A 57671-nucleotide genomic window follows, 5' to 3' on the forward strand; every position below is an offset into this window, starting at 1 on the left:
GCTCCGCTGCGGGCCGGTCACGCCGCCACCTCCGCTGCGCTCCGGCGTCGGCCTGACCCAGAGACTGAGCCCATGATGACCAGCTCCTCGCTCCGCTGCGGGCCGGTCATGCCGCCACCTCCGCTGCGCTCCGGCGTCGGCCTGACCCAGAGACTGAGCCCATGATGACCAGCTCCTCGCTCCGCTGCGGGCCGGTCATGCCGCCACCCGCCGGGCACGCACGGCGGCGATGCGCTCGGCCGTGGCGATCGCGGCCGACGTCATGATGTCCAGGTTGCCGGCGTACGCGGGCAGGTAGTGCGCGGCGCCCTCGACCTCGAGGAACACCGACACCTGATGGGTGACCGCCGCGCCCGCACCGGCAAGGGTGTGCAGCGGCAGGTCCGCCGGCACCGGCTCGATCTGCACCCGCTGCTTGAGCCGGTAACCGGGCACGTATCCGGCGACCACGCCGACCATCTCCTCGACCGACGCGCGGATCGCGTCCCGCGTCCGCTCGTCCGGGGCGTCGACCAGGCACAGCACGGTGTCCCGCATGATGACGGGCGGGGTGGCCGGGTTGAGCACGATCAGCGCCTTGCCCCGCGCCGCCTGGCCCACCCCGACGATGGCCCGCGCGGTGGTCTCGGTGAACTCGTCGATGTTGGCCCTGGTGCCCGGGCCGGCCGACTTCGAGGCGATCGACGCGACGATCTCGGCGTAGGGCACCGCGGCCACCCGGGACACGGCGGCGACGATCGGGATGGTCGCCTGCCCACCGCAGGTGACCATGTTGACGTTGCTCTCGTGCAGGTGCTGGTCGAGGTTGACCGCGGGCACCACGTAGGGCCCGATCGCCGCCGGGGTCAGGTCGATCATCGTCCGGCCGGACCCGGCGAGCCTGGCGTCGTTGGCGACGTGCGCCCGCGCCGACGTGGCGTCGAAGACGATGTCGACGCCCGCGAAGCCGGACAGCTCGATCAGGCCGCCCACCCCCTCCGCCGTGGTGGCGACGCCCAGCCGGGCGGCGCGCGCCAGACCGTCGGACGCCGGGTCGACGCCGGCCATCGCGACGAGTTCGAGGGTCTTCGACAGCCGCAGAATCTTGATCATCAGGTCGGTGCCGATGTTGCCCGAGCCGATGATCGCCACCTTCGTGCCCATCATTCGGTCCCGAACCTGGTCGTGACCGTGCCCAGGCCGGTGAACGCGGCGGTGACCCGCATCCCGGGCAGCACCGGCACCATCGGGCCCAGCGCGCCGGACAGCACCACCTGCCCGGCGAGCAGCGGGTCACCCAGGTCGCGGGCGGCGGCGGCGAGCCAGGCCAGCGCGGCGAGCGGGTCGCCCAGGCAGGCACTGCCCGCGCCCTTGGACACGACCGCACCGTCGACACTGAGCTCCATCTGGATGTCCACCGGCTCCAGCGCGTCGAGGCCGACCCGGTCGTCGCCGAGGACGAACAGGCCGCTGGACGCGTTGTCGGCGATCGTGTCGGCGATGCTGATGTCCCACCCGGCGATCCGGCTGTCGACGATCTCCAGCGCGGGCACCATCACGTCCACGGCCGCCCGCACCGCCGCCGCAGAGAGATCACCGGTCAGGTCCGCGCGGAGCAGGAACGCGACCTCGGCCTCAATCCGCGGCTGCAGGAGCCCGCCGACCGGCACCGGGTCGAGCGCGCTGACGTCCATGTCGTCGAAGAGCACCCCGAAGTCCGGCTGGTCCACCCCGAGCTGCCGTTGCACGGCCGCGGACGTCAGGCCGATCTTGTGGCCGACGGTCCGGGCCCCGAGCGACTGCCGGTTGAGGGTGATTTCCCGCTGTACGGCGTACGCCGCCCCGACGTCCTGCGCGCCGATGAGGTCACGGACCGGTGCGCAGGGTGTCGCGGTTCGCGCCGCGTCGAGCAGCCGTTGCGCCGCAGGCGATGTCATGCGGGCCACGATGCTCGACCGGCCCGTCCGCCCGCCACCGAACTGTTCCGCTAGCCGGAACTCTGGTCGAGGATCGCCTCGCGGCGGGCCAGGGTCGCCGTGACACCGGCGGCGGCGGCCTTGACCGCGGCGGCGTGCCGCCGGGGGTCGAAGCGGGTGGCCGGGCCGGCCACGCTCACCGCCGCCACCGCGACGTCGTGCCCGTCCAGCACCGGCGCGCCCACGCAGACGATCCCGACCGCCGACTCCTCCGCCTCGAACGCCACCCCCGTCCGCACCGCCTCGTCGAGCTGCCGGCGCAGGATCGCCGCGGACGTCACGGTCCGCGGCGCCAGCCGGGCGAGCGGCGCGTCGAGCACCTCCGCCCGCAGCGCCGCCGGGGCGAAGGCCAGCAGCGCCTTGCCGATCGCGGTCGCGTGCAACGGCATCCGCCCACCCAGCCGGGACGGCGCCCGCGCCTGACGGTGGCCGCCGATCTTCGCCACGTACACCACCTCGGCCCCTTCCCGCAGCCCGAGGTGCACGGTCTCGTGGGTGCGCTCGTACAGGTCCTCCAGGAACGGCGTGGCCACCTCGATCAGCCCGCGCTCCACCGAGGCCCGCATGCCGAGCGCGAAGAGGTGCCCACTGAGATGGAACCTGCCGTCGACCCGCTCCAGGAGCCGGGCCGCGACCAGCTCGCCGGTCAGCCGGTGCAGGGTCGCCTTGGCCAGCCCGGTGCGCCGCTGCAGCTCGGCGAAGCCGACCCCCCGGTCCTCGGCGGTGAACGCGTCCAGGATCACGGCCACCTTGGCGATCACCGTCATGCGGCAAGCGTACGAGGGTCCCGGTCGGGAGTTCGCGGCGTTGGCACGAACCTGGGATTCGACTGTGCACCAGGTCGCCTACCGTACGGCCGAGAGAAGCCTCCCGAACCCACCAGTGCCGGTAGGGGGTGACTGCGGTGATTCGCGTGCTCCTCATCTTCGACAATGCGACGGCGCCTGGTGTCCTCGTCCGGCTCCTCAATCATCAGCCCGGGATCGTCGTGGCCGGCACGGTCGACGTCGACGGACCGGTCGCGGAGTGCTGCGTGCGGGTCCGGGCCCAGGTCGTGCTGTTCAACACCACCTACATGGTCGGCCAGATCCTGCCGATCGTCGACGAGCTGCGCCGCGCCGCGCCCGGCTGCGGGGTGCTCGTGCTCTCCGATCCGGGGATGCGCGGCACGCTGCCGCCCCGGCGGCACGCCCCGCAGCTGAGCTTCCTGGTCAAGGGCATCCAGATCCCGGTCCTGGCCGGCTGGATCCGCCGGATCGCCTGCGGGGAGCGGGTCGTCGACCCGCAGCTCGAGGTGGCCCAGCTCCGGATGGACAAGACGGTCAGCACCCGGGAGCTGGAGATCCTCGGCCTCGCCATGCAGGGCGACTCGTGCGCCGACATCGCCCAGCGGCTGAGCCTGTCGCTCGGCACGGTGCGCAACTACATCTCCGCCGCGATCCTCAAGACCGGCGCACGCAACCGGCTCGACGCGATCCGCATCGTGCGCCGCGACGGCTGGCTGCGCTGACAGCGCCGGGTCACCGGCGGACCCACGCGCGGATGTGGTCGACCCGCTTCTCAGCCTGCTGCGTGCCGCCGGCGGGTGGGCGCTGCGCGTACACGGCCAGGTTCGAGATGATGTTTGTCGGCGCGTCCGCGGTCGCCGCGGCGTGGCAGACCTGGATCCCGTCGACGTACCAGACGGTGCCGGACGGCTCGATCGCGACGCCGTAGGTGTGCCAGTCCGCCGACGGGTCGAACGGGACCTTCCACCGGCAGCCGTCCGGCCCGCCCGAGTGCTGCGTCATCTGCAGCTCGCGGCTGCCGGCCGAGTACTGCTCGTACACGTCGGTCTCGACCTGCTTGTCGATCTGCGGCGCCTGCCAGGTCCAGAACGCGGGCCAGAACCCGTTCGCCGCCGGCAGGATCGAGCGTTCCTCGATGTACCCGTGCTGGAACGCGAAGCGGCTGGAGATCAGGCAGGACGTCCAGCCGTAGCGCTCCCCCGCGGCGGACGTGTGTGGCTCGCGCCGGGCGGTCATCACCAGCTCGCCGTCGCCCACCTGGCAGTTCGCCGCCTGGTTCCATTCCAGTTGCTGGTTGCCCTTGTTGCCGCGGCCCTCGTCGGACTCGGCACCGGAGCGGTCGTCCCAGCGGTCCCGGTCGAGGGCGGTGCCGTCGAACTCGTCGCCGAACACGATCTCCCATCCGCCCGGCGGCTGCCCCAGCGGATCCGGTGGGCCGTCCCCGTCCTCCGGGACGACCAGGGTGCTCGGCCAGATTGCCGGTGCGTCGTTGTCGTCCGACGCGCCGGCGACGAGCGACGCGACAGTCGCCGCGGCGACGAACACGGTCACGGCGGCCAGCAGGGTCCTGCGCACGGACATCGGTGCGGCCCCTCTCAGGTGCACGTGAAGCCCAGCCGGGCCACGCGGTGGTCGAAGTTGGACGGGACGAGGTCCGGCGCGCCGACCGAGCGGAGGTCCGGCAGCCGGGTGAACAGCTCGCGGAAGAGCACGGTCAGCTCCTGCCGCGCGAGGGACGCGCCGAGGCAGAAATGTGGACCGCCCCCGCCGAACCCGACGTGCGGGTTGGGCGTCCGGGTGATGTCGAACCGGTCCGGCGCGGCGAAGACCGCCTCGTCCCGGTTGGCCGACACGTAGTACATGACGACCTCGTCGCCGGCGTGCAGCGGGAACCCGTTGAGGGTGTGGTCGCGGGCGACGGTGCGACGGAACTGCATGATCGGCGAGCTGTGCCGGACGACCTCGTCGACGAACCCGGCGGCCCTGGCGTCGAAGTCGGCCAGGAGCAGCTCGCGCTGGTCCGGGTGCGCGGTCAGCAGGCGCAGCGCGTGGGCGATCGTGTTGCGGGTGGTCTCCACGCCGGCCACCAGCAGCAGCGAGAAGAACGAGCCGAGCTCGCGGCCGCTCAGCGGGCGGCCGGCGACGTCCGCGGTGACGAGCGCCGAGATCAGGTCGTCGGTCGGGTGCCGCCGCCGGTCGGCGCCGACCCGGGCCACGACGCGGTGCAGCTGGGCGAGGGCGGCGATGCCGCGGCCCGGGATCCGCAGCCGGCGGCCGGCCCGCTGGACGCCGGCCCGCTCCGTGGTGGAGTCGATCCGGCGCAGCAGCGTGCCGCGGTACCCGTCGGGAATGCCCATCATCGTGCAGATCACCTCGAACGGCAGCCGCCCCGCGACCGCCGTCACGAAGTCGCCCGGCCCGCCACCCGACCCGCTGCCCGCCACGACCAGGTCGTCGACGATGCGGGCGGCGACCCGCTCGGTGTCGGCGGCGATCCGGGCCACGACGCGGGGGGTGAACGCCCGCGCGACGATCGACCGCAGCTGCTGGTGCCGCGGGTCGTCGAGGTTGACCATCGAGTCGCCGAAGACGGTCCGGACCCACCGGGCCGGCCGTGGCGTGGTGACGCCGTGCCGGCTGACGAAGACGTCGGGGGTGCGGCTGGCGGTCACCACGTCGGCGTGCCGCACCAGGGCGAAGAATCCGCCGCCGGGCTCGGGGAAGAACACCGGCGCGTCGAGCCGCCGCAGCCGGGCGAACGCCGCGTGCCGGGCCGGCTCGGGCTGCCGCCAGAACGCCGGGTCGGCGAGGTCGATGCCACCGACCGATCTGTCCGATGTGGACACCATGGTCATCGTGACTCCTTTGTGGACAGCCCGGGTACGGCGACTGTTGACCGGCCGGGTGCGGCGACCGTGGACACGCCGGGTGCGGCGGCCGTGGACAGGCCGGGTGCGGCGGCCGTGGACAGGCCGGGTGCGGCCACCGAGCGGGTCAGCTCGGCGAGCTCGGCGTAGGTGCGCCGCGCGTCGAAACCCGAGGCGTGCCGGGCGGCGGCGGCGCCCTCCGCCCGGGCCGGCCCGGGGTTCAGCAGCCGGTGCAGCAGCGCGTCGGCCAGCGGGGCCGGGCGTTCCGGCGGGACGAGCGCCCCGGTCCCCGGGGTGACGATCCCGGCGATGCCCGGGATGTCGCTGGCGACGACCGGGCGGCCGGTCGCCATGGCCTCCAGGGCGGTCAGCGGCAGCCCTTCCCAGCGGGACGGCAGCGCGACGACGTCGGCCGCGGCGAGCCATTCCCGCACGTCGGTGACGGCGCCGGCGAAGGTGACGCCGGGCCCGGATCGGGCCCGCAGGGCGGGCAGCAGGTCGCCGGCGCCGACCAGCGCGAGGCGCGCGTCCGGGCAGTGCGCGGTGACCTGCTCCCACGCCGACAGCAGCACGTCCTGGCCCTTCTGCCGGGTGAGCCGCCCGACGCAGACGGCGAGCGGGGCCCGCGCCGGCACGCCGAGCCGCGCGCGGGCGGCCCGGCGGGCGGTGTCGCCGGCCGGCCGGAAGTGCTGCAGGTCCACGCCGTTGCGGATGACCGTGTACCGCCCGCGGACCCGCGCCGCCCGGCCGAGGGCCGCTTCCTCGTCGCCGACGCAGACCAGCCGGTCGGCCCACCGGGCGGCGGCGCGTTCCCAGGCGACGCTGCCGGTCCGCAGCGCCCCGCCGGCCGCGAGCCAGGACCAGCCGTGCGGCTGGAACAGCGTCGGGATCCGCCCGCGCAGGTGCAGCCGGCCGGCCAGCCCGGCCTTGGCGGCGTGCAGGTGCACGACGTCGGGCCGGAACGACCGCACCAGCCGGGCCAGGGCGCGCAGCTCGCCCGGGGTGGCCCGGCCGGGCTCGCGGGTCGCCGGCCAGGAGCGGTGCGGCACGCCGGTCCGGGCCAGGTCGGCGGCGAGCCGGCCGTCCGGCGGGCAGGCGACGGCGACGTCCCAGCCGCGGGCCAGCTGATCGACGCCGGCGGCGGTGACGTAGCCGGCCACCCCGCCGTCGCGCGGCTGGGCGACGTGCAGGACGCGCATGTCAGCCACCGCCCGGGCGCCGCCGCAGCCGGTCCCGCAGCGCGCGCAGGCCGGGCAGGTGGCGCTTGGCGAGCAGCACCGCCGCCCGGCGGGTGCGGACCCCGGCGGCGTAGAGCCGGGCCCGGGGGCTGCCGCCCCGGACCAGCAGGACCCGCTGGTTCACCGACTCCACCGGCCGCCACCGCAGCTTGTACGGCTCGGCGCCGCGCAGCATGCTCATCGTGGCGCAGCTGCGCCGGACCGCGAGCGGCAGCGTGTCGCTCAGCAGCAGCGTGGTGATGTCGGCGCGGTCCCGCAGGTCGGGTTCGGCGCCGTACAGGTAGCCGCCGACGAGGTCCCGCCCGACGACCGCGAGCGACGAGGCGACCAGTTGCCCGTCGAGGCGGTACTCGAACAGCTCGGCCTGCCCGTCCGCGATCATCTCGCGGGTGGCCGCGCCGAGATGCCGGGCGAACTCGGCCCGGACGTGCTCGGGGTTGACCTGGCGGCCCTGCCACTGCCGGGCGTGCAGGGCGAGCAGGTCACCGACGGCGCGGCCGGCCTCGTCCGCGGTCACGGCCCGCACGTCGAGGCCGAGCCGGCGCAGCTGGTTGACCCGGCGGCGCACCGTCTTGCGGGTGTGGCCGGGCAGGTCGGCGACGAGGTCGTCGAGGTCGCGGGCGGGCAATTCCAGGCACAGCGAGGCGGGGACCAGGTGGTGCCGGCCGCGCCACGCCTCGGCCAGCAGGGTGCCCGCGACGGACCCGGGTCGCGTCTCGGGCAGGTCGACGACCTGCCAGCCGGAGACCTGGGCGAGGGCGTCGGCGAGTGCCCGGGCCGCCGGTTCGGCGAGTGCCTCGTCGACGAGGACGTCGGCGAAGTCCGACAGGTCCCCGCCGACCGGGGTCAGCACCGAGCAGAGCCACCGCCGTTGCCGCAGCAGCGCGGCGGCGGCCACCAGCCGGCCGTCGAGGCGCACCAGGATCAGCCGGAGCCGGCCGGGTCGCCCGTATGTGTGCCACCAGGACGCGATCCAGGCGTGTGCCTGGAAGGGCGTCGCCGTGGCGCACCGGCGGAAGAGGTCGTTCCACTCGGTCCGGATCTCGGCCAGGGCGGTGTCGTCCCGGCGGACCTCGACCGACCAGGCGCTGACCGGCCGCGGTACGCCAGTCGGTGCGGGGTCCACTGCGCTCAACGGGTTCATAGCGACTCCCGGCGGATGACGACGGCCCGGCCGATGACCTTTGGTGGCTCGGCCGGCTGCTGCGGTGCCGCGACGACGTCCGGTGCGTCCGGCGGTGCGGCGGGGGTCTGCGGTGGTGCCGCATTCCAGGCGGGGGTCTGCGGTGGTGCCGCCTTCCAGGCGGAGGTCTCCGGCGGCGCCGCGTTCCAGGCGATGGCCATCGGCGGCCAGCTCATGCCGGGCGGCAACGGTGGCGGCGGGTCGGCGGCGGCGTCCGGCGGCACCGGCACGAGGGCGGTGGCGACGGTCCCGCTCGCCCAGACGGGCTGGACGGGCGTCCTCACGACGTCCTGCCCGGCCGCGGCGACGGCGGCGGTGGTCCCGCGCCGGGTCCGGCCCGCGCCGGCCAGCGCCGCCAATCCGCCCACGAGCAGGCCGGCGGCCGCGCCGACGACCAGTTCCAGCGGCGGTTTCGGCGACGACGGTGCGGTCGGGGTGCTCGCCGGGGCCAGGACGGATGCGGTGACCCGGGTCTCGGCCTTGCGTGCGGTGGCGTACTCGGCGAGGGCCTTCGCCACGGCGTTCGCGACGTCGGCGGTGCGTTTCGCGTCGGCACCGGTGGCGGTGATCTCGATGACCGGTGCGTCCGGTGACGTCGTCGCGGTCACGGTCGACAGCCCGTCGCGGGAGCCGAGCGCGGTCGCCGCCGCGTCGGTGACCGGCCCGTTGGTGACGATCCGGCCGTACGCCTGGGCGAAGTTGACCGCCGCGAACGACTCGCCGGGCTCCGCGGTGAGCACGACGTAGGCCTGCGCCCGGTACGTCGGGGTCTTGACCTGGCCGTAGATCCCGCCGGTGCCGGCCCCGAGGGCGGTGACGACCACGAGCAGGCCGAACCGGCGCACCAGCCGGGCCAGGATCGTCGATGGCGTGCTGCTCATGTCGTTCGGCTCCAAACTCGATCCGGCCGCACAAGCCGTGCGTACAACTGGTCCAGGGCACCGGCGACGCGGCCGATGTCGTGCTCGGCGAGGGTCTCCGGCGCCGCGCCGCCGGGCCGGGCGAGGGCGGCCCGCACGGCGTCGCGCAGCGCGTCCGGCGTCGCGGGCACGCGCCGCGCCGCCGGATCGGGGCGGGCTTCGAGGGGCGGGCAGCTCACGTACACCACGGGCAGCCCGGCGGCCAGGGCCTCGACGACCGCCATCCCGAACGTCTCCTGCGGTGAGGGCGAGGCGAACACGTCCATCGCGCAGAGCGCGGCGCGGGCGTGCGGCAGGCCGCCGGCGAAGGCGACCCGGTCGGCGATGCCCAGCTCGCCGGCCAGGGCGGCGAGCCTGGCGCGGGCCGGTCCGTCGCCGGCCAGCAGCAGCGTGGTGTCCGGCAGCGCCGCGACCGCGCGCACGAGAACGTCGAACCGCTTGGTGGGCTCCAGCCGCCCGACCCCGCCGACGACCCGGGCCCGGGCGGGGATGCCGAGCCGGGCCCGGGTCTGGAGGCGCAGCGCGGGGTCGTGGCGCAGTTCGGCCGGGTCGATGCCGTTGGGGATCACCGTGATCCGGCGGTCCGGCACGGCCCACGCGACGAGGCGCTGCCGGACCGCCTCGGACACCGCGACGGTGACCCGCCCGAGGCGTTCGGCGGCCAGGTACAGCGCCCGGACGGCGGCCGTGGTCGGGCGGGCCTCGATGATCCCGTCGCCGAGGGAGTGTTCGGTCGCCACGACGGCCCGGACCCCGGCCAGGCGGGCCGCGATCCGCCCGTACACGCAGGCGCGGTACAGGTGGGTGTGGACCACGTCGAAGCGGCCGGCGCGGATGAACGCGGCGAGACGCGGGACCGCGGTCAGGTCGCGGTTGCCCCGCATGCCGAGGTCGTGCACCGGGAACCCGGCCGCGCGGATCGCGGCCGCGACCGGCCCCGGGTTGGTCAGCGTGACGACCGCCGGGTCGGCGGCCAGCCGGGGCAGCACCAGGCGCAGCTGGTGTTCGGCGCCGCCGACACCGAGGCCGGTGATGACGTGCAGGACCCTCATCGCGCACCCCCGGCGGTGATCCGGTGCCGCAGCCACTTGGCGGCCAGCCGCGTGGGACCGTCGCGGTCGCCGACGAAGACCCTGGGCACCGCGTACCGGCTGTCCAACGTGGAGCGCCCGACCGCGCAGGCGTACTCGTACCCGGCCGCCTTGACCGCCGCCACCTCGCGGGCGCCGACCTGGCCGTACGGGTAGCAGAACCCGGGGACGTCCTGGCCGCAGAGCGCGCTGAGGGCCGCCCGGCTCGTGCCGACCTCGGCGGCCAGCGCCGCAGGGTCGGCCGCCGGCAGCGGCCGGTGCAGCAGGCCGTGCGAGCCGATCTCCAGACCGGCGTCGGCGGCCCGGCGCACGTCGGCGGCGGTCATCAGCGCCTTGCGCGGACCGGGCCGGTCCCAGGCGTTGTCGCCGCCGAGCCGGCCGGCCAGGACGAACACCGTCGCGGTGAAGCCGTGCCGGGCCAGCAGCGGCATCACCTCGGTGACGAAGTCGGCGTAGCCGTCGTCGAACGTGAGCCCGACGAGCCGGTCGGCGGTGCCGGCCGCCCGCGCCCGCAGCAGGTCCCGCATCGCGACGCCGCGCCACCCGGCCCGGCGCAGCCAGCGCAGCTGCCCGGCGAACCGGTCCGGCCGCACGGTCACCTGGAACGGGTCGTGGTCGCACTGCTCCACCGAGTGGTACATCAGCACCAGGTCACGGCGCACGGCGGACCCTCCGTTTCAGCTCTGGGACCAGCGCGCCGATCTCGTCGAACCCCACCAGCCGGGCCACCACCGCGAACGTGCCGAGCACGACGACACCGCCGGCGACACTGACCACAGTGGACCCGAGGTCTGCCAGCAGCCGCCCGGCCAGCCAGCCGGCCCCGGCGGCCACGCCGGCGGCGAGGAGGGCCCGGGCCGTCGTCGAGGCGGTCTCCCGCAGCGGGACGGCCAGGTCGCGGCGGCGCAGCCCGATCAGCAGCAGCACCGCGGCGGTGGTGATGCCGATGCCGTTGCCGGCCGCGATCCCGGCCGCCCCGAGGTGCGCGACCGTCAGCGCGGCGACGACGGCGTTGACCGCCACCCCGACACCCACCGCCGCGGCCGGGAGCCAGGCCCGGCCGCCGTCGGCGAAGTACGGGCGGATGGCGACCCCGACCATCGCGTGGCCCAGCAGCCCGACCGCGGAGACCCGCACGATCGCGGCGACCGACGTGGTGTCGGCGGCGCCGAACGCGCCCCGCTCCAGCAGGCACTGCACAACCGCCGGGGCGAAGACGAACAGGTACGCCGAGCCGAGCAGGATCAGCACCGTCACCAGCCGCAGGTCGGCGGCGAACCGCCGGCGCGCGCCGGCGAGGTCACCGGCCGCGACGCAGCGGGCCAGCGTCGGGAACGTCACCGTGCAGACCAGCAGCGCGACCAGCATCGGCAGCTGGGTGAGCTTCTGCGCGTAGTTCAGGTGGGAGATGGCGCCGGCGGGCAGTCCGGAGCCGAGGAACCGCTCCACGTAGACCTGCGACTGCCGGCCGAGGGTGTAGACGACGACGGGGGCGACGGCGCCGAGGGCGAGCGTGCCGGCCGGTCGCGCCGCCCCACGCAGCCAGCGGCGCGGGTGCGGCAGCCCGACTCGGAGCGGGTGCGGCAGCCCGACGTGGCGGACGAAGCTCGGCAGCTGCACCAGGACCATCAGGACGCCGCCCAGCGCAACCCCGGCGGCGGCACTGACGACCCCGATCCGGCCGTGCAGTGTCCACATGAGACCGATGATCCCGGCGTTGTAGGCGAGGTGGATCGCGGCGGGTGCGGCGAAGACGTGGTGGGCCCGCAGCGCCGCGCTCAGGTAGCCGGCGATGCCGAACCCGAGCACCGTGATCGCGGTCAGCCGGGTGCAGGTGACGGCGAGCGCCGGGTCGGCGAGGCCGGGTGCGACGGCGCGGACCAGCAGCGGCGCGCCGAGCAGCACCGCCGCCGACGCGATGAGCAGCGCCACCGTGACGCGGGGCAGCGTCGCCGCGACCAGGTCCCGCACCGAGCCCTGCTGCGCGAGGGTCCGGCTGAACAGCGGCACCATGACCAGCGACATGGCACCCTCGACGACCAGGCAGAACGCCGTCTCCGGCACCGTCCAGGCGACCAGGAACGCGTCGGTGGCGCCGCCCGCGCCGAAGAACCGCGCCAGCAGCACGTCCCGGATCAGGCCGAGCCCCGAGCCGGAGACAGTGATGGCGACGGTGATCAGCGCGGCGGTGACGAGGGTCCCCCGCGCGGCGAGTTGCGGCGTGGCCGCGGTCATCGCGGCACCTCCGGCGGGAATGTCCGCGGCACGATGACCGCGCGGCGGGCGACCAGGCCCAGCAGGACGGCGAGCAGGACGCCGGTCGGCCCGGCGCCGATGTCGCCGTAGCTGAAGTCGATGAGCGTCCAGACCATGACGCCGGGCGCCACCAGGTCCAGGAAGCGCGTGTCGGTGCCCGGCGGCCCCGAAGCAAAGGCCGCCCGGCGCCGGAACGCGCCGGCGGTGAGCGTGCCGAGCAGCGAGCCGAACGCGAGGGCGCCGACGGTGCCCTGCTCCGCCAGGACCATCAGGTACTGGTTGTGCGCGGACAGCAGCGGCTGGCGGCGGAAGCCGGCCTGCGGGTCGTCGACGTCGCTGCCGGCGGACAGCGACATCGGCGCGTACGTGTCGCGGGCCGCGGCGAAGTCCTTGAGGCCGACGCCGAGGACGGGGTGGTCGGCCCAGATGCCGATCGCGGTGCCCCACAGCGCGTACCGGTCCCGCACGGAGCGGTCGGGCGCCGAGCCGGAGGACGCAATGCTGGTGACCCGCTCGTCGAGCGTGAACGAGGCCGGGCCGACGCCGCTGACCAGGAGACCGACCACGAACGCGGCGGTGGCGACGGTGGCGACGCCGAGCCGCCGGCTGAAGACGAAGAGCTGCACCACGACCGCGCAGGCGGTGGCGATCCAGGCGCCCCGGCTGAGCGAGAAGCCCAGCGGCAGCACCAGCAGCGCCGCGGTGCCGACGAGGGCGGCGCGGGTGCGCCCGCGCGTGGCCAGCCCGAGGGCGAGGGTGACGATGACGCCGTAGCCGACCAGGGCGCCGAGCGCCATGACCTGTTCGGCGCCGAACGTGCCGATGGCGCGGACGTACTGGCCCGCGTAGGAGGCGCCGGTGTTCGTCGCCGATTGCCGGACCCCGACGGCGCCCTCCGCGACCGTGACGGCGACGAACGCTCCGGCGACCAGCAGCACGTCGAACCGGTCCCGCAGCGCCATGGCCACGGCGACCGGGATGAGGACGAAGAGTTCGGTGTAGCGCACGAAACCGACCAGGCTCGCGGCCGGGTCGGCGGCGATCACGGTGGCCGCGGCCACCGACAGCACCACTGCCCCGAAGGGCAGCAGGCCGAGCGGCGCGGGTGCGGCGCCGTCGCGCAGGCAACGCCACAGCGCCGCGGCGACCGCGACTGCGGCGGCGACGTCGGCGACGGTGATCCGCCCGCCCCCGCCCGCTGCCTGGAGGTCGCTGGGCAGGCAGACCAGGAGCAGCGCGGCGGCGATCAGGCAGCTCGGCCGGCGGGCCGCCCAGCCGGCGGCGGCCAGCGCCCACGCCAGCGGGGCCAGCGCGACCCGCAGCGGCAGCGTGGCCGCGTGCGCCGCCGCACCTCGGGTCGGCGCCGTCATCGCCATCGCCGGGCCAGGCCGAGCAGCGCGCCGACGGTCCGGACCATGATCTTGAGGTCGAGGGCGACCGACCAGTTCTCGATATAGTAGTTGTCGTAGCGGACCCGGTCGGCGATCGAGGTGTCGCCGCGCAGGCCGTGAATCTGCGCCCAGCCGGTGATACCCGCGGCGGCGCGGTGCCGGTCGGCGTACCCGCCGTACATGTGGGCGAACTGCTCGACGAAGTACGGGCGCTCGGGGCGTGGCCCGACGAGCGACATGTCGCCGCGCAGGACGTTGATGAGCTGGGGCAGCTCGTCCAACGACGTGTTGCGCAGCAGGCGGCCCACCGGACCGACCCGGTCGTCGGTGCTGATGTTCCAGCGGACCTGCGACTCGCGGTCCGTCGCCGGGGTCAGCGACCGGAACTTGAGGATCGTGAACGGCCGGCCGTCGCGGCCGATGCGCTGCTGCCGGAAGAGCACCCCGGCCCGGCCGGACTCCAGCCGCACCGCGACGGCGCAGGCCACCAGGATCGGCCCGGCCACCGCCAGGCCGAGCGCGGCGCCGGTGACGTCGATGGCCCGCTTCGCGGCCGCGTACAGCCCGCGCATCCGGTCGGGGCGCATGCGTTCCAGGGCGATGCCCTGCACCAGTTCCGCGCCGGCGGCCGGCACCGCCAGCTCGAACAGCCGGGGCACCACGTACACCGTGACGCCGGACCGGCGCCACTGCCGGATGACACCGATCAGGTCCGCGTCGGGACCGCCCGGGAAGGCGACGATGACGCAGTCCGGCCGGTGCAGGGCGACGATCCCGGCGAGGTCGTCGACGTGGCCGAGCAGCGGCGCCGGCAGCGTTTCGGCGGTGAGCGCGGGCGGGCCGACGAGCCCGATCGGCCTGATGCCATACGCCCGGTCGGCCCGCAGCACCTCGGCGAGGCGCAGTGCGACGTCGCCGGAGCCGACGATGAGGGTGCGGTCACCGGGCAGCAGCCGGCGGCGCTGATACAGCCAGGCGTAGACGAACGCGCGGGCCGGCACGATCGCGGCGAGCACGACGAGCGGCCACAGCACGATGGCCGCCTCGAACGTCGCCACGGGCAGGGTGAACCAGACAGCGAGGGGGGTCACCGCGCCGATGCCGAGCAGCAGCCTGGGGATGTCGTCGAGCACGCTCAGGTGCAGGCGCGGGCGGTAGAGGCCGACGCCGGCCAGGGCGACGGCGGTGAGCCCGGCACCGGTCAGCGCGTCATGCCACGCGGCGCCGGCGGCCAGCCAGAGCACGACGAACACGGCGAGGTCCGCACCGGCCTGCCGCCACGGCTCACCGGCGCCGGTGCCCCGCGGACGGCGGATCGGCTCGGGTGCGGGGACCCGGCGCGCGGCGGCCGGCACCGGCACCCGGGCGCCGGGGCTTCCCTGTTCCAGCACAGCTGCGGCAACGTGTGGCACGGCACTCTCCTCGGGCGACGACCCGCGACCGTCGGTCGCGCGAAGTACGTGACAGGAAAGCGGAGACGCGTGTTCGTCTCTCGATTCCGGCACCAGCGTGTCAGCCGGTCCGAGGGCCTCACAGTTGCAATTGTCACGACATACGTGATGAACATTCACGTTCTGGAGACCTCAGGTGAGGGCCTCCACCGGGGACATCCGGGCCGCCTTCATCGCCGGGTACAGGCCCGCGACCCCGCCGATGAGCACGGTCGCGGCCAGGGCGCCCGCCGTCGCCCAGGCCGGGACCATCGACGGCCAGGACTGATACGTCGCGTACGCGGCCGTGACGGCGATGCCCAGCAGCACGCCGCCGGCCCCGCCCAGCGCCGACAGCAGCAGCGACTCGGTGAGGAACTGCGTGCGGACCTGGCCGCGGGTCGCGCCGAGCGAGCGGCGCAGGCCGATCTCGGCGCGGCGTTCCAGGACCGAGATCACCATCGTGTTGGCGACCCCGACACCACCGACGAGGAGCGCGACCGCGCCCAGGCCGAGCAGCAGCCCGTTGAGGGCGTCGTCGGCGGCCCGGCGCACGGCGAGGAGGTCCGACGGTTTCGACACGGTGACGGCGCCGGGCGCCGCCGGGTTGGCGGTGGCGGCGAGGACGGCCCGGACCGCCTCGACCTGGCTGTCGCGGGAGCGGGTGTAGACGGTCGTGGGCCGCCCGTCGGAGCCGAACATCGTGGTGGCGGCGTCCCAGCCGAGCAGCACGGCCGTGTCCAGTTCGTGGGCGAGGGGCACCGGGTCGAGAACGCCGACGACGGTGAACGGGCGCCCGCCGACCTGGATCTGGGTCTGCGGGCTGGGCCGGCCGATGCCGAGCCGGTCGGCGGTGTCCGCGCCGAGGACGGCGGCCGGGTAGCGGGCGGTCGCGCCGTTGAGCCACGTCCCGCTGCGGACGGTGGCACCGACCGTGGTCGGCAGGGTGAGGCGGGCCGCGAGGACGGACAAGCCGTTGCTCTCCGCTCTCGGGATCTGGTCGGAGCGGTACACCTTGACGCCCGCGACGGCGGAGGTCGCCGACACGGCGGTGACCGGGCCGATGCGGCCGATCATCGCCTCCGCCTCGGCGGGCAGCGCCGCGTGGTCACCGGCGATGCCCTGCCCGGGTGCCACGGTGAGCAGGTTCGTGCCGAGCGCGGCGAGCTGCCGGTTCAGCTGCTCCTGGGAGGAGGCGGAGATGCCGACCACGGCGACCATGGCGGCGATGCCGAGCGCGATGCCGAGCGCGGACAGCAGCGCCCTGGTGGGCCGGGTCCGCAGCCCCGACGCGCCGGTCCGCACGACATCACCCAACGGCAGCCGGGACGGCCGGAGCCGCTGGGCGGTCACGCCGTCACCGCCGTGCGGGTGTCGCCGGCGACGCGGCCGTCGCGCATGAGGATCTGCCGGTCCAGGCTCGCGGCCAGGTCCCGGTCGTGGGTGATGACCACGACGGTGGTGCCGGCGGCGTGCAGCTCGCGGAGCACGGTCATGACGCCGGCACCGGCGACGGAGTCGAGGTTGCCGGTCGGCTCGTCGGCGAGGAGCAGCGCCGGCCCGCCGGCGACGGCACGGGCGATCGCGACCCGCTGCTGCTCGCCGCCGGACAGTTCGGTTGGCCGGTGGCCGAGCCGGTGGCCAAGGCCGACGCGTTCGAGGGCCTCCGCCGCCCGGTCGCGGCGCTGCCGGGCCGGCACCCCCGCGTAGAGCAGACCGTCGGCGACGTTGTCGAGCGCGGAGGTGCCGGCGGCGAGGTGGAACTGCTGGAACACGAACCCGATCCGGCGCGCCCGCAGCGCCGACAGCTGCCGGTCGCTCAGCCGGGACACGTCGTGCCCGTCGACGGTGACCCGGCCGGACGTCGGCAGGTCGAGGGTGCCGAGCACGTGCAGCATGGTGGACTTGCCGGAGCCGGACGGGCCCGCGACGGCGACCAGTTCACCGGCCCCGACGCGCAGCGTGACCCCGTCGAGCGCGCGGACGCCGCCGCGGTACACCTTCGTCACGTCGGTCAGTTCGATCATCGCGGCATCCCCACCGTCATGCCTTCGGTGAGGCCGTCCCCGGTGACCTCGACCCGGCCGCCGGCGAACAGGCCCGGCTCCACCTTGATGTACCGGGTGCCCGTGCCGTCGACGACCTCGAGCCCGTAGCCGCCCTCGGCGAGAGCGACCAGCGCCGCCACCGGCACGGTGAGGACGTCGGCGCGTTCGGCGGCGGTGAAGGTCACCTCGACGACGGCCGCCTCGATCCCGGCCGCGGCGGCCGGGTCGGCGAGGGAGACGAGCGCCTCGACCCGGGTCTGCGGCGGGGTGTCGGCCGCCTGCTCGATCACGGTGTACACCCGGTCGACCCGGCCGGGCACGGTGCGGCCGTCGGGCAGCCGGACCTGCACCTGGACGCCGGGCCGGGCCAGGCGCTGCTTGGAGACCGCGAGGTGCACGGTCACGGTCCGGTCGGTGCCGGTGAACCGCAGCACCTCCTGTCCCCCGCCGGTGGACTCGTTGACGCCCGCCGTGACGGTGTCCACCCGGATCGCGCCGGCGGCGAACAGCACCCGGCCGAGGTCGACCTCGCCGGTCTGCGGCAGGCCGAGATCCTTCTGCCAGCGCCGGACCGCGGTCGCGGTGGCGGCGGTGTACGCGGTGTCGACGGGGAACCCACCGTAGCCGAGGACGCGCAGGTTCTCCTCGAGCTGCCGCACGTCGGTGCCGGTGACGCCGGGGGTGAGCGGCCGGTACGCGGCGACGGCGCCGTACAGCAACACGACGGGCCGGTCGTCGACGCGGTACACCGGCCGGCCCCGCTCGATCACGTCGCCGGGCAGCGGCGTGCCGGTGATGACGCCCGGGACCCGGCCGGACAGGGTGCTGGTGCGGCCGTAGCCGAGGTCGCCGGGCTCCTCGTCCACGTCGTGCATCGTCTGCCGGGTCACCTGGGCCGTCGCCGGCGGCAGCCCGGTCGCGGTGCGCGGACCGGGGTCGTCACCGCCGAACCCGACGGCGGCGGCGACCGCGGCGCCGGCCACGACCACCACGGCGACCACCCAGACCGCCCTCACCGTTGCCCCGACGGTGTCGGGGACGCCACCCGGCCGCCGTGGCGGATGCAGACCGACTCGGCCGCCTCGTACTGCGGGTCCATGCGGACCGCCTCCGGCACGTCGACGGCGCCGTTCGAGGCCGGGTCGGGGAAGTCCTCCACGCCCTGCGCGCGCATGCACCGCGACTCGTCGCGGGCGGTGCCGAGCTTCTTGTCCATCTCATCGGGCGACAGCACGGGTTCGTACTGCTTGCACGCCGCCATCGCCTTGCCCAGCACCTCCGGGTCGATGGACTCCTTGTCGTACCCGCCGCCGACCCGGACCCGGTCGCCGTCGACCTGCGGATCCGCCTCGGGCACGCCGTGCTCGCGCATGCACCGGGCGTGCAGCAGGCCCTGCTGCTCGAAACTCAGGGTCGTCGTGGCACGGGGCGCCGCGGTGCCGTCCACCGTCGCGACACCACCGTCGTCACCGCTCTTCGTGCAGCCGGCCAGCAACACCGGCAGCAGCAGCACCGGCAGCAGGCCGCCGGTCAGGAGTCGAATCCGCATGACCCCGAGTCCACCAACCGGGGTGCAACAGCACCGTCACAGCGGCTGTAACGTCGGTGTAATCCCTGCTCGCGGAGACTGGTGCCGTGCGGATACTGCTGATCGAGGACGAGCCCGTGCTGGCCGAGCAGGTCGCCGACGGGCTGCGGGACCGCGGCATCGCCGTCGACGTCGCCGCCGACGGGCTGGACGGGCTGCACAAGGCCGGCGCCAACCGCTACGACGTGGTCGTGCTCGACCGTGACCTGCCCGGCGTGCACGGCGACCAGGTGTGCACGGTCCTCGCCGCGGGTGGCAGCGACGCGCGGATCCTGATGCTCACCGCCGCCGGTGAGGCCGCCGACCGGGTCGCCGGGCTGACCCTCGGCGCCGACGACTACCTGCCCAAGCCGTTCGTGTTCGACGAGCTGGTCCTGCGGATCCGGGCCCTGGCGCGGCGGGCCAACAACGCGCCGCGGGTCCTGCGCCGCGCCGGGCTGCAGTTCGACACCGCGCGGCGGATCGTCACCCGTGACGGCCGCGTCATCCCGCTGACCACGAAGGAGCTGGCCGTGCTGGAGATCATGATGGGTGCCGACGGTGCCGTCGTCAGCGCCGAGGACCTGCTGGAGCGGGCCTGGGACGAGCACGCCGACCCGTTCACCGCGACGGTCCGGGTGACGATGGCCCGCCTGCGCCGCAAACTCGGTGAGCCGCAGCTGATCGAGACGGTCGTCGGCGCGGGGTACCGGCTGTGAGGGTCCGCGCGACGATCCGGCTGCGGCTTGCCGTGGTGTACACCATCGTCCTGGTCGCGACGAGCGGCGTGCTGCTGGCGGTCAACGACGTGCTGCTGTACCAGAGCCTCTACGCGCAGGTCGACGGCGCGTTGATCGAGCGGTCCGGGGTGCCGCCGCCGACGAAGGCCCCGGACGGATCGTTCGGGGACCCGGACAAGGAGCCGAAGTTCCGGTTCGACCAGGAGGTGCGCGCCGAGCTGCGGGCCGAGGCGCTGCGCGACAGCATCGGCACGTCCGCGATCGCCCTGCTGATCGCGGCGCTGGTCGCGATGGGCGTCTCGTGGCTCGTCGCCGGCCGCATGCTGCGGCCGCTGCGAACCTTGACGGCCGCCACCCGCCGGATCTCGCAGGACCGGCTGCACGAGCGGATCGCGCTCACCGGCCCGCGCGACGAGCTCAAGGAGCTCGCCGACACGTTCGACGCCATGGTGGAGCGCCTCGAAGCGTCGTTTCGCAGCCAGCGCCGGTTCGTCGCGGACGCCGCCCACGAGCTGCGCACGCCCCTGACGATCGTGCGGACCGGCACCGAGGTGCAGCTGGCGAAGCGAAACAGCGGACCCGAGCAGTGGGAGGCGGCGGCGCGGCGGGTCCTGACCGCGACCGGCCGCGCCGAACGCATGCTCGACGGGCTGCTCGCCCTGGCCCGCAGCGACAGCGGCGTCATCGCCGGCGAGCCGTACGACCTCGCGGTCGCCGCCGCGACGGCCCTGACCGAGGTCGACGCCGAGGCCGAGACGGCGCAGCTCCACCTCACCAACGACCTGCGCCCGGCCCCGGTCACCGGCGACCCGGCGCTGCTCGACCGGCTCCTGGGCAACCTGGTGGGCAACGCGGTCCGGCACAACCACCACGGCGGCTGGGTCGACGTGGTCACCGCGCAGCACGACGGCGTGGTGGTCGTGACGGTCCGCAACAGCGGCGACGTCGTCCCGGCCGCGGAGGTGGAGCGGCTGTTCGAACCGTTCCAGCGGCTCGCGGCCGGCCGCGCCGCCGGCGCCCGCTCGACCGGCCTCGGCCTGGCGATCGTGCGCTCGATCGTGCGCGCGCATCAGGGCACGGTCACGGCGACCGCGCACGACGACGGTGGCCTGACCGTGACGGTCACGCTCCCGGCGCAGGTAGCGAACTGAACGGCACCGGCGCCGGCACCGCACAGGTGCTGGCGACCTCGAGCGAGGCGCCGGTGGTCGCGGCCTCCAGCAGCCGCTCCATCACGTCCAGGACGTGGAACGCCAGCTCACCCGAGGCGCGCGGGGACGTGCCGTCGCGCAGGGACAGGGCCAGGTCCGCGACGCCGTAGCCGCGGGCCGCGTCGCGGTAGCCGGCCCGCTCCGGGACGTCGGCCCACTCCTGCGTGGCCGCGGTGTACAGCCGCACCGGGCCGTCGAAATTGTTCGGATCCGGCACCGACAGGGACCCCGAGTCGCCGTACACCTCGATTCTCGGAAGCTGTCCGGCCCAGACGTCGAAGCTCATCATGAGCGTGGTCACCGCACCGCCGGCGTGTTCGAGGACGCCGGTTACGTGGGTGGCCACCTCGACCGGGAAGACCGTGCCGGCGTTCGGTCCGGATCCGATCTCGCGGGTCGCGCGGGGCGTGGCCGTCACGCCGGTGACCCGGCGGACCGGGCCGAGCAGGTGCACCAGCGCGGTCAGGTAGTAGGGCCCCATGTCGAGCAGCGGCCCACCGCCGGGCTGGTAGTAGAACTCGGGCGACGGGTGCCAGCGCTCATGCCCGGGGGTGATCATGAACGCGGTCGCGGCGACCGGGGTGCCGATGTCACCGGCTTCGACGCTCGCGCGGGCGGTCTGCACGCCGGTGCCGAGCACCGTGTCGGGCGCGCAGCCGACGACGAGACCGGCGCGGGCGGCGGCGTCGAGGACCCCGCGGGCCTCGGTGGTGCCGGCGGCGAGGGGCTTCTCGCCGTAGACGTGCTTGCCCGACGCGATCGCGGCGAGCGCCACGGCGGCGTGGGCCTGCGGCACGGTCAGGTTCAGGACGAGGTCGACGTCGTCGGCGGCGAGCAGCTCCTCGGGTGTCCCGGGCCGCACCCCCTCGAACTGCCCGGCCAGGGCCGCGGCGCGACCGGTGTCGAGATCGGCGACGCGGGTCATGGCGACGCCGGGCAGGCGGGCGAACGTGGTGGCATAGGCCGTGCTGATCTTGCCGGCGCCGATGACGCCGACCTTCAACGTGTCGCCCATGCCAGCCCCCGCATGATGATCTCGTGGTGTTCGGCGACCTCAAGGTCCTCGAGGCGGTGGCCGACGGTGGTGACGAACACCTTGCCGGCGCCCCACCGGGTGGTCCACACGACCGGCATCGTGACGCCGTCGACGTCGGTGGTCGCGTGGACCTCGATCGACGGGTCGACGTGCACGTGGTAGCGCTCGGTGTGCACGGTGAACGGCCCGATCCCCTTGACGACCGGGTGGTCGGAGACGGGCCGCACCTCGTAGGTGAGGAAGTCGGCCGGATGGTGCACGAACTGGCCGCCGGTCAGGTGCTGGTAGTCGGGGGAGGCGCGGAACGCGTCGATGATGCCGCCGTGCCAGCCGGCGAATCCGGTGCCGGCCCGCACCGCGGTGGTGAGGCCGGTCAGCTGCTCCGGCGTGATCGTGCCCATGGTCCAGCACTGCACGATGAGGTCGGCGCGGTCCAGCAGCCCGGCGTCGAGGTAGATGTCGAGGCTCTCGGCCGTGACGACCTCCACGCCGCGTTGCCGCAAGTGCGTCACGTAGCGGTCGGTGGCCTCGACGGGCCGGTGGCCCTCCCAGCCGCCGCGAACGACGATGGCTGTGGTCATGCCGTGTCCTTTGCCGCGAAGTTGGCGGTCAACGCCTGGCCGCCGGTGACCGTGAACGGGTAGTCGCGCGCGGTGGAGACCTCGACGCCGCCGACCGTCCAGCTCACGAACCGGAATCCGGGTGCGGCCTTGGCCGATGCCGTGACCTGGCTGCCGGGCTCGTAGCAGCCCGGCCGCGTCTCGTTGCCCCGCAGCCTGACGGTGCCGGCGAGCTCGGGAGACGCCGCCGCCGTGATCTCGTGCTCCACGATGTTGATGACCATGACATTGTAGAGCTTCACGGGTCCGGAACTCGTTGTGCCGTTGAACCGCATCAGGTTGACGACGGTCACGTTCCCGCCGGCGACCTGCACGGTGTAGCCGTCGGCCCCGAGGTTGTCGGTGCCCAGGTTGAACACCCGCACGCTGCCGGAGCGCACGATGAGCCCGTTGTGCAGGCCGTAGCCGAACGCGTCGGCGACGGTCAGCCGGTTCGCGCCGTCGACCGTGACCAGGTCCGCGTACTTTCGCGTCCAGCCGTCGATCACCTGCGGGAAGAGGTCCTTGCCGAGGACCCAGTTGGGCAGGTGGAAGCCGGTCCGCACGAAGGTGTTGCCGTTGCTGAGCACACCCTCGATCCGCCCGTCGTCGCTCCTGCCGACGGTGACGCCGTGCCGCACGAAGGTACCTTTGATCTTCCTGACCAGGAAGCGGTCGTTGCGGTGCGTGGCCATGTCGATGGCGTTCCACGCGTTCGGCAGGCCGATGTTGACGGCGTAGGTGGCGGTGCCCTGCCCGCGGATCGTGTACGGGAACGGGACCAGGCCGCCCGGCGCGGCCGGGTTGTTCTCCGGGTAGAACACCCGCAGGCCGTTGACGCCGGCCCGCTCGCCGCGCAGCGTGATCGCGGCCTGCTCGGTGTCCGGGTTGGCGGTGTTGCGCCCGGCGTAGGACATCAGCACGGTGCCGCCGCTGCGGCCGTCCTCGTCGCGGTTCGGCACCGCCGAGGCGCCGCGCAGCTCGACCCCGGCGGGGACGATGAGCCGGCCGCCGAGCCGGTACCAGCCGGCGGGGAGGTAGACCACGCCACCGCCGTCCCGCCCGGCGCGGTCCAGCACCCGCTGGATGCCCGCCGTCGCGTCCTGCGCGGGAAGGTAGCCGTTACCCCGCAGCGTGCCGCTCACCTCGTAGAGGACCTCGCGGCGGGGCTTGACGGCGACGGGTGCCGCGTCGTCGGCAGGCGGGTCCCCGGCGAGCTGGTACACCGTGCCCTGGACCGTGCCGGCGACCTCGGTGCCGGTGAGCTTGACGTAGCCGCCGCCGCTGTTGACCACGGCGGCCCGGGTGCCCTCCAGCCGGCTCGCCGCCATAGCCAGCCCCCACCGGGCGTCGAACTGGTCGACCTGCAGCGCGGTGTCGGTGCGCAGCAGCTGCACCCGCTGGAAGACACCGGTGAACTCGGCCCGCAGTCCCCGCACGACGTGGATGCCGATCCGGTAGTCCGCCGCGGACAGGTCGGTGAACTGGTCCCATTCCAGGTCGCCGAGGACGAAGCCGGTGCCGTGCGCGCGGGTCCACGCGTCGAGGGTGCCGCGCCGCGGCGGGTGGTACGCCGCGGGGGCCTCGGCCCAGTAGGCGTTGCTGAACCTGATGTTCTCCCACGTGCCGACGTCGGCGCCGTTGTACGCCTCGACGCCCTCCAGCAGCGCGGTGCCCCTGATGTTGCGCACCGTCGCCGACTCGTGCGTCTGGCCGTTGCCCGGCGGGCGGCCCCGTTCGTCGCGCATGGTGCTGATGCCGATGCCGCGGTAGGAGTTGAGCATGGTCACGTCGGAGACGGTGCTCATCATGTAGTTCTCGTCGCCGGCCCAGGCGCTGCCCGGGATCTCGAACGTGAAGTTGTAGGGCACCGGCGCGGTCGCGCTCTGCCGCGGGTAGTAGGTGGTGAGGCCCACGACGCCGGCGCTGCCGCCGATGCGGAACAGCACGGGACCGGTGTCGCCGGCGGGCAGGTCCGCGCTGACGAGGGTGCCGTAGCCGCCGCGGCCCTGATCCGGGTCGCGCCGGTCACCGCGCACCGTGCAGAAGGCCGGCACCTCGACGGTGCTGGTCACCCGATACGTGCCTTCGGGCAGCCAGACGGTCCCGCCACCGGCGTCGTAGCAGTCCCACAGGGCCGCCTGCAGTGCCGCCGTGGCGTCCCGGCGACCGGTCGGGTCGGCACCGTAGGCGGTGGCGTCGAAGTCCGCGACGACCGCGTCGGCGCTCGGGTACCTGGTCGTGATGAGCTTCGGCGCCGGGGTGACGACCCGCTGGTCGCGGATCTGGAGTCCGGCCACGTCGAAGCCGGTGAGACCGGCGGCGTACCCGTTGAGGTTGACCCGCACGTACCGTGCGGTCACGGCGGCGAACCGGGTCCGCGACGAGCCGTTGCCACCGCTCGCGCCGTTGCGTCCGACGGTGGTGTAGGTGGTGCCGTCGGTGGAGACCTCGACGGTGTAGTCGGGCGAGTAGGCGTTGCCCCACTGGACCAGCACCTCGTTGACGGGCCGCGCCGCGCCGAGGTCGGCCCGCAGCCACTCCCCCGCGCCGCCGTTGCCGCTCGTCCAGGCGGTCGTTGCGTCGCCGTCGTTCGCCGCCGCCGGGCTCGAACCGCCGGCAGTGCTGCTGGCGGTGAGGGTGGCCCGGCGGGCCAGGTCGGTGTCCACGGCCGAGGCGCGGAACGCCTGGTACGTGTCGTACAGCCCGGCCAGCGCCGCCGCCACCTGTGCCTCGGTCGCCCCCGTGGCGTCGAGGACTGCCTGTGCCTGGGTGACGGCCGCGGTCAGGGTCGCCTTCGATCCGGGCGGGTACTGCCCGTCGCGGGTTCCCTCACGGGCTGCGGACAGCGCCAGGTTCGCCGTGGCGACGAGGTCCCGCAGGCCGGCCTTGGCGTCGAGCTGGCGCGGGACGACGGTCACCCGCACGGCGGCGACGGTGAGCTCGACCGGGGAGCCGTCGTGGGTGAGCCGGAAGTCCGCGCCGTTGGTGCGATTGGTCAGGATCGCGTCGTCGAGGACGAAGTCCTGCGTCTTCCAGGTCTGGCTGTCGCCGTAGGTGACGGCCGCCGACGGCTTGAACTTGTCGGCGATGTCCTCGCCGGGCGAGTCGTAGTGCAGGAACAGCGTGCCGTTGCCCGAGTCGAGGTAGTCGACGCTGACCATGACGATGTCGGTGGTGTTGTACGCGTAGCTGTCCGAGACGTTCATGTACAGGTAGTTGGTCCCCGGCGGCGGCGCGGCGGCGTTGGTCTTCCAGTAGCCCCGCCCGGCGGTGGCGCCGGTGACCAGCCCGGCCTCGTTGTCCCCGGCTCTCGGGCCGAGGCCGGTGTCGGTCGCCGTGGGCCCGAGGACGGCCTGCGGTCCGGTCCTGGTGATCCGGACCTGGGCGACCGTGAGATCCGATGCCGCTGCGTTGCCGGCCGCGTTGTCGTTCGCGGCCAGGCGGAGCTCGCCGGCGAGCGCGGCGCCGTCCAGGCCGACCGCCGCCAGCCGCCAGGCGTTGGTGCCGGCGAGGTCGGCAACGGTCTTCGTGTCGCCGGACGGGGTGCGCAGCGTCACCCGGCCGCTGCCGGCGTCGTAGTAGGTGACCACGACGACGACCGGCGCCTGGGCGACACTCGCGGCGTAGCCGGCGTCCGGGGTCACGCCGAGGTAGCTGGTGCCGGCGGCGACCTGCGTCTGCCAGTACCCACGGCCGTCCAGCGTCCCGGTGCGCAGGCCCGACGGGTCGTCGCCGGCACGGGCCGCCAGGCCGAGCGTGACCGGCGCCGGGCCGAGGTCCGCGCCGACGCCGCGGGGGTACATGACCGGGCCGGGTGCGGCGTGCGCGGCGCCGGCGGGCACCAGGAGGGCGGCGGCCGCGACGACGGCCAGCCAGATGAGCGACCAACGGGGTGTCATGGGGTGCCTCCGGGATCGGGACGCCAGCCGTACACGGGAGCGAATCCGAGCACGGTTTCGGCCAGGCGGATGTCGATGAGGCTCTGGTGGTCGGTGAGTTCGGCCCGCACCGCGGCTCCGGGGTGATAGCGGTGCAGCAGCTCGCGGGTCGGCACGGCGGTCGTGGTGTCGGCCGCGGCGATGTTGAGCACGTGGTGCCCGGCGAGGTCGGCGGTCAGGGCGGCGTGCGCGGCCCGGGCGACGTCCCGCGAGTCGACCCAGGCCCACAGGTCGCGGCGGTTGCCGGCCGGGTCGCGGCGCACCGCGTCGAGCCGCTCGCGCAGCCGTTCTCCCGTGCCCGCGAACGGGAACCGCAGGCACACCGTGGACACGCCGAACCGGCGGGTGGTGAAGGCCGCGATCTCCTCGGTGAAGGTCTTCGACAGTCCGTAGGAGTCGACGGTCAGCGACGGGTGCCGCTCGTCGACCGGCACGTAGTGCGGCGACAGGTCGCGGTCCGCCCAGGCCAGGCCCACCGCGGAGAAGCTGGACGAGGTGACGACGCGCCGCACGCCGCGGCGGCCGGCCTCGGTGAACACGAGGTACGCCGACGTGGTGTTGCCCTGCAGCGTCTCGTGTTCCGGCACGATGCCCGGGGCGGGGATCGCCGCCAGGTGCACCACCGCCTGCACGCCGCCGGCGGCGGTGGCCGCCGGGCCGGTGAAGCACTCCGCGACGAACCCGGGATCGCGCAGGTCGCCGACGAGGTGCCCGGCGGTCCCCGGAGCCGGCCGGTCGACCCGGTCGGCGGCGAGGACGGTCAGACCGGCGTGGACCAGTTCGGCCACGACGAGCTGGCCGATGCCGCCGGCGGCGCCGGTGACCAGCACCGCACCCATCTGGTGGCTCATGCCTTGACCGCACCCATCAGGCCGTTGACGAAGTACCGCTGGGCCGCGACGAACAGGATGATCACCGGGATCACCACGATCAGCGCGCCGGCCATCAGCACGTTGTAGTGCTGCACCGCCCCGGACTGCAGGTTCTGCAGCGCGATCGGCAGGGTGAACGCGTCGGGGTCGTTGAGCGAGACCCGCGTGAGCAGGTACTCGTTCCAGGTCGGGATCGCGGTGAGGACCGCGATGGTGACCAGGACCGGCCGGGACAGCGGCAGGTAGATGGTGGCGAAGATGCGCAGTTCGCCGGCGCCGTCGACGCGGGCCGCCTCGCGCAGCTCGCCGGGGATGGCGTCGAAGGCGTTGGTCATCATCAGGATCGACAGCGGCGCGGACCCGTTCACGAACGGCAGGATCAGTCCCCAGTGGGTGCCCAGCAGGCCGAGCTTGTTCTCCAGCAGCACGACGGGCAGCAGCACGGTGACGCCGGGCACGAACAGCAGCGCCATGAACAGCCGGTACAGCGCCTTGCGTCCCGGGAAGTTCAGCACCGAGAACGCGTAGCCGGCCGCCGAGTAGATCGCCAGCACCAGCAGGACGGTCAGGACGGTGACCTTGAGGCTGTTCAGGAAGTAGTCGAAGAAGTGCAGCTCGTTCCAGGTCTCGACCAGGGTGTCCAGGGTCGGCCGGTGCGGGATGAGGCCCCCGCCGGCGGCGACCTCGAACCGGTCCTTGAAGGCGGCGGACACCATCCACAGGAAGGGGTACAGGCTGATCGCCGCGTACAGCAGCAACAGCAGCCCGATCGCGACGCGGGCCAGCAGGCCCGGCAGGGACTTCATGTGACCCTCCGCATGGCCCGCAGGTTGACCGCGGCGAGGATCAGGGCGGCCACGAACAGCATCCAGCCCAGCGCGCTGGACAGGCCGAGCGTCGGGTCGAGTTGGGACAGGAACGCGAGCTTGTAGGTCTCCAGGCCCAGGACGTTGGTGTGGTTGCCGGGGCCGCCGTTGGTCATGATGAGGAACGTCTGGAAGCCCTGCAGCGAGTCCCGCAGGGCGAGCAGGACGATGATGGCGGTGATCGGGCGCAGCAGCGGCCAGATGACGTGCCGGGTGATGTGCCACGGGCCGGCGCCGTCCACCCGGGCCGCCTCGACCAGCGTCGGGTCGACGGCCTGCAGCCCGGCCAGGTACAGCATCATCGACACCGGCACCGACGACCACACGGTGATGACGATGAGGGTCGGCAGCGCAGTCGACGGGTTGCCGAGGAAGCCCTGCGGCTGTTGCAGGCTGCCGAGCCCGACCGAGCCCAGCAGCAGGTTGATCGCGCCGTCCGGCTGCAGCACGTACATCCACGCGAAGTAGACGGCGATCCCGCTGGTCACCTGCGGCAGGAAGTAGACCGAGCGCAGGAAGGTCTTGAGTCTGCGCACGGAGTTCAGCAGGATCGCGAGCGGGAAGCTGACCGCGACCGTCAGCACGGGCACCGCGAGCATCACCCAGAACGTGTTGCGGGCCGCGGTGTGCACCCGCGGGGCGTACGTGGGATCGTTCCACAGCAGGTCGGCGTAGTTCTGCAGGCCGACCCACCGCCAGTTCGGGGTGAAGCCGTTCCAGGTCGCGAAGCTCAGCGAGAAGCCGTAGCCGACGGTGTAGGCGCCCATCACCGCGAACAGGACGACGGCGGGGGCCACGAACGCCGCACCCCAGGCCACCTCCGAACGGCGGTAGCGCGTCCTGCCCCGGACCGGGGCCCGCCGGGTCGGCGACGGGCCCTTCACGATCGTGTCGACCGCCATTACTGCTTGGTCCAGTAGGCGTCGATCTGCTTGGTCATCTCGGCGCCGATCTCCGCGGCGCTCTTCTTCTTCAGCGGGGTGAGGTCCATCAGGGTCGCGGCGACGGGGGTGCCGTCATAGGCGTTGGGCCGGTAGGAGGTGTCCCCCGGGTTGTAAGCGTTGGGACCGGAGCCGAACGCCTTGATCATTGCGCCGAGGGCGGGACCGACGGCGGCGCTGGGGTCGGCGCCGAGGTCGGTCGGCGGGACGTCGAGGGCCTCCTTCGCGAACGTGGCCGACACGTCCGCCTTGGCCAGGTACTTGAGCCACTGCACGGCGCCGGCCCGGTTCTTCGTCGTCGCCGACACCGACACGCCGGTGAGGGTGAACGGCGCGAGGCTCAGGTCCTTCACCGCGCCGTTGGCGGGGGCGGGCACGGGGAACGTCAGCACGTTGGCGGCGTCGAAGCCGTTCTGGGCCAGGAACGCGAGGGTGAACGTGCCGCCGATGTCGAACGTGGACTTGCCCTGGACGAACGACATGTCGGCCGAGTCGATGTCGAGGCTCTGGGTGCCCGGCGTCCAGTACGGGGTGACCTGCCCGTAGGTCTCCAGCACCTGCACGCCGGTGGGCGAGGCGAAGTTGCTCGCCTTGTCCTTGCCCCACAGGGCCCGGAACTTCTCGGGGCCGAGCAGGCCGTAGGCCATCGGTTGCAGGAACCACTCCAGGCCGGTGGTCGGCGACTTGAAGCCGATCGTGACGCCGCCGTTGTCGGGGTGTTTGGCCTTGACCTTCCCCAGCACCTCGATGAACTGCTCCCAGGTGGTGGGCGCGCTGGTGACCCCGGCGTCGGCCAGGCGCTGCTTGTTGGCGTAGACGATGCCGAACGTGCCGACGGTGAGCGGCACGCTGTAGCGCTGGCCGAGCTTGATGCCCTTGGTCTTGGCGTCCTTCGCGAGGGACTTCTGGTAGTACTCGTCGGTGACGCTGCCGTCCTTGCGCACCTGCGGCAGGTAGCTGTTCAGCCAGGCGTCGTCGACGTCCTTGGCCAGGTCGGTCAGCAGGCCGGCGCCGCCGAAGGCGAAGTCGTCGCCGGTGGTGTGCACCTCGAACAGGTCCGGCAGGTCCTTGGTCTGGGCTGCCGCCTGCACCTTGGTCACGTAGGCGTCGTCCGGGCCGTAGGCCTCGACCTTGACCGAGATGCCGGTCTCCTTCTGGAATCCTTCCGCGACCTTCTGCAGGGCCTTCACGTGCGACTGCTTGAAGGTCCACATGGTGAGGGTCTTGCCGGACGAGCTTGCGCTGTCCGAATCGCCGCCACAGGCAGCGGTGGTGGCGCCGAGTGCCAGCGTCACCAGGACGGCCAGTGCAGGCCGCCACGCGCATCGTTGCAATGTCATCACGGGTGCCGAGCCTTCGCGTCCAGGGCGCCATCGACAGGCGCCGCTCAATGTCGAGAAGGTAAATCGAATTGATGTACTGTGTCAACCACGTCACAGCGGTCAGGAAGTAGGCACATCGATGCAACAAACTGCCGACCACGCGTCACAGCGGCACGCCGTGCTGGCGGAGGCACCGTGGGCCGCCCCGGCCGGAGCTGCGCGGATCACCCGGGTCCGCACGTTTCTGTGCGCCCCGCAGGGCTGCCCGTACCTCATCGTGCGCGTCGAGACGGACCAGCCGGGGCTCTACGGCCTGGGCTGCGCCAGCGACCCGCAGCGCACCCTCGCGGTCCGCGCGGTGCTGGACGGGTATCTGGGCCCGCTGCTGCGCGGCCGGGACGCCGGCGACATCGAGGACCTCCACCGGCTGCTGCTGAACAGCGGCTACTGGCGGGGCGGCTCGATCGCCAACAACGCCCTCGGCGCCATCGACGTCGCGCTGTGGGACATCAAGGCCAAGGTTGCCGGCCTGCCGCTGCACTCGCTGCTCGGCGGCCGGGCCCGGCACGGCGCGTCGGCGTATACGCACGTGGACGGCGCGGATCCCGGCGATCTCGCCGACAAGGTGCACGCGGCCGTCGAGGCGGGATACCGGCACGTGCGCGTCCAGGTCGCGGTGCCAGGCGTGGACACCTACGGCGTCGCGTCCACCGGCTCCGGTGCGTGGGACTCCGCGGCGTACCTGCACCATGTCCCGCCGGTGCTCGTCGACGTGCGGCGCCGGGTCGGCGACGCGGTCGAGCTGCTGCACGACGCGCACGAGCGGCTCACCCCGGCGCAGGCCCGGCAGCTGGTCGCCGCCGTCACCGACGCCGGGCTGTTCTTCCTCGAGGACGCGCTCGCGCCGGAGGACAGCGCCTACTTCGGGCAGCTGCGCGCCGCCGGGCCGGTGCCGCTCGCGGTCGGGGAGCTGTACGACGACGTGAGCCGGTTCCTGCCCCTGCTGGAGCAGCGGGCCATCGACTTCGCGCGGGTGCGGATACCGACGCTCGGCGGCCTGACCCCGACCCGCAAGCTGGTCGCCGCCTGCGAGTTGTTCGGCGTGCGCACCGCGCCGCACGGGCCGGGTGACGTCAGCCCGGTGGCGCAGGCGGCCAACGTCGCGCTCGACGTCGCCAGCCCGGCCTTCGGCGTGCAGGAGGCCGCGCGGTTCCACGACGCCACCCTGGAGGTGTTCCCCGGGGCCCCGGTGCCGCAGCGGGGCAGCCTGTACCCGTCCGCGTCACCGGGGCTCGGGGTGGACTTCGACGAGGCGGCCGCCCGCCGGTATCCGGCTCCCCCACCGCTGCGGCACGACCGGTGGGCGCTGCTGCGCGGCGTTGACGGGGCCGCGCACCGGCCGTGAACCTCGTCGTTGTCAGCCGAGGGCAGTCAGCCGAGGGCAGTCAGCCGAGGTAGTCAGCCGAGGTAGTCAGCCGAGGTAGTCAGCCGAGCAGGAGGGACTGTGGTTGCACCGACAGCGTCTGGTCGAGGACCAGGCAGGCGGCCCCGATCGCGCCCACGTCGATGCCGAGCGCGGTCTGCGTCACCACGGTCGGGTGGATGCGCTCCACGAACGGCGAGCTCTCCACGATGCCCGGCACGATCGCGGTGAACCGCTCGGCGAGCAGCGGCCAGATCGGTCCGCCGAACACGATCATCTCCGCGTCGACCAGCGTCGCGGCGGCGCTCACCCCGCGCCCGACCCGCACCGCCCAGCGGTCGATGATCTCGCCGGCCGTCACATTGCCCGACGCCGCGTGCCGGCACAGCTGCCGCAGGCTCTGCTCCGCGTCGCGCGGCCCGGCCGGCTTGTATTCCGGGCCCAGCACGCCGTGCTCGATCGCCTCGGTGACCAGCGCGTTGGTGGTGCAGGCGGCGTAGAGCCCGCCGACCTCGCCCGCGTTGCCGGAGAAGCCGCGCAGCACCACGTCGTCGACGACCAGGCCCATCCCGGAGCCGGTGCCGAGGTAGAAGAACAGAAAGTTGCCGGTGTTGCGGGCGGCGCCGGCCCAGCGCTCGGCGACCGCGGCCGCGATGACGTCCTTGTCGAGCAGCACCGGCAGCCCGGTGGTCCCGGCCAGATGGTCGCGCAGCCGCACCCGTCCCCACCCGGCCAGCTCGGGCGGCGCGATCACCAGCCCCGACGCCACGTCCACCGGGCCGGGCGCGGCGATGCCGAGCCCCAGGATCTTCTCCCGCGCCACCCCGGCGTCGAGCACGAGCGCATTGATCGACTCGCTCATCTCCACCAGGGTGTGGTCGGGGTCGGCCGCCTCGGGCGTGGGCCGCTGGGCCCGCGCCACCGTGTTGCCCAGCAGGTCGAGCAGCACGAAGGTCACCACGGCGGGATCGAGGTGGACACCGATGGCGTAGCGCGCGCCGGCGTTGATCCGCAGCAGCCGCCGCGGCTGGCCGCTGCCCGAGCTGCGGGTGCCCGCCTCACGGGCCAGCCCGGTGTCGATCAGCCGGCGGCAGATGTTCGACACCGTCTGCGCCGACAGGCCGGTGGCCGCCACCACCTCGACCCGGCTCAGCCCGTCCGGCACCCGCCGGATCGCGTCGAGGACCACCGACTCGTTGAAGTCGCCCATCCGCGGCAGATTCGTGCCACGCCTCATCGGCAGCCGCTTGTCCACTGTTCTCCTATGCCGGCCGGCGCTTGGTGACTTCATCCATCAAATCGATTTAAGCCTACCATTCAGCGACGCGGCCCCCGCGCGGCTGCGCGGGGTCGAGTTGCCACACCTTCACGTGGCAGATTGAACATCACGCCCCGCCCCGCTGTCACAGCCGGGACAGAACGCGACACTCGGAGTTCGGGTCAGCGGATGCTTGGCGTTCGAACCCGCTGGCAGGGTGTCGTCCTCCGGCTGCGGCGGGAACCCTCCTCACCCCTGGTTCCCCGCGACCGCACCGGCTGACACGGCGGCGGCGCTGCCCGAGCGGCACTCCGTTTCGGGGGGCGTCGTCAGTAATACCACTGATGCCCCGTCCCGCGGCCGGCCACATCCTGGGGTGCGACACCTGAGACAGAGGAGCTTCCCGATGGCAGCCGCGCCGGTCAGGCATCCACCCAACGTGCTGTTCAACCTCGCCGGGGTCGTCCTCATCGTGGGCGGCATCGGCCTGACGCTCTACGGTTTCGCCGACATCCTGCGGGTCATGGACGAGTTCGACCCGTTCCGCGGCGACGGCCCGCCGGTGGCCGTCGCCGACGGTGCGGCACTCATCTTCTGGGGCATCATCATCTTCACGATCGGCCGCTACTTCTGGCGCGGCGCCCGCCGCCGTGGCGCCCGGGACCGCTTCGGCCGCCTGCTGATCATCGCCGGCTACCTGCTGGTCGGTGCGGGCCTGGACGCCGGCGCGCACGCCGGGGTGCAGCTGTGGAACGGCCGGACCGGCGACGACATGCAGTCGGCGGTGCTCCATGCCCTGCTGATGTTCCTGCTGTGGGCGGTGCCGGGCGGCGTGCTGGCCACGATCGGGTTCCGGCTCGCCGACGAGGTGGCACTCGCCACCGCCGAGGCCAACGCGGGGCTGTAAACCGGCTGCCGCCGCCGGGGTGGGCGGGCGGTGTCAGGCGACCGTCGTGAGCGGCTGGTCGTCCGCGGCCGCCCATTCCGGGCCGTCCGGGAAGCGGAAGGCCTCCAGCGACGCGGGGACGATCTGCGCGCTCATGCCCGGCGTGGTGGGCGCCAGGTACCGCCCGCCGCTGACCCGCACCGGGTCGGCGAAGTGCTCGTGCAGGTGGTCGACGTACTCGATGGCCCGGTCCTCGGTGCTGCCGCTGACCGCGACGAAGTCGAACATCGCCAGGTGCTGCACCAGCTCGCACAGTCCGACGCCACCGGCGTGCGGGCAGACCGGCACCCCGAACTTCGCCGCGAGCAGCAGGATCGCCAGGTTCTCGTTGACGCCGGCGACCCGGCACGCGTCGATCTGCACCACGTCGATGGCGGCGGCCTGCAGCAGTTGCTTGAACATCACGGCGTTCTGGCAGTGTTCGCCGGTGGCCACCTTGACCGGCGCGACCGCCCGGCGGACGGCGGCGTGGCCGAGCACGTCGTCCGGCGACGTGGGTTCCTCGATCCAGTACGGGTTGAAGGCGCTGAGCTCGCGCATCCATCCGATGGCGTCGGGAACACCCCAGATCTGGTTGGCGTCCACCGCGATGCGGATCTCCGGCCCGACGGCCTGCCGGGCGATGCCCAGCCGGCGCACGTCGTCGGCCAGGTCACCGCCGACCTTCAGCTTGATCAGCTCATAACCGGCGTCGACGGCTTCCCGGCACAGCCGGGCGAGCTTCTCGTCGTCGTAGCCGAGCCAGCCCGGCGTCGTGGTGTACGCCGGATAGCCGCGCTCCAGCAGGATCCGCTCCCGGGTCGCCCGGCCGCCGGCGGCGCCCCGCAGCAGCGCGAGCGCCTCGTCCTCGGTGAGCGCGTCGCGCAGGTAGCGGAAGTCGATCTGGGCCACCAGCTGCTCCGGGGTGAGGTCGGCCAGCAGCTTCCACAGCGGCTGCCCGGCCCGGCGGGCGGCGAGGTCCCAGACGGCGTTGACCAGGCCGCCGGCGGCCATGTGCACCACCCCCTTCGCCGGCCCGAGCCAGCGGATCTGGCTGTCACCGGTGAGCCGCCGGGCGAGGGCGCCCGGGTCGGCCAGCAACTCGTCGACGGGCTGCCCGACCACCATCCCGGCGAGGGACCGCAGCGCCGCGACGGCGATCTCGGTCCCCCGGCCGACGGTGAACACGAGGCCGTGGCCTTCCGCGCCGGAGGTGGTGCGCAGCACGATGTAGGCAGCGGAGTAGTCCGGGAACGGGTTCATCGCGTCGGAACCGTCCCGGTGCCGGGAGGTGGGGAACCTGACGTCGAGGAGGTCCACGGACGAGATGCGCTCAGTCACCAATGCTCCTTGGCAGGTGTCGGAAGGGATCGACCGGCGTCACGTCTGGGCCTTGCCGCCGGTGATCCGGGCGACCACGAGCGCGACCAGGATGACGGCGCCGTTGAGGAAGTTCGTCCACTGCGCGGGCACCCCGGCCAGCGTCAGCACGTTTATGATCATGAACAGCAGCAGGACGCCGGTGAAGGCGCCGAACACGGTTCCCTTGCCACCGTTGAGGCTGACGCCACCGATGACCGCCGCGGCGAAGACCTGGAAGATGGCGCCGTTGCCCTGCGCGGCGGGCACGGCCGCGAGCCGGCCGCTCATCAGCAGGCCCGCGAGCGCCGCGAGCGTGCCGGCCACCACCAGCGTGACCCACAGGATCCGGTCGGTGCGGATGCCGGCCGCGCGCGCCGCGTCGACGTTGCCGCCGATCGCGTACAGCGCCCGGCCCGCCCGGGTGTAGCCGAGCACCACGATCCCGGCCACGAACAGCAGCAGCGAGATCCAGACCGACGCCGGCACCCCGAGCCAGGTCGCGGAGCCGAGGTAGGTCATCGACGACGGCAGGGCGAAGAAGGTCTTGCCGCCGGAGATCCCGGTCAGCAGGCCGCGCAACACGATCAGCATGCCGAGGGTGACGATGAACCCGTTGAGGCCGAAGCGGACGATGAGCAGCCCGTTGAAGGCGCCGACCAAGGCGCCGACGAGCAGCACCACCGGGATGGCCAGGGCCGGCGGCAGGACGTGGACGCCGAGGCCGTGCGTGACGGCCGGGTCGATGATCAGCCAGGCGGCGATGCCGGGGGCGAGCCCGAACGTGGACTCCAGCGACAGGTCCATCTTGCCGGTGATCAGAACCATGGTCTGGGCCAGCACCAGGACGGAGATCTCCGACATGCTCTGCAGCACGTTGACGATGTTGTCGGACTGCAGGAAGACCGGGTTGACGAGGTAGCCGACGACGGCGACGGCGATGATCGCCGGGACCAGTGCCAGGTCCCGCAGCCGGGCGAACGCGGGGCTGCGGCGTACCCCGGGCGACGGGGTCACGGCGGTCTCGGACAGCGTGTCAGACATGGTCGACGTCGACCCCCTCCATGGCGGCTACCAGTTCGTTGTCGGTCCAGCCGGACGCCTTCTCCCCGGTGACCCGGCCCCGGAACATCACCAGGACCCGGTCGCACTGGCGCAGGTCGTCGAGTTCGTCGGAGACGACGAGCACGGTGGTGCCCTGCCGGCGCATCCGCTCCACGACGCCGAGCAGCGTCTGCTTGGAGCGCACGTCGACGCCCGCGGTCGGGGTGATGAGCACGAGCACCTTCGGGTCGCCGGCCAGGGCGCGGCCCATCACCACCTTCTGCTGATTGCCTCCGGAGAGCTCGGCGACCGGCACGTGCGGGCCGGGCGCCTTGACGTCGAGGTCGGCGATGGCGCCGCGGGCGAAGGCATCGCGCCGGGCCGGGGAGATGAACCCGTTGCGCCCGATGCGATGCGGGACGGTCATCGTGACGTTCTCCCCGATCGACAGCTGCGGCACCAGGCCCTCCCGGTGCCGGTCCTGCGGCACCAGGCCGACGCCGGCCGCGAGCGCGTCCGGCACGCTGCCCGGCCGCAGCACCCGGCCGTCGATCGTGACCGTCCCGGCGGCGGGACGGGACAGACCCACGATCGCCTCGGCGACCTCGACCTTGCCGCTGCCGCCGCCACCCGCGATGCCGACGACCTCCCCGGCCCTTGCCTCCATCGACAGCTCGGCGCCGGAGCGGGTGGCCAGTCCCCGCACGGACAGCAGCACCGGCGCGCCCGGCGGCAGCGGCCGGTGGACGGCCTCGGGCAGGCTCACGTCCTCGCCGGTCATCGCCGCCACCAGGGCCGGGCGGCTCAGGTCGGCCACCGGCTCGGTGAGGATGTGCCGGGCGTCGCGGAAGACCGTCACCTGATCGCAGATCTCGTAGATCTCCTGCAGATGGTGGCTGATGAACAGGAACGTGACCCCCTGGGCCCGGAGGTCACGGATCCGTTGGAAGAGGCGGCTGATCCCGGCGGCGTCCAGCTGCGCGGTCGGCTCGTCCAGGATGATGAACCGGGCGCCGAACGACAGTGCCCGCGCGATCTCCACGAACTGCCGCTGCTCCACCGACAGCGTGGCGGCCGGCTGCCGCACGTCGACGTCGACCGACCAGGTGACGAGCAGCTGCTCGGCCTCCCGCCGCAGGGCCGGCCAGCGGATCAGCCGGCCCGGCCCGCGCGCGTGCCGGTTGAGGAAGAGGTTCTCCGCCACGGTGAGCGCCGGGATGATGGTGGACTTCTGATACACGCACGCCACCCGTCGCCGCCAGCCGTCGCGGTCGCCGGGCGGCGGTGCGGGCGTGCCGTCGAAGGTGACGATGCCTTCGTCGGCCGTCTGCAGGCCGGTGAGGATGCTGACGAGCGTCGACTTGCCGGCGCCGTTGCGCCCGACCAGGGCGTGGGTCTCACCCTGGCGCACCACGATGCCGGCGTGGGACAGCGCGAGCGTGGAGCCGAACCGTTTGGTGATGTCCATGGCCTCGACGACGGGCCGGCCGCTGGGGACCGGCCCGCCGGTCGGGCCTTGCCGGGTGGAGCTCATGCGGTGTTGCCCCACAGGGTTGTGTCGTCGAACTTGAGGGTCGGCTGGCCGCCGATGGTGGCGCCGTCCTGGGTCACCAGGGGTGCGGCGAGCTGGTCCTCCAGCAGGCCGTCGCGGACCTGGATGATGGTGCTGCCGTGGTCGGTCGGGCCGGGCTGGAACGTCTTGCCGTCGATCGCCGCCTTGACGTAGGAGAGCCCGTACTTGGCGTAGAGGTCGGCCGGCTGGCTGACGGTGGCGTCGATGGCGCCGCTGCCGATGTCCTTGAGCTCCTCGGGGATGCCGTCGTTGGAGACGATGAAGACGTGCTTCGGGTCCGACGGCGGGACCTGCAGCCCCTTCTGCTTGAGAATCTGCAACGTGCCGGACAGCGCGAACGACGACTGCATGTAGACGCCCTTGATCTCCGGGTCGGACGCGAACCGGGTCTGCAGCTTCGCCGCGGCGACGTCGGCCTTCCAGTCGGTGGCCTCACCGAACACGGTGATCCCGGGGAAGTCCTTCGTCATGCACTCGTTGAACGCCTCGGTGCGGTCCCGGCCGTTGATCGAGGCCAGGTCGCCCTGCAGCATGACGACCTTGCCCTTGCCGCCGAGCTTCGTGCCCAGGAACTGGCACGCCTTGGTGCCGTAGGCACGGTTGTCGGCGCGCACCACCATGAACACCTTGCCGGTGTCCGGCCTCGTGTCGATGGTGACGACCGGGATCTTCTTGGCCTCGAGCTGGCCCAGCGTCGGGGCGATGGCCGCGGTGTCCTGCGGTGCCATCACGACGCCCTTCACCCCTTGGCTGATGAAGGTCTGCGCGTTGGAGATGAGATTCGCGATGTCGTTCTGCGAGTTGGTGGCCTTGAGCTCGACCCCCAGTTCCTTGGCGTACTGCGGCGCGTACTTGATGTAGGAGTTCCAGAAGTCGGTGTCCGAGCGCGGGTAGTCGACCCCGACCAGCGGCGCCGAGCTGGTGTTGCCGCCCGTGCCGGAACCGGCGTCGTTGCCGCAGCCAGTGGTGAACATGGCCGCGCCGAGCGTGACAGCCAGACCGCAGCTGAGGAGAGCTTTGCGGTTCACCGGAGCTCCTTCCGTTTCGATGTGGGCGCGCGCCGCGCAGCGCGTTTCGGCACGGGTCAGCGCCGCCGCCGCGGGCGCGGAAGCGTGGACTGGCGTATCGGGGGTGTCGTTGCCTGCACGGCGCGCGGAGGGGCTGTTGAAGCGGGTCGAGATCCGCCATACATCAGATGTATTTATAAACCAGAAGCACCACAGTGTCCATAGTCGTGCACTGGTGCGTGCCTCGCCCGGCAAGGTCGTCGTGACTACATCAGATGTATCGGTGGCGCTCGCGGATCGCCGACGCAGCTCCAACCTGCTCTTGGACCATCATGCCGATCTGAGGTCGGGGAGTAGAATTTCGTCAGTGCATGTCGGTTCGCTCGCACGGCTCGTGCGACCGACACCCCCGCCCATCTGGTTGGGGATCGCGGTCGTCGCCGCGCTCATGGTGGTGGAGTCCCTCGTGCTCTATCCCCTCCAGGGGGTCATGACACCGTTCTACCCGGGCATGATCTACATCGTCGGCGTGCTGGTGGCCTCGATGGTGTGGGGAATGTGGCTCGGGATGGCCACCGCGGTGGCGAGCACGGCGGCGTTCGTCTTCTTTCACGTTCAGCCCATCAACAAGATCGTCGCCGCCGACATACGGCAGGTCGTCGGGTTGGCGGTCCTGCTCTTCGTCGCGGTGGCCATGAGTGCGGTGGCGGACCTGTCCCGGCTGCGCACCGTCGAGGCCGAGGATGCTGATCTCAGCGCCGAGATGGCCCGGCTGCTGCTGCACGCGGACGATCTTCCCGCGGTGCTGCCCGCGGTCGCACAGTGCGTCGCGCGATCGCTCAAGCTGCCGGACGCGGTGATCGACCTCGCCGTCGTCCCCGGTGATGACCGACACTCGGCGTTTCCGCTGTGCGCCGGCGCTGCCCAGCTCGGGACGCTGCTGGTGCCGGTCGACGTGCCCGAGCGGACGACGCGGCGACTACGGGAGCGCGTCGTGCCGTCGTTGGCGTCGCTGCTGCACGCCGGGCGCGACCGTGCGGCCGTGTTGGACTCACTGGAAGCCAGCCGGGCGCGCCTGGGCAGCCTCGCCGCTGAACAAGCCGCGTTGGGGCGGGTGGCGAACCTCGTGGCGCACAATGGCCGTCCGGCCGAGGTCTTCGACGCGATCACGACGGAACTGCACGGGCTGCTCGGCGAGCAGTACAGCACCTGGCTGTGCCGCTTCGAAAACGACGCGACGGCCAGCACCATCTCGACCAGCCTGTCCGGCCTGAGCCCGGATCAGGTGCGCCTGTCGTTCGAGGGCGACAACGTCCCGGCGCTGGTGTGGGACACCGGCCGCGTCGCCCGGATGGACAGCTTCGAGGACGCCACCGGCCCCATCGGCGCGCTCGCTCGCGAACTGGGCGTCCGCTCGGTGGTCGGAGCACCGATCGTGGTCGAGGGGCGGCTGTGGGGTGCAGCGGCCGTCGGGTCGACCCGGCCCGAGCCGCTACCGCCGGACACCGAGGCCCGCGTCACGGCCTTCGTCGGCCTTGCCGCCACCGCCATCGCCAACGCCGACACCCAGGCCGAGCTCATCGCGTCCCGGGCCCGGCTGGTCGTCGCCGCGGACCAGGCCCGCCAGCGCATCGAGCGCGACCTGCACGACGGCGCGCTGCAGCACCTCTTCTCCGTCGCGATGCAGTTCGGTGCCGTGCAGGCCAGCCTGCCGCCGGAGCTGGAGCAGACCAGGGCGGAACTGTCGCGTGCCCTGCGCGATCTGAACGGTGCCGTGGACGACCTGCGGGAGATCTCGCGGGGCATCCATCCGACGTTGCTCGCTGCCGGCGGCCTGCCGCCCGCGATCAAGGCACTCGCCCGCAGATCGCCGGTGCCGGTCGAAGTCGACCTGCGAAACTGCCCGCGCATGCCGCCGGTGGTTGAGGTCGCCGCGTATCACGTCGTGTCCGAAGCGCTGACCAACGCGGCCAGGCATGCCCACGCCTCGGTGGTGCACGTGCAGGCGGCAACCCGCGATGCCGCCCTGCACCTGTCGATCCGTGACGACGGCGTCGGAGGCGCGGACCCTCACCTCGGGACCGGCCTCACCGCCCTCCAGGACCGGGTCGAGGCACTCGGCGGACACCTCACCATCACCAGCCCCGTCGGCGGCGGCACCCTGCTGTCGGCCAGCATCCCGACGACATCCGCCACCTGCGCTCATAAGTCGGACAGCGGCTCAGCCGCTACCGTGGGCTGACGGTACGCGGCACCACCGGGCTATCATTCAAGGGACGACGCAAAGTACGTCGGGACGCCGTCACGGGTCGATGTGGAGCGGTATTCAGCCAGGCGCAGCCGCCCCGTGTCGACGTGAGACGTGGGGGGCGGTCGCTGATGTCGGCCCGCCTGATGGCGCTGTTGCTGTCTCAGAAACGGCCGCCGATCGAGGTCGGTCTGATCACCGCATTGATGCTCATCGCGGTGCAGACGGTCGCGCTGCTGCCCTTCAGGGGAGGCCCCGGAGACGACGCCCGAAGTGTGGCCTACCTGTGCGGCGTTCTGGTGGTCTCGAGCATGTGGGGCGCCTGGCTCGGCGTGTTGACCGCGGTGGCGAGTGCCATTGTATTTAACTACTTCTACGTAGCTCCCTTCTGGTCGCTGAACCTCACCACCCGGCACGACCTGCAGACGGTAGCGGTGTTCATCGTCGCGGGGCTGTTCACCACCTTCGTCGCAAACCTGGCCCGGTCCCGCGCAGTCGAGGCGTCCGAGCGCCGTCAGGAGGCCGACCTCGCCGCCGAACTGGCGCACCGGATGCTGCGCGCCGACGATCTGCGTTCGACGCTTGGCCCGGCGTCGCAGCGGCTCGCGGAGGCGTTCGAACTGCGGTCTGCGGCAATCAAGCTCCAGGCGGTTCCCGGGGACGAGCAGTGGGCCGAGTTCCCCCTGTGGGACGGCGCGACGCCCCTGGGCACGCTGCTGATCCCGGCTGACGCCCCCGACCGGACCCGGGAGCGCTTGCGGCAACGCGTGGTGCCGTCCCTGGAGTCTCTGCTGGGTGCGGCGCGCGAACGGGAGGGGATCACCGACTCACTGACAGCGGCCCGCGTGGAGGCCACCGGGCTGGCGGCGGAACAGGCCTCGTTGCGGCGAGTGGCGACCCTGGTCGCACACGGGGCCGCACCGGCTGAGGTGTTCGACGCGGTGACCGCCGAACTGTGCCAGCTGCTCGGCCCGTACGGCACGGGGCTCATCCGCTACGAGCCGGACTACACAGGCACCCTCGTTTCGGGTCGCAGCGAGCCCGGCGTCGGCGAGATGCCGACCGGGACGCGCCTCCGGCTTGATGACAACTGCCTGTCCGGGAGAATCAGGCGCACCGGCCGGCCGGCCGCGGCCAGCTATGACAACGCTGCCGCAGGCACCACCGCCGCGGTCCTGCGAGCGTTGGGTATACGTTCGGGGGTCGGTGTGCCGGTTGTGGTCGAAGGCCGGCTCTGGGGCGCAGCCGTCGTCTCCACCACGAAGACCACACCGATAACGGCCGCAGTGCGAGCACGGCTGGCCGACTTCACCGAGCTGGTTGCTGCCGCCATCGCCAACGCTGACAGCCGTGCGCAGCTCACCGCCTCCCGCGCGCGCATCGTCGCCGCCACGGACGAAGCCCGTCGGCGGCTCGAACGCGACCTGCACGACGGCGCGCAGCAACGTCTCATTTCGCTCGGCCTTCAGACGCGCACCTTGCAGGCCACCCTGCCACCCGGATGTGACGTGGCCCAGGAGGGACTGACGGAGATCGCTACCGGTCTGACCAGCGCCTGTGAGGATCTCCGGGAAATCTCGCGGGGCATCCATCCGGCGATGCTGTCCAAGGGTGGACTCGGCCCGGCGCTCAGAAGCCTTGCCCGCCGCAGCGCACTTCCCGTCGAACTCGCCCTGGACATCGACCGCCGGTTGCCCGAGCGGGTCGAGGTGACGACGTACTACGTGGTGTCCGAAGCCCTGACGAACGCAGCCAAACACGCTCAGGCGACCGTGGTGCATGTCGACACCGCCGCGACGGATGCGATCCTCCGGCTCTCGATCAGGGACGACGGCGTCGGGGGTGCCGGCATCGGCCGGGGGTCCGGACTGATCGGGCTCCAGGACCGCATCGAGACCGTCGGCGGCCACCTGGAGATCGTGAGCCCGGCCGGCAGCGGCACGACAATCCTGGTCACGATCCCGATCGACGCGAACGTGCCGCCGGCCGCCGGTTCCTCGCCCTGAGCCCCTCGATGTCCAGGGACCAGTCGCCCCGCGGATCCACGGGGCGACTGCGCAACCTCATGCCGATGGCGCCGGGCCGAGTAGTCCAGTTCGACCGTCGCGGTGGACGTCGGGCCCCGGATGCGGTGCGTCAGCGTGTTGCGGGCCGCATACAGGTCGCCGGTGATGGTGGCCGCCTGCAGCCGCAGCCCGCTGCCGGTTGAGCAGCCGGACGTAGCCGTCGGAGGAGTCGGCGAGCCGGAACTGCTGGTTGGTGCCGTTACCGTCGGCCCACTGCACGATCGCGGCACCGTCGGCGGTGGAGAGGTTGTAGACGTCCAGGACCTTGCCGGAATGCTTCGACTTCAGCCGGTAGTAGCCGCCGCCGGAATCCACGAACTGCCACTGCTGGTTCGCGCCGTCACCACGCGCCCATTGCGTGATGCGACCGCCGTCGGCGGTGGAGAAGTTGTACACATCCAGGGTCGCGCCACCTTGGATCCGGGCACCGCCGGCGGCCGGGGTGAAATAGGGGGTGGTCCGCGGCGCCCGGACCACCACGCGTGGGTCGTCCGATGCCCCGCCGCCCTACCATCGACTCGTTGACTCCGCTCGACCGGCTCCGCCCTGCCCTGACACAGCGGAACCGACGCGCTCGAGAAGAGGGCCGATGATGCAGGGACGCCTGGCGGCGTGGCTGGTGCGGCCCAGTCCGCCACCGCTCTCCATAGGGATCGCAGTCGGCGCCGGGCTCATCGTCGTGGAGACCCTGTTGGTCTACCCGCTCCGGCATGTCGCTCCCAGAGAGGCCCTGGCCCTCGTCTACCTGATCGGTGTGCTCCTCGTCTCCACGGTGTGGGGCCTGTGGCTGGGCGTGGCGACGTCGATCGCCAGCGCGGTTGCGTTCGACTTCTTCCACACCCCGCCGGTCGGGCTCTTCACCACGGAGGACTGGCGGGACTGGCTCGAGCTCGCGGCGTACCTCATGGTCGCCGGGGTCGGCAGTTCGGTGGCGCAATTAGCCCGCGCCCGGGCGCTCGAGGCCGTCGAACGGCGCCGGGAGGCTGACGCGGTCGCCGAGCTGACCCGGATCATCCTCGGCGCCGGTGATGTGCAAGCGGTGCTTCCCGAAGCCTCAGACCGGCTCGCGCATGCCATGCAGGTGCCATTCGCGGTGATCGAGGTTGGCGAGGTCCCGCCGAACGAGGGCCGGATCCAGCTGCCGCTGCGGCCCGGCGCGCTGGTCGTGCCCGCAGATCTGCCGGACCGGGTCATGAGGCGCCTGCAGGACGGGGTGGTGCCCGGGCTGGCGACGGTGCTGCGGGCCAGCCGTTCGCTGCAGGCAAGCCGGACCGAGCTGCAGGCGCTCCTCACGCAACAGGCGGCGCTCCGACGGGTGGCGGTGCTCGTGGCCCACGGCGTCGCCCTCGCCGAGCTCGCCGCCACGGTCGCGGCCGAGGCGGCCGAGCTGTTCAAGGCGGACGCCACGCGGGTGCTGCGCCGGGACGGCCCCAGCACGGTCACCGTCGTCGCCGAGCACGGCAGATCAGAAGCCGAGTCGATGCTGGGCAAGCGGCTCAACCCTTCCGGCGGCGTCTCGGCGCTGGTGCTGCGCGACTCCCGTCCGGCCCGCATGGACTCCTACGACGGCAGCAGCGGTCCGACCGCCGACCTCGCCCGCGCCGAGGGTTTCCACGCCTCAGCCGGCGCGCCGGTCGTCGTCGACGGCCAGGTCTGGGGCGTCCTCGTCGCCCTGTGGTCCCGGGTCGGCCCGGCGCCACCCGGCGCCGAGCACGAGCTCGCCCAGTTCACCGAACTCGTCGCGACCGCGATCGCCAACACCGAGAGCCGTGCGGAGCTCAACGCGTCCCGTGCCCGGCTGGTCTTCGCCGCCGACGAGGGCCGCCGCGACATCGAACGCGACCTCCACGACCGGGTGCTGCAGCGGCTCATCTCACTCGGGCTCGAGTTGCGCGTTGCCGAGGCGCTGATCCCCCAGGAGCTCGCCGAGCTGCGGTCCCGCCTGTCGGACACCGCCGCGGGGCTGTCCGGCGTCCTCGAGCATCTCCAGCGGATCGTCCGCGGCATACACCCGGCGATCGTCGCCCAGGGCGGGCTGGGCTCCGCGATCAAGTCGCTCGCCCGCCGCTGCCCGGTCCCGGTGGCGGTCCGCACCGGGCCGAAGCGTCGCCTGCCCGGCTACGTCGAGGTCGCCGCCTATTACGTGGTCTCGGAAGCGATCGCCAACTCGGCTGCGCACGCCGACGCCTCGGCGATCGACGTGGACCTCGACATCGTTGCGGACGGATCAGCGACCGACGGAACAGCGTGGGGCGAGGTCCTCAGCGTGACCGTGCACCACGACGGCGTCGGCGCGGATCCGGAGCAGGACTTCGGCCTGGCCGGCGTGCGCGACCGCGTCGAGGCGCTCGGCGGCACGCTGGCGCTGACCAGCGCGGCCGGCCGCGGCACGTCCCTCAACGTGAAACTGCCCGTGGGCGGCCAGGACTGCCCGGGCGCGGAGGCCGGCTGGTCATTCGGTGGCATGTGACGCGACGGCCTCTCCCCCGGATTCTCACCCCGCGCCGGCCCCGCACCGGCCTGGTTCCGGCGTAACGTGGGACGTGGCCTGCGAGACGAGCGGGAGAGCGAGACTGATAGCACAGTTGAGCTCAGGCTGAAGGACTGAAAGGTCGGACGGCGATCCCGTGCACCTGACCCGGGTAAAACCGGGGAGGAGAATCGCCTCGCAGGTTGTTTGTGTGCCCCTGCACACCGGCCACGACGTCCTTGACGGACGCCGTGGTCCCGTCGGCTCCCGGCGGTCAGTTGCCCTCCTTCGAACCGTCAGACGTCATCGCCCCCTGCCCGGGCGTGCTCGGCAGGAACACGTGCTGGTGGCCGTGACCGGTGTCGACGTTGAGCGAGTCGAGCTGCGTCCCACCGATGGACCAGGTCACCACGGCGCTGTCGCGTTGCCGGGCGGCGAGGGCGAGCAGCGCCGGCCGCTGCGCGTCGGTGGCCCTGACCACCTCGGCGTACGTGTCGACGGCCAGGTCGAGCTGGCGGGCGCCGGTGGCGAAGCCGGACCGGGCGACGTTGACCGCCGTCCCGGCGGACTGCGCCTCCGCGAAGTCGCTGACAACCTTGCGGGTGACCGCCTTCCAGCCCTCCACCTGCGCGGCGGTTGCCAGCGGTCCGGGTGCCGCGGCGCCGGCGGGCAGCGCGGTGTACATCGCCTCCATGACCGGCGCCAGCAGGTCGGCGTTGCGGCGCGCCTGATCGGTCAGGCGCACGACCTGCTCGACGTCGCGCTGCACCTCGGCCGCCTGCAGGGCGTCGATGCGCCGCTGCGTGTCGGAGCGCGGGTCGGCCGTGGCGGCGCCGATCCAGCCGCCGAGCAACCCGCCGACGACCAGGGCAGCGACCGGCACGGCCAGCCGGCGCCAGATCGACGGCGACGCGGCGGCGCTCCGGCCGGCACCGCGGCGAGGGGCTGGGCGCAGCTTCGTCCGGTTGCTCATACGGCACCCACGATCGGCGATTGGTGGGACATGGCGACTCCAGGCACGTCGAGGCGGCACGAACACGGACGCCCGGGGCTCGCCGAAGACCACCGGGACGATGCTCGTGGACGTCGATCGTATCGGCACAGCGGGCGCACGACCGAAGGCCGTCCCCGGGGCTGGCGGGGACGGCCTCCAATGGCCTCTTTTGTCGGACGGGTCAGCCGCGCAGGGCGGCCATGCCGGCGGCGCTGATCCTGGAGAATCGCAGCGACTGGCCGGGGTCGCCGTTACCGCCGGGGGCGTTGTCCTGCTCGTAGTTCGAGTTGTGGAAGCCCTTGGCGCCGATGTTGCTGTAGAACCCCTCGTAGTTGATGTCGCTGCGGGGGTCGCCGAACGGGATCCACGAGTAGCCGTCACCCACGCCGGGGGCCTGGCCGGTGGCGTCGCCGTCCTTGGCGTGGAACAGCGCGTACCGCTTGGTCTGCTTCGCGACCTGGGCGGTCGGGTCGAAGATGTCCTGGACGCGCTTGCCGTCCCAGTCGTAGCGCCAGCGGTGCTGGTGCTGCGCGACGTGGGCCCAGTAGACGTCCATCTCGATGACGACGAGGTCGGGGTTGGTGACATCGAGGTAGTGCTGCATGAGCCGCTTGCCCGACTCGCCGCGGACCTGGGTCGGCGCGATCGGCGCGCCGGTGAGCCGGTCCTCGGTGACGGTGACGAGTGGCCCGTCCTGGAGGAAGTTGTACGCCGGCGAGTGGTTGTGGGTGTACATCTGGATGCCCCACTGGCCCACGCTGATCTCGTTGAGCGCCGACCACTTCTCGCCCGCGAGGGTCCACGGCTCGATGTTGCGGTTGTTGGCGCTCGTCGGGTCGCTGCCGGTGCCCATGAACGGCATGCCGAGGATCGCCGCGAACTCCAGCTCGGTCTGCAGCCGGTTGTAGTCCTGGGTGGTCATCGCGCCGCCGGCGCTGCCCGGGCCGTTCCAGGTGTTCGGGACGAACCCGTGGTTGCCGATCGCCTCCAGGCCGTAGGCGTCGAGGAAACCGCGCAGGGTGCGGGCGTACGCCAGGTAGGCTGCCCGAGCCTCCGGGGTGGTGACGCCGCCCGGGGCCGGGTTCGGCGCGGCGCCGCCCGGGTTCGCGGCGTTCTGGCCGTAGCCGGCGAACTCGATCTGCTTGAACCCGGCGTTGGCGAGGAACGCGAACAGCTCCACCCAGCCGCCGGGGAGCGGCACCAGCGGCCCGAGGTCGGTCGGGTCCTTGGGGAAGTTGGGGCCGCCCAGGTAACCCATCGTCGGCGCCACCCCCAGCGCGGCGCTCGCGGCGATGCCGATCCGGGTCGGCACGTCGCGCTGGCTGTACGTGATGGTGCCGAGCTTGCCGCCGGGGATGAGCCGGCCGTTGGCCGCGCTCGCCGACGTGGGCGAGAAGACGGAGGCCGGGCCGAGCGGGGTGAACGCGGCCGCCGCCGTGAGACCGGCACCGGCCAATAACCGACGGCGGTTGATCTTTCCGGACATGTGTTGCTCCTTCTGCTGGTAGTGCGTGTGGTTCAGACCGGGGCGGGGTGCGGCGGCACTGCGGGGTGTCGCACCCCGCCCCGGTTGGGGTGGTGCTAGGGCGCGCTCACGCCCTGACCGCCGAACTCCACCCAGTTGAGGTTGAAGAAGTTGTTCGTCGGCCCGCCTGCGACGGGACGGAACACCAGGTAGATCCGGTGTGCCCCGCCTGGGTCAGTGATCGGGAAGGTCTGGCTGGCATACGTGGTCGCGTTCGCGGTGGGCGCGATCGTGACCGTGGTCAGGACCGGCCCGTCGACCGCGTCCAGGCGGACCTCGACGGAACCGGTGCCGGCCGCACCGCTGCCACCGGACGTGCGGAACGTCAGCGAGGCGATGTTCTCGAGGTCGACCGTGCCGTTGAGGGCGATCCAGTCACCGCTGCCGAGGCTGCCGCGTTGCAGCCCGCCACCGGTGTCGGCGGTCGCCGCCGTGTTCGTGCCGGACTGGTCGACGGCGAACTCGAGCTCCTGCTTCTTCTGCCGGACCGTCGTCTGCGCGACCGTGGTCAGCGCCGGGATGCCGCCGGGACCGCCCTTGTCCGTGTACGAGGCACTGATCACGCCGAACACGTTGCCGCCGTGCGAGACGTCCTCCTCGGACGTGGGCAGTGTCCCGGAGCAGCCGTTGACGGTCGTCTCCGCGTGGCCGTGGCTGTCGTGCCCGAGCACGAACGTCACCTCGACCTTGGAGCAGTCGATGGCACCGTCCTGCGGGTCGGTGACCGTGACGTTGAACGGGATCGAGTCGCCGAAGGCGAACAGCCCACCCTCGATCGGCACGGTGACCTTGACCGTCGGTGAGGTGTTGCCGACGGTGATCGTCGTGTTGGCCGAGGCGGTCTTGCCGCTGGAGTCCGTGACGGTCAGCCGGGCCGTGTACACCCCGTTCGTGGTGTACGTGAACGTCGGGTCCGGGTCGACGGAGTCGGTCGTGCCGTTGCCGTCGAAGTCCCAGGCGAACTTGATGGAGTCGCCCGGGTCCGGGTCCTTCGAGCCTTCGCTGGAGAACGCGACGGTCAGGGGCCCGACACCGTCGGTCGGGGTGGCCGACAGCTTCGCGACCGGTGCCCGGGTGCCCTTGACGTAGCTGAACTTCACCAGTGCGGCATCGGGGTTGATGTTGAAGAAGCCGTCACCGTAGGTCAGCAGGTAGAAGCTGCCGTCCTTGCCCCACATCATGTCCATGGGGTTGTCGCACAGGAACGGCCGGGCGGGCGTGGTCGGTCCCGCGCCACAGCTGAGCAGATCGTTGATCTTGAAGACCTGCCCGGACGAGTCCAGGCGGATCTCCCGCAGGTAGTCGCGGGTGAACTCGCCGAAGAAGATGGACTGGTCGTAGTACGCCGGGAACTTCGTCGGGTTGGGGTTGTTCGCGTCGTAGTCGTACTTGGCCGCGCCGTGCGGCCCGACGCCGCCGGTGCCGAGCTCCGGGAACAGCTGCGGGCACTTGCCGGCCGGGCTCACCATGTAGTACGCCGCGCAGGGCGTGCCGAGCGGGTTGGCCGCGTTGTTGTCCTGGAACGAGTACCACATGTCCGGCTGTGCGATCGGCGGCGCATAGGTCAGGCCGGTGTTCCACCGAGACGTGTTGGCCGGGCCGTGGTCCGGGTTGTTGCACTCGAACGCCTGCGGCGGGCTGTCCAGCGGCGTCGAGGTGTTGAAGTTCCACCGGTAGTACGGCAGCGTCGGCGAGTAGCACAGCGGCCAGCCGTAGTTGGCCGGCTTCCGCACGATCTCCATCCGGCCGGTGCCGGCGGGTCCGCGGTTCACCTGCGGCGTCGAGGAGTCGGGCGAGTAGTCGGTGACGTAGGCGACGCCGGCCTTGTCCACGGTGATGCGGAACGGGTTGCGGAAGCCCATGGCGTAGATCTCGGGCCGGGTCTTGCCGCCGCCCTCCTCGTTGCCGGTGAACAGGTTGCCGGCCGGGACGGTGTAGGAACCGTCAGACTGGACCTTGATGCGCAGGACCTTGCCCCGCAGGTCGTTGGTGTTCATCGCCGAGCGGCGGGCGTCGACGAACTGGGCGTTGTACTGCCCGGTCGTGGTGAGCATGTCGTTGAACGGCGCGAAGCCACCGGAGTTGCCGCCACCCGCCGGGGTGTCGTCGCCGGTCACCATCCACAGGTTGTTGTCCTTGTCGAAGGTGATGTCGCCGGCCACGTGGCAGCAGGCCCCGCGATCGACCGGCACCTTCATGATCTTCTGCTCGGACGCGACGTCGAGGGTCGGGGTGGGACCGTCGACGAACTTGAACCGCGACAGCTGGAAGTAGCCCTTCCACGGATCCCAGACGCTGGGGTCGGCGCCCGTCGTCGGGGCGTTCGCGGTCGGCGTCGTCTGCGGATACGGCGCTTCCATGGTCAGCGGCGAGTAGTACAGGTAGACCCAGCGGTTGTTGGCGAAGTCGTTGTCGATCGCCGGGCCGTACATGCCGTCCTCGCTGGCCATGTACACCGGGATCTGGGCCAGCAGGTGGGTGGTGTTGTTCGCCGGGTCGTGCAGGCGGACGCCGCCACGGCGGTCGGTCTGCACGACGCGGCCGTCGGGCAGCACGTCGAAGCCGATCGGCTCGCTGACGTTCGGCGGCGCGGCGACGTAGTCCATCTGGTAGTTCGCCAGCACGGTCGCACCGCAGTCACCGTCGGTCTGGCCGGCCGCCCACTGGATCGCGCCGCCGAGGTGGGACCGCAGGTCCGCCGTGGCGAAGCTCGCCGGCGTGTCGCCGAGCCCGGTGTAGAACGAGCGGCCGCCCTGGTAGTCCTTGCACCAGGTGATCGGGTGGTCGGACCCCATCGTGCCGCCGCTGTACGTGGTCTCGTCGACGGTCGCCAGCACGTGCGAGACGCCCCGCACGTTGGACGTGAAGTTGTACCACTGATCGGTGCGTTCCCAGCGCTCGGGCAGATTCCCCGACGCCGGGTGTACGCGGTCCGCGACCTTGATCGTGGCCTTGGTGACGCTGGACGAACCCGCCGCCCTGGTGCCGAGGACCTCGGTCAGGAACGGCCAGTCCGGCTCGGTCTCGATCGCCGAGTGGATGCCGACGAAGCCGCCGCCGTCCCGGTAGTACGACTCGAACGCGGCCTGCTGGGTCGCGTCGAGCACGTCACCGGACGTGTTGAGGAAGACGACCACCCGGAACTGCTTGAGGTGGGGTTCGTCGAACTTCCTGGCGTCGTCGGTCTCCTCGACGGTGAATCGGAGCTGCTTGCCGAGTTCCTTGAGCGCGTTGACGCCGGCCGAGGTCGACGCGTGTTTCGCGCCGGCCGCCTTGGTGAACGCCAGGACCTTGTACTGGATGCCATTACTGGACGGCTGGGGCGCGGCGACCGCCGGGGCGGACGCCGACGCCGTCCCGACCAACACACTTGCAACGAGCGCGAGCAGGCTGGCGTACGTGGTGGCGCGACGGCCTGGAGCTCTGGTCATGGGACCTCCTCCGCAGGGGTGCAAGACGAACGGACCGTCGTGAGCCGCGGCGGTGCGCCGCGAGCGGACGACGTCCGGTCGTGTTACGGGGTGTGGTGACGGGGTGTGTGGTGCTCCGGCACGCCCGGAGGGAGGCGCGCGGTGGTGGTTGGAACCGCGAATGCATCACCGAGCTGCGCGTCAGTGCTCGCCGGGATCCCGCTCAGCGGGGCGAGCGACTGGCTCGGTAAAGCTGTTGCCACCGTACAACTCGAGTCCATCAAAAGAAAGGTTCAAATCCGCGAAAGTTCGACGTGATCGGCTTCAACTTTTATTTGTACTTACGAAAGTTTGTTGTCCGTGAACCTGGCTCCCGGTGGTCACCAGAATGATCCCGCTGTAAGGAGCGAAGGACCCGCGATTGGCGTTACACACCGCGTCTGAACTGCCGAAAGTCGCGGGATGCAGGGCATGACGCCAGCTAGCTTTTGACAATAAGGCCATCTGCACAGTGGCGGATTCCGGTGTACGCGAGGGCGGCCGGCGCACTTTTGCACAGATCGATGAAAGTTCAACCAAATGACGTCGAAGCTCTGGACTTGGTGAGCGGAAGGCTCCTACTGTGGCGACGCCGCGCGCTGTCCAGAGGGTCCGGCGGTGGGTGCGCTCCACAGCCGGAGGCGGCGAAGCGGGAGTAGTTGGCCGGTGCGGTCGGGAGGACGGGATCCTTCCGGCCGCACCGGACACCGTCCGGACCCGTTGCCACTTCCCCGTTGCCACTTCCCCGTTGCCGTTCCGTTCCCGTTCCTGCTCCAGAACCGGAAGGAAGAAGCATGCCCAGCCAACCGCCAACCACCAGCGCCCTGACGGCGCACCCGCACCGAACCTCCCGCCGGCACCTGTTACGCCGCCTGGCCATTGCCGTGCCGGTGGCGTCCCTGTCCGTCGGGTCGCTCGCCATCGCCGTCCCGGCATGGGCCGCGCCGACGAGCACACCGGCCACCCTCACCCCCGCACCTCCCACCGGGACCAACAACTACTACCGGGGCCCGGTCACGCTGAACCTGTCCGCAACCGACGCGGCCAACGGCGTCCAACGCCTGGAGTACCGGCTCGGCAACGCGGCACCGTTCCAGACCGCGACGTCCGCGACCGGCCCGTACCCCTCGACGTTGACCGGCTCGGTGCAGATCACCCAGCAGGGCACCACCACGGTCGGCTACCGCGCAGTCGGCGGCGACGGTTCGGCCGAGGCCGTCCGCACGATCACGGTCCGGATCGACACCGTCGCCCCGGTGGTCAGCTGGCCCGGCATCGTCGACGGGCACGTCGGCCACACCGCCACGCTGATCCCGACCCGGACCGATCCCGCACCCGGCTCCGGCGGCGTCTTCATCCACCGCATGTGGATCGACCAGACCGAAACGACCCCGCTGCCCGTCGCCACCTCCACCCTCGCCACCGGGGCGCACACGATCAGCGTGGTGGCCAGCGACGCCGCCGGCAACGCGGCGCGGTTCGACCAGACGTTCGTGGTGACCACCTCGTTCGCCGACCTCGACACCCTCATCGGCGGTTACGTCACCAGCGGCGCGATCAGCGCGGACCTCGCGGCCGACCTGCGCGCCAAGCTGACGGAGGCGGCGAGCCTCGCGGAACTGGGCAACACCAACCAGGCGAAGCGGGCCCTCAACCAGTTCGTCGCTACCGTGCAGGGCGGCCCGGCCTCCGGCGCGGTCCGGGACACGCTCGTCGGCGACGCCCGCTATCTGCAGGATCAGCTCGCCGGGAAGCTCCCCGGCGATCCGGCGACCGGCATGACCGTCACGCCGGCCGCCGGGCCCAACCCGATCGCACCGGCAATCCCGCTCACGGCCTCCACGAACTTCCCCGGCGCCACCTACCGGGTGCTGTACTTCTCGGCCACCAAGGGCTTCCGGCACGACCACATCGCCGACACCGCCCTGCTCGTCGAGCAGTGGGGTCAGCAGCACGGCTTCGACGTCGACATCTGGGACCCGAGGCTGGCCCCGGCATCGCTGCCGAGCACGCCGTTCACCTCCGCCGCCGACCTGGCGAAGTACAAGACGATCATCTTCGGCTCCCCGGTGGACGGGACCAACCCCAACAGCGCACCGGCGTCCGACGCGCTCAATGCCGACGAACTGGCCGCGTTCAAGGGCTACGTCCAGGCCGGCGGCGGATACGTCGGGCTGCACGGCGCGTCCGACGCGATCCACAACGTGCCGTGGTACCGCGACCTGGTCGGGGCCTGGTTCACCAACCACCCTGGCGGCCAGAACGGCGAGGGCACCTGCGGCAGCTGCATCAACGTGCGGGTCAACACCGAGGACTCCACGAACCCGGCCACCGCGCACCTGCCGAAGACCTGGCTCACCATCGACGAGCTGTACAACTTCGACCACAACCCGCGCGCCGAGGTGCACACGCTGCTGAGCCTGGACGAATCGTCATACAGCCGGAGTCTCAACAGTGGCAACGCCGCGAACAACCCGATGGCACTCATGGGTGGCGACCACCCGATCGCGTGGTGCCAGAACTACGACGGTGGCCGCCAGTTCTCGCTCATCCTCGGCCACGACCGCGCGCAGTACTACCGCGAGTCATTCACCAAGATCTTGCTGGCCGGCATCAGCTGGACCGCCGGCCAGACCGAGGCGAACTGCTCGACCTTCCGGCAGACCCGCACGCTGATCACCACCAGTACCGCGGCCGGCACGCTGGACCCGGAGTCCGCCGCGGCGGCCACCGCGCTCCTCGACGACGCCCAGGCCGCCTACCTGCGGCAGGACCACAACGCCGCGACCACGTCGCTCAACAAGATCATCGCACTGACCGGCTCACCCGCCGCCGGCGCGGCTCGCGGCGAGCTCGACCGCCAGGCCCGCCAGTTGCGGGACTGGATGATGTCCTTGAAGTAGTCCCGCGCCGAACACGGCGTTAGGGAGAGCTCTCCGGCGACGCTGTCCGAAGGGTCCGGCTGTGGGTGCGCTCCACAGCCGGAGGCGGCGAAGCGGGAGTGGTTGGCCGGTGCGGTCGGGAGGACGGGATCCTTCCGGCCGCACCGGTCGCTGTCCGGGCCCGTTCGTTCCTGAACGAACGGCAGCAAACGGCCGGTTCGGCCGTGTCCCCGCGCGTTTCGTGGCGGCGGGCCGCCAGACGCCGTCTCGCGGCTGCCAGATGCCGTCTCGCGCCTGTCGGATGAAACCGACGGAACCGGGGAGGTGACCATGACGCCGCTGCGCGTTGCCGTGATCATCGGCAGTACCCGTGAGGGGCGGATGGGCGACCGGGTCGGTCGCTGGCTCGTCGAACGGGCGGGTGAGCGCGACGACCTGGCCGTGACCGCCGTCGACCTCGCCGACTACGACTTCCCCGGCAGCTACCCGGCGGAGGCGACAGCGGCGATGCGGTCGTTCGTGCGGCGGGTGGACGACGCGGAGGCGTTCGTCGTGGTCACCCCGGAGTACAACCACAGTTTCCCGGCTTCGTTGAAGCAGGCGATCGACTACGCCTATGACGAGTGGCGGGCCAAGCCGGTCGGGTTCGTGTCCTACGGCTGCCACTCGACCGGGCTGCACGCCGTCGACCACCTCCGGACGGTCTTCACGGCCCTGCACACGGTGACGGTGGCCGGCGTCGTCGCGTTCGACCTGCTGTGCGGCGAACCGGCGCCGCCGGCCGACGACCAGCTGCGCCGTGACGTCACGGTCATGCTCGACCAGCTCGGCTGGTGGGGCCTGACGTTGCGGGAAGGACGGGCAGCACGCCCGTACACCAGCTGAAACGACAACACAGGAAGGTTGCGGCACATGAGCAGACGCACCACCGGGCCGGCCGTCGAGGCGGTCGGCCTGACCCGGTCGTTCGGGACGACCCGCGCCCTGGACGGCATCGACCTGCAGATCCCCACCGGCACCGTGTACGGGCTGCTCGGGCCGAACGGCGCGGGCAAGACCACGACGGTGCGGGTCCTCGCCACGCTGCTGCGCCCGGACGGCGGCCAGGCCAGGGTCTTCGGCCACGACGTGGTGACCGAGGCCGACGCGGTCCGGGCCCGGGTCAGCCTGACGGGGCAGTACGCGTCGGTGGACGAGGACCTGACCGGCGCGGAGAACCTGGTCCTGCTGGGCCGCCTGCTCGGGCTGGGCCGGACCGCCGCCCGGGACCGGGCCGAAGGTCTGCTGGCCGCGTTCGGCCTGACCGAGGCGGCGGCGCGGCAGGTCAAGAAGTACTCCGGCGGGATGCGCCGGCGGATCGACATCGCGGCGAGCATCCTCAGCACGCCGGACCTGTTGTTCCTGGACGAGCCGACGACCGGGCTGGACCCGCGCAGCCGCAACCAGGTGTGGGAGATCATCCGGGCGGTGGTGGCACACGGCACGACGGTGCTGCTGACCACGCAGTACCTGGACGAAGCGGATCAGCTGGCCGGGCGGATCGCGGTCGTCGACCACGGCCGGGTGATCGCGGAGGGCACCCCGGGCGAACTGAAGTCGTCGGTGGGCTCCGGCACCGTCCACGTGCGGTTGCGGGACCCGGCGCGACGCGACGACGCGGAGCGGGTGCTGCAGTCCGCGCTGGGCGTGCCGGTGCAGCTGGAGCCGGACCCGGTGGCGATGACCGCCCGCGTGGGCGGCGCCGGATCCGACCTCGACGCCGGCGCCCAGGCCGCGCTCGCGCTGGGCAACCTGGCCCGCGCCGGCATCGTGGTCGACGACTTCTCGCTGGGCCAGCCGAGCCTGGACGAGGTCTTCCTGGCCCTGACCGACCACCCCGCCGCCGAGGCCGGCGAGCGGGACGAGCAGATGGAGAAGGCCCGATGAGTGACGTCACCACCACGACCGGCCGGGCGCCGACGCTGTACGTGCCGTCGGCGGAGGCACTCGCCACGGTCCTCGCGCCGGGCTCGAGGCCGCCGAGACCGAGCGCGCTGTCCGCGTCGCTCACCTTCGGCTGGCGGGCGATGCTGAAGATCAAGCACGTGCCGGAGCAGCTGTTCGACGTCACCGCGTTCCCGATCATCATGGTGCTGATGTTCACGTACCTGTTCGGCGGCGCGCTCGCCGGCAGCCCGCGGGACTACCTGCAGTTCTTCCTGCCGGGGATCATGGTGACGAGCGTCGTGATGATCACCATGTACACCGGCGTCGGGTTGAACACCGACATCGAGAAGGGGGTCTTCGACCGGTTCCGGACGCTGCCGATCTGGCGGCCCGCCGCGCTGGTCGGCATGATCCTCGGCGACGTGCTGCGCTACGTCCTCGGCGCGCTGGTCATGCTCGGGGTGGGGCTGATCCTCGGGTTCCGGCCCGGCGGGGGGCTGCCCGGGGTGCTGGCCGGGATCGGCCTGATCGTGGTCTTCTCGTTTGCGTTCTCCTGGGTGTGGACGTTCTTCGGGCTGGTGCTGCGCAGCGAGAAGTCGGTGATGGGGGTCAGCATGATGGTGCTGTTCCCGCTGACGTTCCTGAGCAACGTCTTCGTCAACCCGGTCACGATGCCGGGCTGGCTGCAGGCGTTCGTGAAGGCCAACCCGATCACCCATCTGGTGGCGTCGGTGCGGGCGGCGATGGCCGGATCCTCCGACGCGAAGAACCTGATGTGGGTGCTGCTGTGGAGCGCCGGGTTCCTGGTGGTCTTCGGCACGCTGACGATGCGTCGCTACAACCGTCGCTGAGGCGCCAGGGGCTGTATCGAAGTGGGGGTCGGAGCGAGGCGAGGCTCAGGCGTCGGCTGGGGCCGCGCCGGGCGCGCCTGGATACCGGGGTTGTATCCAGGTGTGACCGGCGTGGGTCCAGGCGGCGTCTGAGTCCGCCGCAGCCCGGCCATCCACTTCGATACAGCCCCTAGAAGCGCCACGGCAGCGGTTCGGCCGGGTGGTAGCCGCAGGTGCTGCCGGTCGAGACGGTGTCGCGCAGGTGGGCGGCGAGGGCCGGGTGCCGGCCGTCGAGGCGGCGCAGCGTGTCCCGGATGCGGGCCGTCACGGTCTTGCGGGCGCGTTCGGCGTCGTCGCCGAGGCGGCGGTTGCGCCCGGCCAGCCCGGCGGCGGCCCGCAGGTGCTCCAGCAGCGCCGCCCGTTCGGCGTC

45 protein-coding genes and 1 pseudogene (1 of these 46 running past the window's edge) are annotated in these 57671 nt (G+C 72.4%); 12 read left to right on the plus strand and 34 right to left on the minus strand.

What is annotated here, in order from left to right; translation table 11 throughout:
• Window positions 1-195: 195 nt before the first annotated feature.
• From ACFPIJ_RS37910 to ACFPIJ_RS37920, 3 genes are read right to left on the minus strand one after another with little or no spacing between them, the layout of a single operon-like run.
• A complete protein-coding gene (locus tag ACFPIJ_RS37910; protein WP_380122697.1) occupies window positions 196-1143 on the minus strand; it encodes an acetaldehyde dehydrogenase (acetylating) in 948 nt (315 codons plus the stop codon).
• A complete protein-coding gene (locus ACFPIJ_RS37915; protein ID WP_380122699.1) occupies window positions 1143-1916 on the minus strand; it encodes a 2-keto-4-pentenoate hydratase in 774 nt (257 codons plus the stop codon). The genes ACFPIJ_RS37910 and ACFPIJ_RS37915 overlap by 1 nt, the downstream gene beginning before the upstream one ends.
• Before the next feature lie 50 nt (window positions 1917-1966).
• Window positions 1967-2722 carry an IclR family transcriptional regulator gene (locus tag ACFPIJ_RS37920; RefSeq protein ID WP_380122701.1) on the minus strand — a complete coding sequence of 252 codons (756 nt, stop codon included), beginning with the start codon at window positions 2720-2722 and terminating at the stop codon, window positions 1967-1969.
• A 137-nt stretch (window positions 2723-2859) separates the two neighbouring features.
• Here ACFPIJ_RS37920 and ACFPIJ_RS37925 point away from each other — a divergent pair, with 137 nt between their 5' ends.
• On the plus strand, window positions 2860-3465 hold the full coding sequence (locus ACFPIJ_RS37925; protein WP_380122703.1) for a helix-turn-helix transcriptional regulator: 606 nt from the start codon (window positions 2860-2862) through the stop codon (window positions 3463-3465).
• Between the two features lie 10 nt (window positions 3466-3475).
• Here ACFPIJ_RS37925 and ACFPIJ_RS37930 read toward each other — a convergent pair whose 3' ends face one another.
• The 14 genes from ACFPIJ_RS37930 to ACFPIJ_RS37995 all read right to left on the minus strand — a co-directional run bounded on the left by ACFPIJ_RS37930 (window position 3476) and on the right by ACFPIJ_RS37995 (window position 18716).
• On the minus strand, window positions 3476-4324 hold the full coding sequence (locus ACFPIJ_RS37930) for a glycoside hydrolase family 16 protein (protein ID WP_380122704.1): 849 nt from the start codon (window positions 4322-4324) through the stop codon (window positions 3476-3478).
• Between the two features lie 14 nt (window positions 4325-4338).
• The gene (locus ACFPIJ_RS37935) at window positions 4339-5598 is read right to left on the minus strand and encodes a cytochrome P450 (protein ID WP_380122706.1); all 1260 of its coding nucleotides are present in this window, start codon (window positions 5596-5598) and stop codon (window positions 4339-4341) included.
• The gene (locus ACFPIJ_RS37940) at window positions 5595-6809 is read right to left on the minus strand and encodes a glycosyltransferase (protein WP_380122708.1); all 1215 of its coding nucleotides are present in this window, start codon (window positions 6807-6809) and stop codon (window positions 5595-5597) included. The genes ACFPIJ_RS37935 and ACFPIJ_RS37940 overlap by 4 nt, the downstream gene beginning before the upstream one ends.
• A 1-nt stretch (window position 6810) precedes the next feature.
• Window positions 6811-7992, minus strand: a complete 1182-nt coding sequence (locus ACFPIJ_RS37945; protein ID WP_380122710.1) for a GNAT family N-acetyltransferase — start codon at window positions 7990-7992, stop codon at window positions 6811-6813.
• Window positions 7989-8912 (minus strand): YveK family protein, encoded by a 924-nt coding sequence (locus ACFPIJ_RS37950; protein WP_380122712.1) that lies wholly within the window; start codon window positions 8910-8912, stop codon window positions 7989-7991. The genes ACFPIJ_RS37945 and ACFPIJ_RS37950 overlap by 4 nt, the downstream gene beginning before the upstream one ends.
• Complete coding sequence (locus tag ACFPIJ_RS37955; protein WP_380122714.1) at window positions 8909-10003, minus strand: glycosyltransferase; 1095 nt, start codon at window positions 10001-10003, stop codon at window positions 8909-8911. The genes ACFPIJ_RS37950 and ACFPIJ_RS37955 overlap by 4 nt, the downstream gene beginning before the upstream one ends.
• On the minus strand, window positions 10000-10704 hold the full coding sequence (locus tag ACFPIJ_RS37960) for a polysaccharide deacetylase family protein (RefSeq protein ID WP_380122715.1): 705 nt from the start codon (window positions 10702-10704) through the stop codon (window positions 10000-10002). Before ACFPIJ_RS37960 ends, ACFPIJ_RS37955 begins: the two co-directional genes overlap by 4 nt.
• Complete coding sequence (locus ACFPIJ_RS37965; protein ID WP_380122717.1) at window positions 10694-12277, minus strand: lipid II flippase MurJ; 1584 nt, start codon at window positions 12275-12277, stop codon at window positions 10694-10696. Before ACFPIJ_RS37965 ends, ACFPIJ_RS37960 begins: the two co-directional genes overlap by 11 nt.
• Complete coding sequence (locus ACFPIJ_RS37970; protein WP_380122718.1) at window positions 12274-13668, minus strand: O-antigen ligase family protein; 1395 nt, start codon at window positions 13666-13668, stop codon at window positions 12274-12276. Before ACFPIJ_RS37970 ends, ACFPIJ_RS37965 begins: the two co-directional genes overlap by 4 nt.
• Window positions 13665-15101 carry a sugar transferase gene (locus ACFPIJ_RS37975; protein ID WP_380122720.1) on the minus strand — a complete coding sequence of 479 codons (1437 nt, stop codon included), beginning with the start codon at window positions 15099-15101 and terminating at the stop codon, window positions 13665-13667. The genes ACFPIJ_RS37970 and ACFPIJ_RS37975 overlap by 4 nt, the downstream gene beginning before the upstream one ends.
• Before the next feature lie 171 nt (window positions 15102-15272).
• Complete coding sequence (locus ACFPIJ_RS37980; RefSeq protein ID WP_380122721.1) at window positions 15273-16472, minus strand: ABC transporter permease; 1200 nt, start codon at window positions 16470-16472, stop codon at window positions 15273-15275.
• Window positions 16469-17146, minus strand: a complete 678-nt coding sequence (locus ACFPIJ_RS37985) for an ABC transporter ATP-binding protein (RefSeq protein WP_380122723.1) — start codon at window positions 17144-17146, stop codon at window positions 16469-16471. Before ACFPIJ_RS37985 ends, ACFPIJ_RS37980 begins: the two co-directional genes overlap by 4 nt.
• On the minus strand, window positions 17143-18183 hold the full coding sequence (locus tag ACFPIJ_RS37990) for a peptidoglycan-binding protein (RefSeq protein ID WP_380122724.1): 1041 nt from the start codon (window positions 18181-18183) through the stop codon (window positions 17143-17145). Before ACFPIJ_RS37990 ends, ACFPIJ_RS37985 begins: the two co-directional genes overlap by 4 nt.
• Window positions 18180-18716 carry a hypothetical protein gene (locus ACFPIJ_RS37995; protein ID WP_380122726.1) on the minus strand — a complete coding sequence of 179 codons (537 nt, stop codon included), beginning with the start codon at window positions 18714-18716 and terminating at the stop codon, window positions 18180-18182. The genes ACFPIJ_RS37990 and ACFPIJ_RS37995 overlap by 4 nt, the downstream gene beginning before the upstream one ends.
• A gap of 86 nt (window positions 18717-18802) precedes the next feature.
• Here ACFPIJ_RS37995 and ACFPIJ_RS38000 point away from each other — a divergent pair, with 86 nt between their 5' ends.
• Together ACFPIJ_RS38000 and ACFPIJ_RS38005 are read left to right on the plus strand one after the other, a co-directional pair.
• On the plus strand, window positions 18803-19453 hold the full coding sequence (locus ACFPIJ_RS38000) for a response regulator transcription factor (RefSeq protein WP_380122728.1): 651 nt from the start codon (window positions 18803-18805) through the stop codon (window positions 19451-19453).
• Window positions 19450-20625, plus strand: a complete 1176-nt coding sequence (locus tag ACFPIJ_RS38005; RefSeq protein ID WP_380122730.1) for a sensor histidine kinase — start codon at window positions 19450-19452, stop codon at window positions 20623-20625. The genes ACFPIJ_RS38000 and ACFPIJ_RS38005 overlap by 4 nt, the downstream gene beginning before the upstream one ends.
• Here ACFPIJ_RS38005 and ACFPIJ_RS38010 read toward each other — a convergent pair.
• Genes ACFPIJ_RS38010 through ACFPIJ_RS38040 form a run of 7 tightly spaced genes read right to left on the minus strand, consistent with a single transcriptional unit; the run spans window position 20597 to window position 30280 of the window.
• Window positions 20597-21700, minus strand: a complete 1104-nt coding sequence (locus tag ACFPIJ_RS38010) for a Gfo/Idh/MocA family protein (protein ID WP_380122732.1) — start codon at window positions 21698-21700, stop codon at window positions 20597-20599. The genes ACFPIJ_RS38005 and ACFPIJ_RS38010 overlap by 29 nt on opposite strands.
• On the minus strand, window positions 21685-22302 hold the full coding sequence (locus tag ACFPIJ_RS38015; protein ID WP_380122733.1) for a ThuA domain-containing protein: 618 nt from the start codon (window positions 22300-22302) through the stop codon (window positions 21685-21687). Before ACFPIJ_RS38015 ends, ACFPIJ_RS38010 begins: the two co-directional genes overlap by 16 nt.
• Complete coding sequence (locus ACFPIJ_RS38020; RefSeq protein WP_380122735.1) at window positions 22299-26222, minus strand: discoidin domain-containing protein; 3924 nt, start codon at window positions 26220-26222, stop codon at window positions 22299-22301. Before ACFPIJ_RS38020 ends, ACFPIJ_RS38015 begins: the two co-directional genes overlap by 4 nt.
• Complete coding sequence (locus ACFPIJ_RS38025; RefSeq protein WP_380122737.1) at window positions 26219-27112, minus strand: NAD-dependent epimerase/dehydratase family protein; 894 nt, start codon at window positions 27110-27112, stop codon at window positions 26219-26221. Before ACFPIJ_RS38025 ends, ACFPIJ_RS38020 begins: the two co-directional genes overlap by 4 nt.
• Entirely contained in the window at window positions 27109-27939 is an 831-nt protein-coding gene (locus ACFPIJ_RS38030) for a carbohydrate ABC transporter permease (protein ID WP_380122739.1), read from the minus strand. Before ACFPIJ_RS38030 ends, ACFPIJ_RS38025 begins: the two co-directional genes overlap by 4 nt.
• Window positions 27936-28901, minus strand: a complete 966-nt coding sequence (locus ACFPIJ_RS38035; RefSeq protein WP_380122741.1) for a carbohydrate ABC transporter permease — start codon at window positions 28899-28901, stop codon at window positions 27936-27938. The genes ACFPIJ_RS38030 and ACFPIJ_RS38035 overlap by 4 nt, the downstream gene beginning before the upstream one ends.
• Entirely contained in the window at window positions 28901-30280 is a 1380-nt protein-coding gene (locus tag ACFPIJ_RS38040; RefSeq protein WP_380122743.1) for an ABC transporter substrate-binding protein, read from the minus strand. The genes ACFPIJ_RS38035 and ACFPIJ_RS38040 overlap by 1 nt, the downstream gene beginning before the upstream one ends.
• 121 nt (window positions 30281-30401) lie before the next feature.
• On the opposite strand from ACFPIJ_RS38040, the gene ACFPIJ_RS38045 reads away from it, so the two are divergent.
• The gene (locus ACFPIJ_RS38045; protein ID WP_380122745.1) at window positions 30402-31667 is read left to right on the plus strand and encodes an enolase C-terminal domain-like protein; all 1266 of its coding nucleotides are present in this window, start codon (window positions 30402-30404) and stop codon (window positions 31665-31667) included.
• Window positions 31668-31746: 79 nt separating this feature from the next.
• Here the strand turns inward: ACFPIJ_RS38045 and ACFPIJ_RS38050 are convergent, their stop codons facing one another.
• Window positions 31747-32922, minus strand: a complete 1176-nt coding sequence (locus ACFPIJ_RS38050; RefSeq protein WP_380122747.1) for an ROK family transcriptional regulator — start codon at window positions 32920-32922, stop codon at window positions 31747-31749.
• Window positions 32923-33349: 427 nt separating this feature from the next.
• On the opposite strand from ACFPIJ_RS38050, the gene ACFPIJ_RS38055 reads away from it, so the two are divergent.
• A complete protein-coding gene (locus ACFPIJ_RS38055) occupies window positions 33350-33850 on the plus strand; it encodes a hypothetical protein (protein WP_380122749.1) in 501 nt (166 codons plus the stop codon).
• 33 nt (window positions 33851-33883) lie between these two features.
• Here the strand turns inward: ACFPIJ_RS38055 and ACFPIJ_RS38060 are convergent, their stop codons facing one another.
• From ACFPIJ_RS38060 to ACFPIJ_RS38075, 4 genes are read right to left on the minus strand one after another with little or no spacing between them, the layout of a single operon-like run.
• Window positions 33884-35212 carry an enolase C-terminal domain-like protein gene (locus ACFPIJ_RS38060; RefSeq protein ID WP_465252342.1) on the minus strand — a complete coding sequence of 443 codons (1329 nt, stop codon included), beginning with the start codon at window positions 35210-35212 and terminating at the stop codon, window positions 33884-33886.
• 36 nt (window positions 35213-35248) lie between these two features.
• On the minus strand, window positions 35249-36271 hold the full coding sequence (locus ACFPIJ_RS38065; RefSeq protein WP_380122753.1) for an ABC transporter permease: 1023 nt from the start codon (window positions 36269-36271) through the stop codon (window positions 35249-35251).
• Window positions 36264-37805, minus strand: a complete 1542-nt coding sequence (locus ACFPIJ_RS38070; RefSeq protein ID WP_380122755.1) for a sugar ABC transporter ATP-binding protein — start codon at window positions 37803-37805, stop codon at window positions 36264-36266. Before ACFPIJ_RS38070 ends, ACFPIJ_RS38065 begins: the two co-directional genes overlap by 8 nt.
• Window positions 37802-38872, minus strand: a complete 1071-nt coding sequence (locus ACFPIJ_RS38075; RefSeq protein ID WP_380122757.1) for a sugar ABC transporter substrate-binding protein — start codon at window positions 38870-38872, stop codon at window positions 37802-37804. The genes ACFPIJ_RS38070 and ACFPIJ_RS38075 overlap by 4 nt, the downstream gene beginning before the upstream one ends.
• A 136-nt stretch (window positions 38873-39008) precedes the next feature.
• Between ACFPIJ_RS38075 and ACFPIJ_RS38080 the strand changes: the two genes are divergently transcribed.
• Window positions 39009-41093, plus strand: a complete 2085-nt coding sequence (locus ACFPIJ_RS38080) for a sensor histidine kinase (RefSeq protein WP_380122759.1) — start codon at window positions 39009-39011, stop codon at window positions 41091-41093.
• Between the two features lie 137 nt (window positions 41094-41230).
• Window positions 41231-43105, plus strand: coding sequence for a DUF4118 domain-containing protein (locus ACFPIJ_RS38085; RefSeq protein WP_380122761.1), 1875 nt, complete (start codon window positions 41231-41233; stop codon window positions 43103-43105).
• A 195-nt stretch (window positions 43106-43300) separates the two neighbouring features.
• Here ACFPIJ_RS38085 and ACFPIJ_RS38090 read toward each other — a convergent pair.
• A pseudogene (locus ACFPIJ_RS38090) lies at window positions 43301-43576 on the minus strand (RICIN domain-containing protein); the annotation flags it as partial.
• A gap of 178 nt (window positions 43577-43754) precedes the next feature.
• Here ACFPIJ_RS38090 and ACFPIJ_RS38095 point away from each other — a divergent pair.
• Window positions 43755-45635 carry a sensor histidine kinase gene (locus ACFPIJ_RS38095; protein ID WP_380122763.1) on the plus strand — a complete coding sequence of 627 codons (1881 nt, stop codon included), beginning with the start codon at window positions 43755-43757 and terminating at the stop codon, window positions 45633-45635.
• A 274-nt stretch (window positions 45636-45909) separates the two neighbouring features.
• Here ACFPIJ_RS38095 and ACFPIJ_RS38100 read toward each other — a convergent pair whose 3' ends face one another.
• The 3 genes from ACFPIJ_RS38100 to ACFPIJ_RS38110 form a co-directional block, all read right to left on the minus strand.
• A complete protein-coding gene (locus ACFPIJ_RS38100) occupies window positions 45910-46608 on the minus strand; it encodes a hypothetical protein (protein ID WP_380122764.1) in 699 nt (232 codons plus the stop codon).
• A gap of 202 nt (window positions 46609-46810) precedes the next feature.
• Window positions 46811-48115 (minus strand): sugar phosphate isomerase/epimerase family protein, encoded by a 1305-nt coding sequence (locus ACFPIJ_RS38105; protein WP_380122766.1) that lies wholly within the window; start codon window positions 48113-48115, stop codon window positions 46811-46813.
• 95 nt (window positions 48116-48210) lie between these two features.
• Entirely contained in the window at window positions 48211-51585 is a 3375-nt protein-coding gene (locus ACFPIJ_RS38110; RefSeq protein ID WP_380122768.1) for a ThuA domain-containing protein, read from the minus strand.
• An 812-nt stretch (window positions 51586-52397) separates the two neighbouring features.
• On the opposite strand from ACFPIJ_RS38110, the gene ACFPIJ_RS38115 reads away from it, so the two are divergent.
• From ACFPIJ_RS38115 to ACFPIJ_RS38130, 4 genes are all read left to right on the plus strand, one after another.
• Complete coding sequence (locus tag ACFPIJ_RS38115; protein WP_380122770.1) at window positions 52398-54506, plus strand: ThuA domain-containing protein; 2109 nt, start codon at window positions 52398-52400, stop codon at window positions 54504-54506.
• Window positions 54507-54815: 309 nt separating this feature from the next.
• Window positions 54816-55370: an NADPH-dependent FMN reductase gene (locus tag ACFPIJ_RS38120; RefSeq protein WP_380122772.1), complete on the plus strand. Its 555-nt coding sequence runs from the start codon at window positions 54816-54818 to the stop codon at window positions 55368-55370.
• A gap of 27 nt (window positions 55371-55397) precedes the next feature.
• Window positions 55398-56411, plus strand: coding sequence for an ATP-binding cassette domain-containing protein (locus ACFPIJ_RS38125; RefSeq protein ID WP_380122774.1), 1014 nt, complete (start codon window positions 55398-55400; stop codon window positions 56409-56411).
• Window positions 56408-57262 carry an ABC transporter permease gene (locus tag ACFPIJ_RS38130; protein ID WP_380122776.1) on the plus strand — a complete coding sequence of 285 codons (855 nt, stop codon included), beginning with the start codon at window positions 56408-56410 and terminating at the stop codon, window positions 57260-57262. Before ACFPIJ_RS38125 ends, ACFPIJ_RS38130 begins: the two co-directional genes overlap by 4 nt.
• Window positions 57263-57431: 169 nt before the next feature.
• Here ACFPIJ_RS38130 and ACFPIJ_RS38135 read toward each other — a convergent pair whose 3' ends face one another.
• Window positions 57432-57671 carry the final stretch of an ATP-binding protein gene (locus tag ACFPIJ_RS38135; RefSeq protein ID WP_380122777.1) on the minus strand. Its footprint extends 3021 nt past the window's final position, so 240 of the gene's 3261 nt are visible here — the last part of the coding sequence; its start codon lies off the right edge, out of view; the stop codon is at window positions 57432-57434.

The organism is Dactylosporangium cerinum, from assembly GCF_042653625.1.
Taxonomy (GTDB): domain Bacteria; phylum Actinomycetota; class Actinomycetes; order Mycobacteriales; family Micromonosporaceae; genus Dactylosporangium; species Dactylosporangium cerinum.

Excerpts from the sequence above, each read along its gene's own strand:
- ACFPIJ_RS37910 (WP_380122697.1), bottom strand. The coding sequence starts at position 1,143 with ATGGGCACGAAGGTGGCGATCATCGGCTCGGGCAACATCGGCACCGAC.
- ACFPIJ_RS37915 (WP_380122699.1), bottom strand. The coding sequence starts at position 1,916 with ATGACATCGCCTGCGGCGCAACGGCTGCTCGACGCGGCGCGAACCGCG.
- ACFPIJ_RS37920 (WP_380122701.1), bottom strand. The coding sequence starts at position 2,722 with ATGACGGTGATCGCCAAGGTGGCCGTGATCCTGGACGCGTTCACCGCC.
- ACFPIJ_RS37930 (WP_380122704.1), bottom strand. The coding sequence starts at position 4,324 with ATGTCCGTGCGCAGGACCCTGCTGGCCGCCGTGACCGTGTTCGTCGCC.
- ACFPIJ_RS37935 (WP_380122706.1), bottom strand. The coding sequence starts at position 5,598 with ATGACCATGGTGTCCACATCGGACAGATCGGTCGGTGGCATCGACCTC.
- ACFPIJ_RS37940 (WP_380122708.1), bottom strand. The coding sequence starts at position 6,809 with ATGCGCGTCCTGCACGTCGCCCAGCCGCGCGACGGCGGGGTGGCCGGC.
- ACFPIJ_RS37945 (WP_380122710.1), bottom strand. The coding sequence starts at position 7,992 with ATGAACCCGTTGAGCGCAGTGGACCCCGCACCGACTGGCGTACCGCGG.
- ACFPIJ_RS37950 (WP_380122712.1), bottom strand. The coding sequence starts at position 8,912 with ATGAGCAGCACGCCATCGACGATCCTGGCCCGGCTGGTGCGCCGGTTC.
- ACFPIJ_RS37955 (WP_380122714.1), bottom strand. The coding sequence starts at position 10,003 with ATGAGGGTCCTGCACGTCATCACCGGCCTCGGTGTCGGCGGCGCCGAA.
- ACFPIJ_RS37965 (WP_380122717.1), bottom strand. The coding sequence starts at position 12,277 with ATGACCGCGGCCACGCCGCAACTCGCCGCGCGGGGGACCCTCGTCACC.
- ACFPIJ_RS37970 (WP_380122718.1), bottom strand. The coding sequence starts at position 13,668 with ATGACGGCGCCGACCCGAGGTGCGGCGGCGCACGCGGCCACGCTGCCG.
- ACFPIJ_RS37985 (WP_380122723.1), bottom strand. The coding sequence starts at position 17,146 with ATGATCGAACTGACCGACGTGACGAAGGTGTACCGCGGCGGCGTCCGC.
- ACFPIJ_RS37995 (WP_380122726.1), bottom strand. The coding sequence starts at position 18,716 with ATGCGGATTCGACTCCTGACCGGCGGCCTGCTGCCGGTGCTGCTGCTG.
- ACFPIJ_RS38010 (WP_380122732.1), bottom strand. The coding sequence starts at position 21,700 with ATGGGCGACACGTTGAAGGTCGGCGTCATCGGCGCCGGCAAGATCAGC.
- ACFPIJ_RS38015 (WP_380122733.1), bottom strand. The coding sequence starts at position 22,302 with ATGACCACAGCCATCGTCGTTCGCGGCGGCTGGGAGGGCCACCGGCCC.
- ACFPIJ_RS38020 (WP_380122735.1), bottom strand. The coding sequence starts at position 26,222 with ATGACACCCCGTTGGTCGCTCATCTGGCTGGCCGTCGTCGCGGCCGCC.
- ACFPIJ_RS38025 (WP_380122737.1), bottom strand. The coding sequence starts at position 27,112 with ATGAGCCACCAGATGGGTGCGGTGCTGGTCACCGGCGCCGCCGGCGGC.
- ACFPIJ_RS38030 (WP_380122739.1), bottom strand. The coding sequence starts at position 27,939 with ATGAAGTCCCTGCCGGGCCTGCTGGCCCGCGTCGCGATCGGGCTGCTG.
- ACFPIJ_RS38035 (WP_380122741.1), bottom strand. The coding sequence starts at position 28,901 with ATGGCGGTCGACACGATCGTGAAGGGCCCGTCGCCGACCCGGCGGGCC.
- ACFPIJ_RS38040 (WP_380122743.1), bottom strand. The coding sequence starts at position 30,280 with ATGACATTGCAACGATGCGCGTGGCGGCCTGCACTGGCCGTCCTGGTG.
- ACFPIJ_RS38045 (WP_380122745.1), top strand. The coding sequence starts at position 30,402 with ATGCAACAAACTGCCGACCACGCGTCACAGCGGCACGCCGTGCTGGCG.
- ACFPIJ_RS38050 (WP_380122747.1), bottom strand. The coding sequence starts at position 32,922 with ATGAGGCGTGGCACGAATCTGCCGCGGATGGGCGACTTCAACGAGTCG.
- ACFPIJ_RS38055 (WP_380122749.1), top strand. The coding sequence starts at position 33,350 with ATGGCAGCCGCGCCGGTCAGGCATCCACCCAACGTGCTGTTCAACCTC.
- ACFPIJ_RS38065 (WP_380122753.1), bottom strand. The coding sequence starts at position 36,271 with ATGTCTGACACGCTGTCCGAGACCGCCGTGACCCCGTCGCCCGGGGTA.
- ACFPIJ_RS38070 (WP_380122755.1), bottom strand. The coding sequence starts at position 37,805 with ATGAGCTCCACCCGGCAAGGCCCGACCGGCGGGCCGGTCCCCAGCGGC.
- ACFPIJ_RS38085 (WP_380122761.1), top strand. The coding sequence starts at position 41,231 with ATGTCGGCCCGCCTGATGGCGCTGTTGCTGTCTCAGAAACGGCCGCCG.
- ACFPIJ_RS38095 (WP_380122763.1), top strand. The coding sequence starts at position 43,755 with ATGATGCAGGGACGCCTGGCGGCGTGGCTGGTGCGGCCCAGTCCGCCA.
- ACFPIJ_RS38100 (WP_380122764.1), bottom strand. The coding sequence starts at position 46,608 with ATGAGCAACCGGACGAAGCTGCGCCCAGCCCCTCGCCGCGGTGCCGGC.
- ACFPIJ_RS38105 (WP_380122766.1), bottom strand. The coding sequence starts at position 48,115 with ATGTCCGGAAAGATCAACCGCCGTCGGTTATTGGCCGGTGCCGGTCTC.
- ACFPIJ_RS38110 (WP_380122768.1), bottom strand. The coding sequence starts at position 51,585 with ATGACCAGAGCTCCAGGCCGTCGCGCCACCACGTACGCCAGCCTGCTC.
- ACFPIJ_RS38115 (WP_380122770.1), top strand. The coding sequence starts at position 52,398 with ATGCCCAGCCAACCGCCAACCACCAGCGCCCTGACGGCGCACCCGCAC.
- ACFPIJ_RS38120 (WP_380122772.1), top strand. The coding sequence starts at position 54,816 with ATGACGCCGCTGCGCGTTGCCGTGATCATCGGCAGTACCCGTGAGGGG.
- ACFPIJ_RS38125 (WP_380122774.1), top strand. The coding sequence starts at position 55,398 with ATGAGCAGACGCACCACCGGGCCGGCCGTCGAGGCGGTCGGCCTGACC.
- ACFPIJ_RS38130 (WP_380122776.1), top strand. The coding sequence starts at position 56,408 with ATGAGTGACGTCACCACCACGACCGGCCGGGCGCCGACGCTGTACGTG.